The sequence below is a fragment of the Pseudomonas sp. NBRC 111130 genome (assembly GCF_001320485.1).
GTDB classification, from domain to species: Bacteria; Pseudomonadota; Gammaproteobacteria; order Pseudomonadales; family Pseudomonadaceae; genus Aquipseudomonas; species Aquipseudomonas vlassakiae.
Genome location: NZ_BCBG01000013.1, coordinates 113,051 through 165,401 on the forward strand (window position 1 = coordinate 113,051; position 52,351 = coordinate 165,401).

57 protein-coding genes and 3 pseudogenes (1 of these 60 only partly in view) are annotated in these 52,351 nt (G+C 63.5%); 25 read left to right on the top strand and 35 right to left on the bottom strand.

Annotated features, from left to right (window positions below):
- The 3 genes and pseudogenes from APH33_RS07550 to APH33_RS07560 form a co-directional block, all read left to right on the top strand.
- On the top strand, positions 1-1,346 hold the 3' portion of the coding sequence (locus tag APH33_RS07550) for an FAD-dependent oxidoreductase (protein WP_054884536.1). The gene continues 175 nt to the left of window position 1, outside the view; only the last 1,346 of its 1,521 coding nucleotides appear in the window; the start codon falls outside the window, past its left edge; it ends in the stop codon at positions 1,344-1,346.
- An 80-nt stretch (positions 1,347-1,426) separates the two neighbouring features.
- Positions 1,427-2,437 (top strand): annotated as a pseudogene (locus APH33_RS07555) (aldo/keto reductase).
- A gap of 216 nt (positions 2,438-2,653) precedes the next feature.
- Positions 2,654-3,751 (top strand): alkene reductase, encoded by a 1,098-nt coding sequence (locus APH33_RS07560; protein WP_054884537.1) that lies wholly within the window; start codon positions 2,654-2,656, stop codon positions 3,749-3,751.
- Positions 3,752-3,898: 147 nt separating this feature from the next.
- Here APH33_RS07560 and APH33_RS07565 read toward each other — a convergent pair whose 3' ends face one another.
- The 14 genes from APH33_RS07565 to benA form a co-directional block, all read right to left on the bottom strand.
- On the bottom strand, positions 3,899-4,879 hold the full coding sequence (locus tag APH33_RS07565) for an LLM class flavin-dependent oxidoreductase (protein WP_054884538.1): 981 nt from the start codon (positions 4,877-4,879) through the stop codon (positions 3,899-3,901).
- 99 nt (positions 4,880-4,978) lie between these two features.
- Positions 4,979-5,890 carry a LysR family transcriptional regulator gene (locus APH33_RS07570; protein WP_054884539.1) on the bottom strand — a complete coding sequence of 304 codons (912 nt, stop codon included), beginning with the start codon at positions 5,888-5,890 and terminating at the stop codon, positions 4,979-4,981.
- Between the two features lie 30 nt (positions 5,891-5,920).
- Positions 5,921-6,628, bottom strand: coding sequence for a TraX family protein (locus tag APH33_RS07575; RefSeq protein ID WP_054884540.1), 708 nt, complete (start codon positions 6,626-6,628; stop codon positions 5,921-5,923).
- 3 nt (positions 6,629-6,631) lie between these two features.
- Positions 6,632-7,711, bottom strand: a complete 1,080-nt coding sequence (locus APH33_RS07580; RefSeq protein ID WP_054884541.1) for a metal-dependent hydrolase — start codon at positions 7,709-7,711, stop codon at positions 6,632-6,634.
- Positions 7,712-7,805: 94 nt separating this feature from the next.
- Positions 7,806-9,056, bottom strand: coding sequence for an OprD family porin (locus APH33_RS07585; RefSeq protein WP_054884542.1), 1,251 nt, complete (start codon positions 9,054-9,056; stop codon positions 7,806-7,808).
- 54 nt (positions 9,057-9,110) lie between these two features.
- Complete coding sequence (locus APH33_RS07590) at positions 9,111-10,310, bottom strand: benzoate/H(+) symporter BenE family transporter (protein WP_054884543.1); 1,200 nt, start codon at positions 10,308-10,310, stop codon at positions 9,111-9,113.
- Between the two features lie 180 nt (positions 10,311-10,490).
- Positions 10,491-11,405, bottom strand: coding sequence for a catechol 1,2-dioxygenase (gene catA, locus APH33_RS07595; RefSeq protein WP_054884544.1), 915 nt, complete (start codon positions 11,403-11,405; stop codon positions 10,491-10,493).
- 38 nt (positions 11,406-11,443) lie between these two features.
- Entirely contained in the window at positions 11,444-11,734 is a 291-nt protein-coding gene (catC, locus tag APH33_RS07600) for a muconolactone Delta-isomerase (protein WP_003256111.1), read from the bottom strand.
- A 211-nt stretch (positions 11,735-11,945) separates the two neighbouring features.
- Positions 11,946-13,067, bottom strand: a complete 1,122-nt coding sequence (locus tag APH33_RS07605; protein ID WP_054884545.1) for a muconate cycloisomerase family protein — start codon at positions 13,065-13,067, stop codon at positions 11,946-11,948.
- Between the two features lie 29 nt (positions 13,068-13,096).
- Complete coding sequence (locus tag APH33_RS07610) at positions 13,097-14,419, bottom strand: aromatic acid/H+ symport family MFS transporter (protein ID WP_054884546.1); 1,323 nt, start codon at positions 14,417-14,419, stop codon at positions 13,097-13,099.
- 49 nt (positions 14,420-14,468) lie between these two features.
- Positions 14,469-15,230, bottom strand: a complete 762-nt coding sequence (locus tag APH33_RS07615; RefSeq protein ID WP_054884547.1) for a 1,6-dihydroxycyclohexa-2,4-diene-1-carboxylate dehydrogenase — start codon at positions 15,228-15,230, stop codon at positions 14,469-14,471.
- A 196-nt stretch (positions 15,231-15,426) separates the two neighbouring features.
- Entirely contained in the window at positions 15,427-16,440 is a 1,014-nt protein-coding gene (benC, locus tag APH33_RS07620) for a benzoate 1,2-dioxygenase electron transfer component BenC (RefSeq protein ID WP_054884548.1), read from the bottom strand.
- A gap of 70 nt (positions 16,441-16,510) precedes the next feature.
- A complete protein-coding gene (benB, locus tag APH33_RS07625; protein ID WP_054884549.1) occupies positions 16,511-16,996 on the bottom strand; it encodes a benzoate 1,2-dioxygenase small subunit in 486 nt (161 codons plus the stop codon).
- Complete coding sequence (gene benA, locus APH33_RS07630) at positions 16,993-18,363, bottom strand: benzoate 1,2-dioxygenase large subunit (RefSeq protein ID WP_054884550.1); 1,371 nt, start codon at positions 18,361-18,363, stop codon at positions 16,993-16,995. Before benA ends, benB begins: the two co-directional genes overlap by 4 nt.
- 632 nt (positions 18,364-18,995) lie before the next feature.
- On the opposite strand from benA, the gene APH33_RS07635 reads away from it, so the two are divergent.
- The 12 genes from APH33_RS07635 to APH33_RS07690 all read left to right on the top strand — a co-directional run bounded on the left by APH33_RS07635 (position 18,996) and on the right by APH33_RS07690 (position 33,714).
- Positions 18,996-20,057, top strand: coding sequence for a 3-deoxy-7-phosphoheptulonate synthase (locus APH33_RS07635; RefSeq protein WP_054884551.1), 1,062 nt, complete (start codon positions 18,996-18,998; stop codon positions 20,055-20,057).
- Positions 20,058-20,140: 83 nt separating this feature from the next.
- Entirely contained in the window at positions 20,141-20,422 is a 282-nt protein-coding gene (locus APH33_RS07640) for a peptidylprolyl isomerase (RefSeq protein ID WP_054884552.1), read from the top strand.
- A 13-nt stretch (positions 20,423-20,435) separates the two neighbouring features.
- Positions 20,436-22,361 carry an extracellular solute-binding protein gene (locus tag APH33_RS07645; protein WP_082433481.1) on the top strand — a complete coding sequence of 642 codons (1,926 nt, stop codon included), beginning with the start codon at positions 20,436-20,438 and terminating at the stop codon, positions 22,359-22,361.
- Positions 22,358-23,416, top strand: a complete 1,059-nt coding sequence (locus tag APH33_RS07650) for a microcin C ABC transporter permease YejB (protein ID WP_054884554.1) — start codon at positions 22,358-22,360, stop codon at positions 23,414-23,416. The genes APH33_RS07645 and APH33_RS07650 overlap by 4 nt, the downstream gene beginning before the upstream one ends.
- Entirely contained in the window at positions 23,416-24,432 is a 1,017-nt protein-coding gene (locus tag APH33_RS07655; protein WP_054884555.1) for an ABC transporter permease, read from the top strand. Before APH33_RS07650 ends, APH33_RS07655 begins: the two co-directional genes overlap by 1 nt.
- A gap of 130 nt (positions 24,433-24,562) precedes the next feature.
- Complete coding sequence (locus tag APH33_RS07660) at positions 24,563-25,945, top strand: sigma-54-dependent Fis family transcriptional regulator (protein WP_054884556.1); 1,383 nt, start codon at positions 24,563-24,565, stop codon at positions 25,943-25,945.
- 271 nt (positions 25,946-26,216) lie between these two features.
- Positions 26,217-27,608, top strand: a complete 1,392-nt coding sequence (locus APH33_RS07665; protein ID WP_054884557.1) for a GntP family permease — start codon at positions 26,217-26,219, stop codon at positions 27,606-27,608.
- Between the two features lie 11 nt (positions 27,609-27,619).
- Positions 27,620-28,390, top strand: a complete 771-nt coding sequence (gene hbdH / locus APH33_RS07670) for a 3-hydroxybutyrate dehydrogenase (protein WP_054884558.1) — start codon at positions 27,620-27,622, stop codon at positions 28,388-28,390.
- 55 nt (positions 28,391-28,445) lie between these two features.
- Entirely contained in the window at positions 28,446-28,925 is a 480-nt protein-coding gene (gene eco / locus APH33_RS07675) for a serine protease inhibitor ecotin (protein ID WP_054884559.1), read from the top strand.
- A gap of 57 nt (positions 28,926-28,982) precedes the next feature.
- Entirely contained in the window at positions 28,983-30,941 is a 1,959-nt protein-coding gene (locus APH33_RS07680; RefSeq protein WP_054884560.1) for an acetoacetate--CoA ligase, read from the top strand.
- A 36-nt stretch (positions 30,942-30,977) separates the two neighbouring features.
- The gene (locus APH33_RS07685) at positions 30,978-31,253 is read left to right on the top strand and encodes a peptidylprolyl isomerase (RefSeq protein WP_008095636.1); all 276 of its coding nucleotides are present in this window, start codon (positions 30,978-30,980) and stop codon (positions 31,251-31,253) included.
- 133 nt (positions 31,254-31,386) lie between these two features.
- Positions 31,387-33,714, top strand: a complete 2,328-nt coding sequence (locus tag APH33_RS07690; RefSeq protein ID WP_054884561.1) for an autotransporter outer membrane beta-barrel domain-containing protein — start codon at positions 31,387-31,389, stop codon at positions 33,712-33,714.
- On the opposite strand, the gene APH33_RS07695 is transcribed toward APH33_RS07690, so the two are convergent.
- Complete coding sequence (locus APH33_RS07695; protein ID WP_054884562.1) at positions 33,711-34,334, bottom strand: LysE family translocator; 624 nt, start codon at positions 34,332-34,334, stop codon at positions 33,711-33,713. The two genes, APH33_RS07690 and APH33_RS07695, sit on opposite strands and share 4 nt — an antisense overlap.
- 130 nt (positions 34,335-34,464) lie before the next feature.
- Here APH33_RS07695 and APH33_RS07700 point away from each other — a divergent pair, with 130 nt between their 5' ends.
- Both APH33_RS07700 and APH33_RS07705 read left to right on the top strand, forming a co-directional pair.
- On the top strand, positions 34,465-35,283 hold the full coding sequence (locus APH33_RS07700; protein ID WP_054884563.1) for an AraC family transcriptional regulator: 819 nt from the start codon (positions 34,465-34,467) through the stop codon (positions 35,281-35,283).
- Positions 35,284-35,344: 61 nt separating this feature from the next.
- On the top strand, positions 35,345-35,959 hold the full coding sequence (locus tag APH33_RS07705; protein ID WP_054884564.1) for a LysE family translocator: 615 nt from the start codon (positions 35,345-35,347) through the stop codon (positions 35,957-35,959).
- On the opposite strand, the gene APH33_RS07710 is transcribed toward APH33_RS07705, so the two are convergent.
- Complete coding sequence (locus tag APH33_RS07710) at positions 35,907-36,632, bottom strand: metallophosphoesterase (protein WP_054884565.1); 726 nt, start codon at positions 36,630-36,632, stop codon at positions 35,907-35,909. The two genes, APH33_RS07705 and APH33_RS07710, sit on opposite strands and share 53 nt — an antisense overlap.
- Before the next feature lie 75 nt (positions 36,633-36,707).
- Between APH33_RS07710 and APH33_RS27920 the strand changes: the two are divergent.
- Together APH33_RS27920 and APH33_RS07720 are read left to right on the top strand one after the other, a co-directional pair.
- Positions 36,708-36,830, top strand: a pseudogene (locus tag APH33_RS27920) (DUF3016 domain-containing protein); the annotation flags it as partial.
- 158 nt (positions 36,831-36,988) lie between these two features.
- Positions 36,989-37,726, top strand: coding sequence for a carbon-nitrogen hydrolase family protein (locus APH33_RS07720; protein ID WP_054884567.1), 738 nt, complete (start codon positions 36,989-36,991; stop codon positions 37,724-37,726).
- A 29-nt stretch (positions 37,727-37,755) separates the two neighbouring features.
- On the opposite strand, the gene APH33_RS07725 is transcribed toward APH33_RS07720, so the two are convergent.
- A complete protein-coding gene (locus tag APH33_RS07725; protein WP_054884568.1) occupies positions 37,756-38,256 on the bottom strand; it encodes a methylated-DNA--[protein]-cysteine S-methyltransferase in 501 nt (166 codons plus the stop codon).
- Positions 38,257-38,334: 78 nt separating this feature from the next.
- Positions 38,335-38,673, bottom strand: a pseudogene (locus tag APH33_RS07730) (fatty acid--CoA ligase); the annotation flags it as partial.
- Between the two features lie 107 nt (positions 38,674-38,780).
- On the opposite strand from APH33_RS07730, the gene APH33_RS07735 reads away from it, so the two are divergent.
- Complete coding sequence (locus APH33_RS07735) at positions 38,781-38,987, top strand: hypothetical protein (RefSeq protein WP_054884570.1); 207 nt, start codon at positions 38,781-38,783, stop codon at positions 38,985-38,987.
- Positions 38,988-39,031: 44 nt separating this feature from the next.
- On the opposite strand, the gene APH33_RS07740 is transcribed toward APH33_RS07735, so the two are convergent.
- Positions 39,032-39,469 carry a MerR family transcriptional regulator gene (locus APH33_RS07740; protein WP_054884571.1) on the bottom strand — a complete coding sequence of 146 codons (438 nt, stop codon included), beginning with the start codon at positions 39,467-39,469 and terminating at the stop codon, positions 39,032-39,034.
- A 101-nt stretch (positions 39,470-39,570) separates the two neighbouring features.
- On the opposite strand from APH33_RS07740, the gene APH33_RS07745 reads away from it, so the two are divergent.
- Positions 39,571-40,806 carry an NADH:flavin oxidoreductase/NADH oxidase family protein gene (locus APH33_RS07745; RefSeq protein ID WP_054884572.1) on the top strand — a complete coding sequence of 412 codons (1,236 nt, stop codon included), beginning with the start codon at positions 39,571-39,573 and terminating at the stop codon, positions 40,804-40,806.
- A 57-nt stretch (positions 40,807-40,863) separates the two neighbouring features.
- On the opposite strand, the gene APH33_RS07750 is transcribed toward APH33_RS07745, so the two are convergent.
- Positions 40,864-41,193, bottom strand: coding sequence for a hypothetical protein (locus APH33_RS07750; protein WP_054884573.1), 330 nt, complete (start codon positions 41,191-41,193; stop codon positions 40,864-40,866).
- Between the two features lie 101 nt (positions 41,194-41,294).
- Positions 41,295-41,663: a hypothetical protein gene (locus APH33_RS07755; protein WP_054884574.1), complete on the bottom strand. Its 369-nt coding sequence runs from the start codon at positions 41,661-41,663 to the stop codon at positions 41,295-41,297.
- A 245-nt stretch (positions 41,664-41,908) separates the two neighbouring features.
- Between APH33_RS07755 and APH33_RS07760 the strand changes: the two genes are divergently transcribed.
- Positions 41,909-42,223 (top strand): hypothetical protein, encoded by a 315-nt coding sequence (locus tag APH33_RS07760; protein WP_054884575.1) that lies wholly within the window; start codon positions 41,909-41,911, stop codon positions 42,221-42,223.
- 66 nt (positions 42,224-42,289) lie between these two features.
- Complete coding sequence (locus APH33_RS07765; RefSeq protein WP_054884576.1) at positions 42,290-42,526, top strand: hypothetical protein; 237 nt, start codon at positions 42,290-42,292, stop codon at positions 42,524-42,526.
- 55 nt (positions 42,527-42,581) lie between these two features.
- Here APH33_RS07765 and APH33_RS07770 read toward each other — a convergent pair whose 3' ends face one another.
- From APH33_RS07770 to APH33_RS27930, 14 genes are all read right to left on the bottom strand, one after another.
- Positions 42,582-43,274, bottom strand: coding sequence for a lipopolysaccharide kinase InaA family protein (locus APH33_RS07770; protein WP_256218603.1), 693 nt, complete (start codon positions 43,272-43,274; stop codon positions 42,582-42,584).
- A gap of 151 nt (positions 43,275-43,425) precedes the next feature.
- A complete protein-coding gene (locus APH33_RS27925) occupies positions 43,426-43,665 on the bottom strand; it encodes a hypothetical protein (protein WP_054884587.1) in 240 nt (79 codons plus the stop codon).
- 187 nt (positions 43,666-43,852) lie between these two features.
- The gene (locus APH33_RS07780; RefSeq protein WP_054884578.1) at positions 43,853-44,152 is read right to left on the bottom strand and encodes a hypothetical protein; all 300 of its coding nucleotides are present in this window, start codon (positions 44,150-44,152) and stop codon (positions 43,853-43,855) included.
- A 900-nt stretch (positions 44,153-45,052) separates the two neighbouring features.
- Positions 45,053-45,301 carry a hypothetical protein gene (locus tag APH33_RS07785; protein ID WP_027609364.1) on the bottom strand — a complete coding sequence of 83 codons (249 nt, stop codon included), beginning with the start codon at positions 45,299-45,301 and terminating at the stop codon, positions 45,053-45,055.
- Positions 45,302-45,373: 72 nt separating this feature from the next.
- Positions 45,374-45,901 carry an EndoU domain-containing protein gene (locus tag APH33_RS07790; protein WP_054884579.1) on the bottom strand — a complete coding sequence of 176 codons (528 nt, stop codon included), beginning with the start codon at positions 45,899-45,901 and terminating at the stop codon, positions 45,374-45,376.
- A 66-nt stretch (positions 45,902-45,967) separates the two neighbouring features.
- Entirely contained in the window at positions 45,968-46,750 is a 783-nt protein-coding gene (locus APH33_RS07795) for a glycoside hydrolase family 19 protein (RefSeq protein WP_082433485.1), read from the bottom strand.
- Positions 46,751-46,853: 103 nt separating this feature from the next.
- Entirely contained in the window at positions 46,854-47,240 is a 387-nt protein-coding gene (locus tag APH33_RS07800; protein ID WP_054884580.1) for a hypothetical protein, read from the bottom strand.
- 32 nt (positions 47,241-47,272) lie between these two features.
- Positions 47,273-47,506 carry a hypothetical protein gene (locus APH33_RS07805; protein ID WP_054884581.1) on the bottom strand — a complete coding sequence of 78 codons (234 nt, stop codon included), beginning with the start codon at positions 47,504-47,506 and terminating at the stop codon, positions 47,273-47,275.
- The gene (locus tag APH33_RS07810) at positions 47,490-47,789 is read right to left on the bottom strand and encodes a hypothetical protein (RefSeq protein WP_054884582.1); all 300 of its coding nucleotides are present in this window, start codon (positions 47,787-47,789) and stop codon (positions 47,490-47,492) included. The genes APH33_RS07805 and APH33_RS07810 overlap by 17 nt, the downstream gene beginning before the upstream one ends.
- Positions 47,789-48,061 carry a hypothetical protein gene (locus APH33_RS07815; protein WP_027609358.1) on the bottom strand — a complete coding sequence of 91 codons (273 nt, stop codon included), beginning with the start codon at positions 48,059-48,061 and terminating at the stop codon, positions 47,789-47,791. The genes APH33_RS07810 and APH33_RS07815 overlap by 1 nt, the downstream gene beginning before the upstream one ends.
- A gap of 93 nt (positions 48,062-48,154) precedes the next feature.
- Positions 48,155-48,754 carry a DUF2589 domain-containing protein gene (locus tag APH33_RS07820; RefSeq protein WP_027609357.1) on the bottom strand — a complete coding sequence of 200 codons (600 nt, stop codon included), beginning with the start codon at positions 48,752-48,754 and terminating at the stop codon, positions 48,155-48,157.
- A gap of 10 nt (positions 48,755-48,764) precedes the next feature.
- On the bottom strand, positions 48,765-49,250 hold the full coding sequence (locus APH33_RS07825; RefSeq protein WP_027609356.1) for a DUF2589 domain-containing protein: 486 nt from the start codon (positions 49,248-49,250) through the stop codon (positions 48,765-48,767).
- A 176-nt stretch (positions 49,251-49,426) separates the two neighbouring features.
- A complete protein-coding gene (locus tag APH33_RS07830; RefSeq protein WP_082433487.1) occupies positions 49,427-50,500 on the bottom strand; it encodes a helix-turn-helix domain-containing protein in 1,074 nt (357 codons plus the stop codon).
- A 60-nt stretch (positions 50,501-50,560) separates the two neighbouring features.
- Positions 50,561-50,692, bottom strand: coding sequence for a hypothetical protein (locus APH33_RS27930; protein ID WP_143524226.1), 132 nt, complete (start codon positions 50,690-50,692; stop codon positions 50,561-50,563).
- A 212-nt stretch (positions 50,693-50,904) separates the two neighbouring features.
- Between APH33_RS27930 and APH33_RS26465 the strand changes: the two genes are divergently transcribed.
- Both APH33_RS26465 and APH33_RS07835 read left to right on the top strand, forming a co-directional pair.
- Positions 50,905-51,306, top strand: coding sequence for a GFA family protein (locus APH33_RS26465; RefSeq protein ID WP_082433491.1), 402 nt, complete (start codon positions 50,905-50,907; stop codon positions 51,304-51,306).
- A 306-nt stretch (positions 51,307-51,612) separates the two neighbouring features.
- Positions 51,613-52,254: an EcsC family protein gene (locus APH33_RS07835; RefSeq protein WP_054884590.1), complete on the top strand. Its 642-nt coding sequence runs from the start codon at positions 51,613-51,615 to the stop codon at positions 52,252-52,254.
- Positions 52,255-52,351 lie beyond the last annotated feature (97 nt).

A 52,351-nucleotide genomic window follows, 5' to 3' on the forward strand; every position in this document is an offset into this window, starting at 1 on the left:
TGCTGATCTGCCCCTGGCACAAGGCAGCGTTTGCCGTCGACGAGGGTGCGGTCTGTGAACCTCCGGCCTTGACCGGCCTGCGCCGCTACCGGGCGTGGGTCAAAGACGGTCAAGTGTGGGTCGATGACCAACCCTTGCCACAGAGCGAGCCACCGCGTCACAGCGATGCCCGCACCTTCGTGGTGATCGGTGCCGGTGCCGCCGGCTCGGCGGCCGTTGCCACACTGCTCGACCACGGCTTTGGCGGGCACCTGATCTGGCTCGACCAGGAGCGCCACCCCGCCTACGACCGCACCGCCTTGAGTAAATTCGTCATTGCCGGCGAGATGGCGCCGGACGAGGTGTCAAGCCTGATCGAACCCGACCAGCTGCGCAGAGGCCATCTGGACCGACGCTTCGGCAAGGTCCGTGCGCTGGATGCGAAAAAGCGCCAGATCACCCTCGCTGACGGCCAGCACATCGACTATGACGCAGCCCTGCTGGCTACCGGCGGCAAGCCGGTGCGTCCGCAGCTGCCAGGTGTCGACCTGCCCGGCATCATGACCTTGCGCTCACGCGAGGATGCCGCGCGCCTGCTCGATGCCGCCGAACCCGGGCAGCCGGTGGTGATCGTCGGTGACGGCTTCATTGGCCTCGAAGCCGCCGCTGCGCTACGCAAATATGGCGCGCAGGTGCATGTGGTCACGCGTCACGAAGTACCGTTGGCCAAACAGCTGGGCGAGCGTATCGGGCGCTGCATTCGCGAGCTGCATGAGCGCAAGGGCGTGGTGTTCCACGGCCCGACCGACGTCGAGCGCTTCTTGGGCGAAGACAAGGTCGAAGCCGTGCAACTGGCCAATGGCGAGCAGCTGAGCACCTCGCTGGTGCTACTGGGAACGGGAGTAAAGCCGGCCACGGCGTTCGTGCAAGGCGTGCAGTTGGCCAAGGACCAGTCAGTGTCGGTCGATGCCGAACTGCATGCAGCCGATGGATTGTGGGCCGCTGGCGATATCGCCACCTTCCCCCATGCAGGGCAGCCGGTGCGCATCGAGCACTGGCGGCTGGCCCAGCAGCACGGCGTGATTGCAGCAGCCAACATGCTGGGTGAGCAACGCCGCTACAACGATGTGCCGTTCTTCTGGACCTACCAGCACGGGCGTACCTACGAGGTGCTGGGGCATGCCCGGAATTGGGACCGCATCGAGTTCGTCGGTGAGCCGGAGAAAGGCGATTTCATTGCCCTGCAGTGTTTCGCAGACCAGGTTCAGGCGGTGGTAGCCAAGGGCTATTCGGATGCCATGGCGACGCTGTCGCAACGGATGAAGCGGCCCTTGAGCCTGATTGAGGCCCTCGAGCTGATTGGCTGAAATCACCGCCCTGGCGGCCTTTCAAACCCCGTCGGTTCTGTGTAAAACAACCGGATCATTCCCCGCAAAGGATCCTCGGCATGATCTACCGTCCCCTGGGCCAATCCGGCCTGCAAGTCTCCGCCCTGACCCTGGGCAGCATGATGTTCGGCGAGCAGACCGGCACCGAGGATGCGCTGCGGATCATCGACAAGGCCTGGGACCAGGGCATCAACTTCATCGACACCGCCGACGTGTACAACGCCGGCCGCTCCGAAGAGATCGTCGGCGAAGCGGTGGCGCGCCACCGCCAGGACTGGATCGTTGCCTCCAAGGTCGGCATGGGGCCCACCGATGGCCTGCCCAACCGCAGCGGGTTGTCGCGCAAGCACATCTTCAATGGCATCGATGCCACGCTGACGCGCATGCACCTGGACTACCTGGACGTCTATTACCTGCACCGCGAAGACCACAAGGTCCCGCTGGAAGAAACCGTGCGGGCCATCGGTGACCTGCTGCAGCAGGGCAAGATCCGTTACTGGGGGGTGTCCAACTACCGTGGCTGGCGCATCGCCGAGATCTGCAACCTCGCCGAGCGCCTGGGTGTGGCCAAGCCCGTGGTAAGCCAGCCGCTGTACAACATCGTCAACCGCCAGGCGGAGCCTGAGCAAATGACCGCCGCCGCGTATCACGGCCTGGGTGTGGTGCCCTTCAGCCCGCTGGCCCGTGGCGTGCTCAGCGGCAAGTATGCACCGGGGGCCGAGCCCGAGGCCGGCAGCCGTGCTGCGCGCTAGGACAAGCGCATCATGGAGGTGGAATGGCGCCAGGAGTCACTGACCATTGCCCGGCAGCTGCAGGATTACGCCCAGGCCAAGGGCGTGGGCCTGGTCGAGTTCGCGATTGCCTGGGTGCTCAACAGCCAGCTGGTCAGCTCGGCCATCGTCGGACCGCGCACTGAGGCTCAGTGGGATACCTATGGCGGGGCGCTGGAGGTGAAGATCACGGCGCAAGACGAGGCATTCATCGATTCGCTGGTGACGCCGGGGCATGCGTCTACGCCAGGGTTCAATGATGTGGCGCATTTTGTCAGTGGGCGGTTGGCTCGGCGCTGAGTGTTCTCCTGTCCCGGCCTCTTCGCGGGCTTGCCCGCTCCCACAGGTTCATCACCCTCCTCAAGGAAATGATCCCCCTGTGGGAGCGGGCAAGCCCGCGAAGAGGTCGGCACAGGAAAATGGCATTGGGGAGCTCTACGCCGGGGTCCCGGTCCCCCCTTTCCCCAATCATCCCGGTATCGTTCGCGCCATTGGTTTCCCACCTCTGGAGCAACAATGAAACTCTTGCAACCCCTGCAGATCGGCCCCCTGACCCTGCCCAACCGCGTGTTCATGGCCCCGCTCACCCGCCTGCGCAGCCTGGAGCCTGGCGACGTCCCGACGCCGATGATGGCCGAGTATTACCGTCAGCGCGCCAGCGCCGGGCTTATCATCACCGAAGCCACGCAGATCTCTTTCCAGGCCAAGGGTTACTCCGGTTCGCCAGGCATCCACAGCGCCGAGCAAATCGCTGCCTGGAAGGTCGTCAACCAAGGCATCCACGCCGATGGCGGTCACAGTGCCGTGCAGGTCTGGCACACCGGCCGGGTTTCGCACACCTCGCTGCAACCCGACGGTGAAGCACCGGTCGCACCATCGGCCCTGCCGGCCAACGCCCGCACCACCCTGCGCGATGAGCAAGGCAACCTGATGCGGGTGGAAACCTCCACGCCCCGTGCCCTGAGCGAAGTCGAGATTGCCGCCATCGTTGCCGACTTCGGCCAGGCCGCCGTCAACGCCCGGGAGGCCGGCTTCGATTTCATCGAGCTGCACGCCGCCCACGGCTACCTGCTGCACCAGTTCCTCACCCCGAGCGCGAACCAGCGCGAAGACCGTTATGGCGGCAGCGTGGAAAACCGTGCGCGTATCGTTCTGGAAGCCGTGGACGCTGCAATCGCCAACTGGAGCGCCGAGCGCGTCGGCATCCGTGTCTTCCCGCTGGGTGGTTTCAATGGCGTGGACAACGGCGAGGACCAGGAAGCCGCCGGCTTGTACCTGATCAAGGAACTGGCCAAGCGCAACCTCGCCTACCTGCACCTCTCCGAGCCGGACTGGGCAGGCGGCAAGCCGCTGCGTGATGAGTTCCGCGAGCAGATCCGTGCCGCGTACCCAGGCGTCATCATCGCGGCAGGTGCCTATACCGCCGAGAAAGGCGAAGACTTGATCGGCCGTGGCCTGATCGATGCCGTGGCTTTCGGCCGCAGCTACATTGCCAACCCGGACCTGGTTGAGCGGCTGCGGCTGCAGGCGCCGTTGAACGAGCATCGGGCGCAGTTCGACTATGCCAACGGGCCTGAGGGGTATACGGACTATCCGTTCCTCAAGCAGGCCTGATACTGAAAAGGGAGCCCGAAAGCTCCCTTTTTTATTGCCTGTAATGGCCTTTTCGCGGGCACGCCCGCTCCCACAGGTATTGCACGGACTTCAAGCACTGTGCAGAACCTGTGGGAGCGGGCGTGCCCGCGAAAAGGCCAATGAGGTTTAACGCAATTCGGCCAAAGCGCGCGCCGCATAGGCATGCGAGCGCAAACGCGCCAACGGATCATGGATCCGGCAATCGATCATTAATTCATCCGCTCCGGTCTGCTCGATCAGCGAACGCAGCCCTTCCCGCACCCGCTCCGGCCCACCGGCAATGCTGCAGGCCATCACCTGCTCCAGCACTGCCCGCTCATGGCCCGGCAAGTTCTGCACATAGCCTTCCTGCGGCTTGGGCAGCAAGCCGAAGCGCCCGACATGCAGGTCCAGCATCCACTTGCGGTGCGAGCTGGCCTGGTAATCGGCCTCGGCATCGCTGTCGGCGGCGAACAGGTTCACGCCCACCATTACATACGGCTTGGCCAATTGTGCAGAAGGCTGGAAGTTGGCCCGGTAGTGGGCAATCGCCTGCAGCAGGTAACGCGGTGCGAAATGCGAGGCAAAGGCATAGGGCAGCCCCAGCTTCGCCGCCAGGTCGGCACCGAACAGGCTGGAGCCGAGGATCCACACCGGCACTTCGTGTGCGCCCGGCACACCGCGGACCTGGCGCTTGCCGTTGTCGGCCAGGTAGTCGCGCAGTTCGGCGATGTCCTGGCTGAAATCACGCTCCGGCGCAGCGCCACGCAAGGCACGAACGGTGGGCCCCGAGGTACCGGGCGCACGCCCCAGGCCCAGGTCGATACGGCCCGGATGCAACGTGTCGAGGGTGCCGAACTGCTCGGCGACCACCAGCGGCGCATGGTTGGGCAGCATGATGCCGCCAGCGCCGACGCGAATGTGCTGGGTGGCATTGGCGATTTCGTTGATCACCAGCGAAGTGGCAGCCGAACCGATGCCGGGCATGTCGTGGTGCTCGGCGATCCAGTAGCGGCGGTAGTCATGCTGCTCGACGTGGCGAGCCAGCTGGCGGGATTCTTCGATCGCGTCGGCGAAGGTCTTGCCTTCGCCGATCATGACCAGATCCAGTACGGACAGGGCAGTCATGGGGTCTCCAGAGGGATTATCAGTGACGCCAGTTTCCGCGCTGCGGCGCCAGGGATAAACCCGGCCTCAGGCCCCACATAGGGGCCTTGAAGTCCCTAATCAGTCTTCCCAAGGCACTCCTCGTTCCCAGGTCGCCACCAATAGGTCGATGAACCCACGTACCCGTGGCGACAGGTGCCGCTTGCTCGGATAAACCACACGGATCGGGTCAGCCGGTGGGCGATAGTCGTGCAGCACCTCCACCAGCCTACCGGCCCGCAGGTCATCGCCAGTGATGTAGGTCGGCAGGTGAATCAGGCCGAAACCGGCCCGGGCACCATCGAGCATCGCCTCGGAACTGTCGATGTTCAACCGCCCGGGCTCCTCGCACAGGTGCAGCCCTTCGTCGGTGTGAAAGCGCCACGGCATCGACTTCTCGCCACTGAGGAAGGCGATCTTGTCATGCCCGTAAAGATCTGCCGGCACCTGCGGCACACCGTGCTGGTGCAGGTACGCGGGTGACGCACAGGTGACGAACTGCTGCCAGGCGACCGTGCGGGTCAACAGCTGCGAATCTTCCTTGGGCGCACCGATACGCACGGCAACGTCGACGCCCTCTTCCACCAGGTCGATAAAACGGTCGGTGAATCGAATATCGGCGCGCAGCTCTGGCCACTGCTTGAGGTAGGCATCCAGGATCGGCAGCACATGACGCTGGCCGAACGATAACGGCGCGGTCAGGCGCAAGGTACCCGTTGGCTTGCCCCGGCGCAGGGCCATGGTGCTCTCGACCTCGTCCAGATCATCGAGAATCTGCCGCCAACGCTCGAAGGCCACCTGGCCCTCGTCGGTCAGGCTCAGCTTGCGTGTGGTGCGGTTGAGCAGGCGCACCGCCATGCGCGCTTCCAGCCGGGCGATGCTCTTGCCCACCGCCGAGCGGGTCAGGCCAAGGCTGGCTGCCGCTGCGGTGAAGCTGCCAGCCTTCACTGCGCTCACGAAGGCGGCGATATCGCCGAAGCGGTTGGGTTCCATGGCGGGCTCCTGCGGATACGAAAGACCCGCTTAGATGGGTGCGATTTGCGCCATTGCAAGGGCTGATACAAGCGCTTTGATGAGCAACAGGTGCACAGGGTAGAACAGATAGCCCCAGCGCCGCACCGCTGGCACCGGCCAATGCTCGGCCCGCAGCAGCAGGCAGCCGACGGGTATCGCCAGCGCCGCGGCGGCCATGGTGATCAAGGTCACCGGGGCCCCGAGGTGCCCGCGCAGCCAGCTGTTGGTCAGGTTGCCCGCCACGGCCAGCAGGCAAGGCAGCAGCCACGCCAGCCCACCCTGCCGACGCGCCAGCAGCCAGCCAGTGGGAAGCAACACACCGGGCAGGCCATACATCAGACGCTCGCTGCAGAGCGCGGCGAGCAGAACGGCAGCAAGCCCGCCCAGCCGGACCCAAACCTGCTGATAATGTACACCCCATGCAACCAGCAGCCCCAGGGTCAGCGTGGGAATGATGCTGAAGGTCTGCGAGTCAGGGTCCAGCCAGCGATACGGCGCTTCGGACAATACGGCGAACGCCAGCAACCAGCCGAGGTAGCGCAGGTTGATGTCGCCGGCACGCGCCACGTTGACCGCCATGGCCAGGCAGAACAAGGGGAATGCGAACCGGCCAACGATGAACAAGCCTTCAGCCGCTGGCCAGATGAACCGCACATGGTCGGCGACCATGGTCACGATCGCCACCCACTTGACCAGGTCCAGCCCCGCCGACCGCACGCCTTAGTGCCCTGGCTCGCCGGCCTGCCCCAGGTACCTGCTGGTCCAGGCTGCCAGTGGCAGAGGCGGTTGCTGGTCGAGGATGCGCCGCCAGATCAGCGCCAGGTCGTCTCGGTCGAACATCGCGCCGCTGCCCTGCCACAGGCTTGGTCGGTCGACGATCCAGTGTCCCTGGCTGTCGCGGTGGGCCATGTTGAAACGGAAGGTGTAGTTGCCCGGGATGCCCATGCGCAGGTCGGTGACCACCAACGCGTCACCGACCTCGTCATAGCGCAGCCAGTCGCCTGTGAACCAGCGCAAGCGCTGGAGCAATGCAGACCCGCTGAGCGCCTTCGCCGCGTCAAGGTTCAGCGGCAGGCGCTGCATCTCCGGTGGATCGCGGTCGAATGCACTGCTGATGCCTTCGTAGTAATGACCGTCCGGGGTCTTCGCCAGCACCCGCCAGACCAGGCTGTTGAAGGCCATCGGCACTGCGCGCACCTCGCTCACGACAATGCCCTGTGCATCGAGCGCGGTCTGCAAGCGCTGTTCGGCGGCCATGCGCCCGGCCAGGCCGAAGCCCAGGTAGGCCGTGCTGAACAGCAGTGCCATGCCCAACCACCGTATCGCCCTGCCCTGCAGGCCCTTGAATGCCGCATGGATCACGGCCGCCAACAGCGGTACGGTATAGGCCGGATCAATGATGAACACCGCCGCCCAGCTCAGCGGGGTGAATGCCAGCGGCCAGAACAGCTGGGTGCCGTAGACCGTGAATGCATCGAGGATCGGGTGGGTCACCAGCACCAGCCAGAACGCCAGGAACAGCCGGGAAAAGGTGTAGCCCTTGTCGGGCCAGCGCGTTCGGGCGAGCCAGTTGACCAGCCAGGCCAGCAGCAAGGCGAGCCCGGTGAGGACGAAGAGCGAATGGGAAAAACCGCGGTGATAGGTCATCTGCGACACCGGGTCGGCATAGCGGATGATCACGTCGAGGTCCGGCACGGTGGCCAGCGCAGCGCCGTAGATGAGCGAGCGCCGGCCCTGGATGCGGCCCAGGACCGTACCTTGCAGCGCAGCACCGAGCACGGCTTGGGTGATGGAGTCCAAAGTCAGGCTTCCTCAATGGCAATTGAGGAAACCTAACCCCCGGCACCCGGGTGGCGCAATCGCTGCTGTGTGACAACAAATGGCCGGTGATGCCTTAGAACAGCTGCCAGGTGTACACCAGGGTCAGCCGGTTCTCATCGATGTCACTCCGGTAGTTGGACCGCGCCATGGCATTCCTCACTCGAATTCCCAGCCCTTTGAACACCCCGCTCTGCACCGCATAGCCAATGTCCAGGTCACGCTCGCGGTCCTTGCCCTCGTATCCCTTGCCCGTGTCGACATTGTTGCCGGTGATATAGCGAACCGTCGCGGTCAACCCTGGCACGCCCATGGCCGCAAAGTTGTAGTCATAACGCAGCTGATACGAACGCTCCTCGGTATAGGCGAACTCATAGGTCGGCACTTCATTGCCCAACGGCGAGATGTTGGCGAATACCCGCGGGAACGGACTGTCGCCATAGATGCCCTGGTAGCCGGCGCCGAAGCTGTGGCCGCCATGCCGGGCAGTGAACATCGAGAAGAACGCCTGGTTGTCGATCTTGCCCAGCAGCGCGTCACCGTCTTCGTGGGCGGTGAAATAGCCAAGGTTGGCGCTCAGCACCCAGTCCCCCACCGGCTTGCTGTGCTTCAGGCCAAGGAAACCCTGGTGGTAGATATCTTCAAGCTGCCCGTACCAGAGGCTGACACTGCTCTGGTTGGCGTTGAACGCATAGTCACCGCCCACATAGTTGAACGCATCACTCTCGGCCTGGCGCTGGGGCACATGGCCAAGCATGGCGTTCATCTTGCCGTCCCCCCCCTCGTTGCGCAGGTGAGTGCTGGTCAGGTGCCCTGCCTGCACGGTCAGCCCGTCGATTTCTGCCGAGCTGATGCTGGTGCCCTGGTAGGTCGGCGGCAACAGGCGGATATCACTGAACGTCAGCACCGGCAGGTTGGGCTGCAATTCGCCCACGCGCAGCTCGGTCTTCGACAGCCGGGCCTTGAAGGTAGGCGCGATGCGGCTGTACTCGTCGGCGGCGCGACCATCGCCATGCACCGGCAGCAGGCCGGTGTTGACCCGGTCCGGGCTGCTGTCGAGCTTGATGCCGAGCAGGCCCAGCGCGTCGACGCCAAAGCCGACCGGGCCCGGCGTGTAGCCGGATTTGAAATCGAGGATGAAGCCCTGGGCCCATTCCTCGGCTTTGGATTGCTGGTTGGCCCCGACGATGTCGGAAAAATCACGGCTGAAGTAGTAATTGCGGGCGCTGAGGCTGGCCTTGGCATCTTCGAAGAAGCCGCCTTCGGCTGCGAGCAAGGAGGGGCTGAGCAACGTCAGCCCGATGGCGACGCAAGGGGTGTGGTTCATTCCGAAGCTCTCTTGATCTTGTTGTTATGGATAAGGCGCGGGGAACACGGGTTTTCAGGGGGTGCGGCGCAGCACCTCGCGAGGTTGCGTGCGGCGCAGGCGCAGCAGCCCGTGGGCCAGCAGGCCGAACAGCAGCCCCCAGAACGCCGCCGACAGGCCCAGGAAGGACACCCCCGAGGCGGTGACCAGGAAGGTGAACAGCCCGGCATCGCGTTCGCTGGGTTCGGCCAGGCTACGCGCCAGGGCCTCGCTGATGGCGCCGTACAGGGCAAGCCCGGCCAGCGCGGCGATCAACGCGGCCGGGAACGCGGCGAACAGCGACATCAGCGTCGCCCCGGCAATCCCCAGCAGCAGATAGAGGGCACTGCCGGCGAGCGCCGCGATATAACGCCGACGTGGGTTCTCGTGGGCTTCATGCCCGGTGCACAGGCTGGCGGTGACGGCTGCGAGGTTCAGGCCATGGCAACCGTACGGTGCGAGCAGCGCGCCGGCCAGTGCGCTGGCACTGATCAGCGGGCTGGCCGGCGTGGCGTAGCCCGCATTGCGCAACACCGCCATGCCCGGCATGAACTGCCCGGTCAGTGCGACCAGCACCAGGGGCAGTGCCAGGCTGAAGGTTGCCGCCAGGCTGAACTGCGGAGCGATCCATTGCGGTGAGGCCAGTTCCAGCACCAGCGCCTCGCTGCGAAAGGCACCGCTGGCCAGGGTCACCACAGCGCCTACGCACAGCACTGCGGCCACGGCGTAGCGTGGTTGCAGCCTGCGCATCAGCACGTAGGTGGCGAACATTGCCAGGACCAGCACTGGCTGCACCGGCAGTGCCCTGAACACCTCGGTGCCGAAACTGAACAGGATGCCGGCCTGCATGCCGGCCGCAATCGAGCCAGGCAAGTGCGCAATGATGCGGTCGAAGGCCCCGCTGATGCCGATCAGCAGCAGGACCAGGTTGGCGATCAGGTACGCACCTACGGCCTGCTCCAGGCCGAGTTGGGGCAAGGCGGTGACCAGCAGCGCCGAACCCGGGATCGACCAGGCGATCACCAGCGGTATCCGGTAATGCAGGCTGAGCACCGCGCCGAGCACGGCGCTGCCCATGGACACGGCCCAGACCCAGGACGACAGCATGGCGTGGGACAGGCCGGCGGCTTCGGCGGCATGGAAGATGATCACCAGCGGGCCTGCGTAGGAAATCAGGGTCGCGATGCAGCCGGCGACCAGGGCTGACAGGGAGCAGTCCTTGATCAGGGTTTTCATGAGACGTCTCGCAAGGCTACGGCCGGCCTTGGTGGCTGGCTCTTGTTTTGTGTCGGCTTCTTCGCGGGCAAGTCGGATCGCCGCACCGCCGCTCCCACAGATTCACCACTGGTCTCAAGGTTTGTGTGGGAGCGGCGGTGCGGCGATCCGACTTGCCCGCGAAGAAGCCAGCGCGGTGTATCAGGCCTCCTGCAACGCCCGCGGCCGCCCGCTGCGCTGTTCGTCCTCGGTCCCGTGCGCCTTCTGCAACTGGAAATCAAATTTCAACTCGGCATGGCGCCCCTTTGCCCCTTCATGGAACACCACCTCACCCACCAGCCCGTCACGGGTGGCGTAGGCAAAGTCATCCCAGAGGTACTTGTCCCCGGCCAGGTTGATCTGGGTGGTCAGGTGGCGGTGCCCCGGTGCCGAGATGAAGAAGTGCACATGCGCCGGACGCTGGCCGTGGCGGCCGAGCAGGTCCAGGCATTCCTGGGTCGGGCCCTGCGGGTCGCAGCCATAGCCCGACGGCACGATGGAGCGCGCGCGATAACGGCCCTCGGCATCGGTGACGATGCGCCGGCGCAGGTTGTACTCGGACTGGCTCTGGTCGAAGAACGAATAGGTACCACGGGTATTGGCATGCCACAGGTCAACGATGGCGCCGGCCAGTGGCTGGCCTTGCGGGTCGAGCACCTGGCCCTCGAGCAGCATGACGGTCGCCACGCCCTCCTCGCTGCCGTCGTCCATGCGCACTTCACCCTCGGCCAGCGGCGCGCCGGCCACGTACAACGGGCCTTCGATGGTGCGCGGGGTGCCTCCGCTCAAGCCGACTGCGGCGTCCTTGGCGTCCTGCAGCAGGTCGAGGAAGTGCTCGATGCCAAGGCCCGCCACCAGCAGCCCGGCCTCACCGCGCCCACCCAGGCGGTTGAGGTAGTCAACGGCGTGCCAGAACTCGTCGTCGGTGATCTCCAGGTCTTCGATCAGGCGTGCGGTGTCCTGCAGCACACGCTGGATGATGCGCTTCAGGCGCGGGCTGCCTTGGTCATTGCCAAAGCCGGCGGCCTCTTCGAAGAACGCCTGGATATCGGCAGTGTGGGAAATCTTCACGGTCATGATGGATACCTCGTCTTGTTCTTGTGCAAAGGGTTGAATCAGCGGTCGTCACTGTGGATCGACGACGGGTGGCGGCACAGGCCGTCGACCTCGATGTCCATGTACGGGAACAGCGGCAGCTGCATCAGCGTGTCGTGCAGCGCCTCGACGCTGGGCACGTCGAACACGCTGTAGTTGGCGTAGTGCCCGGCGATGCGCCACAGGTGGCGCCAGGTGCCTTCGCGCTGCAGGCGCTGGGCCAGTTCCTTCTCGTCGGCCTTCAGTTGCGCGGCCTTGGCCGGGTCCATGTCGACCGGCAGCTTCACGGTCATCTTCACGTGGAACAGCATGTTGTTATCTCCTGTCTTGCCTGATCTCTAAAAGCGGGTGCGGTCCCTGTGGGAGCGGGCATGCCCGCGAACACGGGCGAAGCCCGTGCCATCCCTGTGGGAGCGGGTTTACCCGCGAACACCGGCACAGCCGGTGCCATCCTCCGCGTTGCCTGCTTCGCGGCTAAAGCCGCTCCCACAGGGGTTCTGTGTCTTCATTCAGTCCGTGGTCTCAGCGGCGGGCGAAGCGCGCCAGGCGGGTTTCGTCCAAACTCAGGCCCAGGCCTGGCGTTCGTGGCACATGCAGCTGGAAGTCGTGGTACTGCGGTGGCTCGTTGACGATCTCTTCAGTCAGCAGCAGCGGCCCGAACAGCTCGGTGCCCCAGGTCAGCTGGCGCAGGGTGAGGAAGGCATGGGCCGAGGCCAATGTGCCGATCGAGCCTTCGAGCATGGTCCCGCCGTACAGGGCGATGCCGGCCGCTTCGGCGATCTGCGCGGTGCGCAGCACGGCGCGTGGGCCGCCGTTCTTGGCGATCTTCAGGGCGAAGATGCTGGCGGCGCCATCGGCGGCCAGGCTGAAGGCGTCCTCGACGCTCTCGATGGATTCGTCGGCCATGATCGGCGCCGGGCTGCGCTGGTTCAGGCGCACCTGGCCGCCGCGGTTGATGCGCGAGATCGGCTGTTCGATCAGGTCGATGCCGTTGTCGCCGAGCACCTGGCAGGCACGGATGGCTTGCGACTCGTCCCAGTACTGATTGACGTCGACGCGCACGCTGGCGCGTTCGCCCAACTCGCGCTTGATCGCCACCACATGCTTCAAGTCCTGCTCCAGCGGGTTGGCGCCGATCTTCAGCTTGAACACGCGGTGCCGGCGGATCTCCAGCATGTGCTCGGCCTCGGCGATGTCGCGGGCGGTGTCGCCGCTGGCCAGGGTCCAGGCCACCTCCAGGCTGTCGCGCACGCGCCCGCCCAGCAGCTCGCTGACCGGCAGCCCAAGGCGCTTGCCCTGGGCGTCGAGCAAGGCGCTTTCGAGGCCGGACTTGGCGAAGGTGTTGCCCTTGGCCAGCTTGTCGAGCTTGAGCATGGCGGCGTTGATGTTGTCCGCTGGCAGGCCGATCAAAGCGGGTGCCAGGTGGGCGTCGATGTTGGCCTTGATGCCCTCGGGGCTCTCGTAGCCGTAGGCCAGGCCGCCAATGGTGGTGGCCTCGCCGATGCCTTCGACGCCGTCGCTGCAGCGCAGGCGCAGTATTACCAGGGTCTGCTGCTGCATCGTGTGCATCGCCAGCTTGTGCGGGCGGATGGTCGGCAGGTCGACGATGATCGCGTCGATGCGTTCTATGGTCGGGCTTGTCATGCAAAAGCTCCAGTTCAGTCAGTGAATGATCAGGCCGTCGCCAGAGGGGCCTGGCGCCGGCCGCTGGCCAGGTGCACGGCCATGGCCAGCGCAGCGATTGCGCCAGGAATGGCGAAGGCGATGAAATTGAGTTGCAGCGGCAGGTTGATGCCCATCAGCGCACCGCCGAGCAGCGGGCCGACGATGGCACCGTTGCGGCCGATGCCCGATGCCCAGCCAAGGCCGGTGGAGCGCACCGACAGGCCGTAGAGCTGGGCAGCACCGGCATACAGCAGGATCTGCGTGCCGATGGTGGTGGCGCCGGCGATGAAGATCAGCAGGTACAGCACCGGCATCGGGCTGTTGACGCCAAGCAGGCTGATCGACAGCGCCGCCGCGATGAAGAAGGCCACCTTGACCTTGACCAGGTTGTAGCGGTCACCCAGCCAGCCGCCGAGAATCGCCCCGGCCATGCCGCCGAGGTTCAGGGCCAGCAGGAACGACAGGCTCGACCCCAGGCTGTAGCCAGCGTTGGCCATCAGTTTCGGCAGCCACGAGCTGAGCGCGTAGACCATCAGCAGGCAGCAGAAGAATGCCAGCCACAGGGCCAGGGTGCGGATGGCCAGGCCGTTGCGGAACAGTTCCAGCACCGAGCGGCCACCCCCTTTGCGATCCGCCGCCTGCAGCGCGTCATCCGCCTGCACATCGCAATCCGGGTCCAGGCGTTTGAGCAACGTGCGCGCTTCCTCGGTACGCCCCTGGCGCACCAGGAAGCCGATGGACTCAGGCAAGTAATAGAGAATCACCGGCAACAGCAGCAGCGGTACGGCAGCGGCGAAGAACATCGACTCCCAGCCAAAGCGCGGCAGCATGAAGATGCCGACACCTGCCGAGAGCATGCCGCCCAGCGAGTAGCCGCTGAACATGATCGCCACCAGGGTGCTGCGCACGCGCTTGGGCGCGTATTCGTTCATCAGCGCCACGGCATTGGGCATCAGGCCGCCGCAGCCAAGGCCGGCGATGAAGCGATAGATACCGAACTCGCTGGGGCTGCTGGCAAAGCCGTTGAGAATGGTCGCCCCGGAAAACAAGGCAAAACAGATGGCGATCCCTTTCTTGCGCCCGATGCGGTCGGCCAGGCTGCCGAACGCCAGGGCGCCGAACATCATGCCGAACAGCGCGTAGCTGCCCAGTGCACCGGCCTGCAATGGCGTCAGGCCCCACGCTTTCATGATCACCGGCAGTACCACGCCGTAGATGAACAGGTCGTAGCCGTCGAAGATCAGCAGCAGGCCGCACAGGGCCATGACCCTCCAGTGGAACAGTGTGAAGCGGGCGTTATCGATGATCGGGTGTACGTCAAGGGTTCGCATGGCATCTGTCTCTCTTGTTGTTGTTTTGGAGCAACGCGTTGCCGGGGGATCAGCCGAGGTCACCGCCCCCCACCGGCAGGGTCACGCCGGTGATGTAGGAGGCCTCGTCGGAGGCCAGGAAGAGGATCGCGCCGACCTGTTCGTCGATGCTGCCGTAGCGGTGCATCAGGCTGCTGTCGAGGGTCTGGGCGACGATCTGCTGGTACCAGGCCTTTTCCTGCTCGCTCTGCTCGCTGCTGTTGCGCGGGACACGGCGCGGGGGTGCCTCGGTGCCGCCAGGCGCAGTGGCGTTGACCCGGATGCCGCGGCCAGCGGTTTCGAATGCCAGGCAGGCAGTGAGTGCATTGACGCCGCCTTTGGCCGCACCGTACGGCACGCGGTTGATCCCGCGGGTGGCGATCGACGACACGTTGACGATGGCGCCGCTGCCACGTTCGAGCATGTACGGCAGCGCCGCATGGCAGCACCACAAGGTCGGGAACAGCGAGCGACGCACTTCGGCCTCGATCTGCTCCACTTCGTAGTATTCGAAAGGCTTGGCCCAGATCGTGCCGCCGACGTTGTTGACCAGGATGTCGAGGCGGCCGAAGGTTTCCACCGCGATGGCCATGACCCGGGCACAATCGGCATGCAGCTCGAGGTCGGCGGTGAGGGTCAGCATGCCCTCCCCGGCCAGCTCGTGGACCAGCTCGGAACGGTCCACCGCCACCACCTGCGCGCCTTCGGCCTTGAGCCGCCAGCACACGCCGCGGCCGATCCCCTGGGCGGCGCCAGTGACCAACGCGACTTTGTTGTGGAATCGGTTATTCATGTCGATCTCCTTTCAATCCGAAATTGCCGGGAGGGCTGCGCCCTCCATCGCGACACAAGGCCGCTCCTACAAGCACCGCGATCTCCTGTAGGAGCGGCCTTGTGTCGCGAAAAGGCCGCAACGCGGCCCCAGCAATCCCGCAGGTAATAAAAGGAGGCCACCGGCACCCGCACGACGCCCGTAGCCCCAAGGAAACTCAGGCAGCCGCCGCCGCGAACTTCTCGTAGTAGAAGTTCGCCGGGGTGATGGCCTGTTCGCGCAGGTACTGGCTCACCGCCTCGACCATCGGCGGCGGCCCGCACAGGTACACATCGACGTCGCCGTCGTTGAGGTGCTGCGGCGCAATGTGCTGGGTCACGTAGCCCTTCTGCGGGTACTGGCTGTCGGGGTTGGCGACGCAGGCGCTGAAAGTGAAGTTGGGGATGCACGCCGCCAGGCCCTGCAGACGGTCCAGTTCGACCAGGTCGACGTCGTTGGTCACCCCATAGATCAGGTGCACGGGGTGCTCGCTGCCCTGCTCGGCGATTTTCTCCAGCATCGCCGTGAACGGCGCCAGGCCCGTACCGCCGGCCAGCAGCAACAGCGGGCGCTGGATCGGCCGCAGGTAAAAGCTGCCCAGTGGGCCAGCCAGGCTCATGCTGTCACCGGCCTTGGCCAGGCCGGTGAGGAAACGGCTCATCAGGCCGCCCGGCACATTGCGGATCAGGAAGCTGACCTCGCCGTCCTTCTGCAGCGAGCTGAAGGAATAGGCGCGGCTCTGGTCGCTGCCCGGCACCTTGAGGTTGACGTACTGCCCCGGCAGGAATGCCAGGCGGCTCAGCGCCTCGCCCTTGATCGACAAGGCGATGGTGCTGGCCGACAGTTGGCGCACGTCGCTGATGGCCGCCTCGAAGCTGGCCTGTTCGGTCTTGCACAGCTGCGACGACGCCGGGATGCGCACCACGCAGTCGCTTTCGGCGCGCATCTGGCAGGTCAGCACGTAACCCTCGGCGATTTCATCGATGCTCAGGGCGTCCTCGATGAAGTTGTCGCCCAGGTCGTATCGCCCGGACTCGGCCTTGCACTTGCAGGTACCGCAGGCGCCGTCGCGGCAGTCCAGCGGGATGTTGATGCCTTGGCGGTAGGCGGCATCGGCCACGGTTTCATGGCCGTTGGCCTCGATGAAGCGGGTCACCCCGTCTTCGAAATTAAGCGCGATCTGGAAGCTCATGTTGCACCTCGCGGGCGAGCCTGGCCGCAGCGCGCCAAAGGGCACACCGAGCGGCTCGCATTACCTCGGATCAGATGTGATAGATGTCGATGACCTGACGCACGTAGTCGTTCTTGAGCACCACCTTCTTGGCCAAGATCCGCGGCTGCTCGCCGCGCAGGTCGAGGGTGTAAAAGCTGGTGCCGAAGTAGCTGTCGGTGGTCTTGTAGCGAAAGCTCAGGGTGTGCCAGTTGAAGCGCACCCGGCAGCTGCCTTCGCCTTGCTCGACGATCTCGATGTTGCTGATGTTGTGCGAGGTGCGGGTGTCCGGCACGGTCGCACTGGAGCGCTCGGTCTTGATGCGGAACACGCGGTCTTCGAGGCCGCCACGGTTGCCGTACCAGATCAGCGAGATTTCGCTCTGAGGATCCTCAGTCAGGGTGTCGTCATCGTCCCAGGAAGGCATCCAGAAGGTTGCGTCGCTGGCGTAAAGCTCCAGCCACTGGTCCCACTGGGCGTCGTCCAGGTAGCGCGCTTCGCGGTAGAGGAAGTCGCGCACGGTGTCATGCAGGCTCATTGCACGGCCTCCACGGGGATCAGCTGGGTTTCCTGTCGAAGATCCTGTTTCAGCGCTTTGATCATGGTGTCCTGCCAGTACTTGTGCTGCAGCACGAACAGGCCTTCGTCCTCGGTGCGCACGCCCGACAGCAGCGGCTTGAGTTCGATTTCCTTCGCCGCCTCATCGGCACCTTCGACCCAGTGCTGTGCACCACGGGACATGTCGTTCCAGCCGGTACCGCCGCCGTAGCCGGTCTGGCAGGAGCGGAACTCTTCCAGGTCGTCCGGGGTGGCCATGCCACTGACGTTGAAGAAGTCTTCGTACTGGCGGATGCGCTTGGCGCGGGCATCGGCGCTCTCGCCTTTCGGCGCGATGCAGTAGATGGTGATTTCGGTCTTGTTCACCGAAATCGGCCGGGCAATGCGGATCTGCGAGCTGAACTGGTCCATCAGGTACACGTTCGGGTAGAGGCACAGGTTGCGCGAATTCTCGATCATCCAGTCGGCACGGGCCTGGCCGAAGTCGGCGGCCAGTTGCTCGCGGCGTTCGAAGGCCGGGCGGTCTTCGGGGTTGGCCCAGCGGGTCCACAGCAGCAGGTGGCCGTGGTCGAAGGAATAGAAGCCGCCGCCCTGCTTGGCCCAGGCGCCGGCACTCATGGTCTTGATCTCGTCGCCCGCTTCGCGCTGCTTGCGCTGGTTCTGGGTGGCGGCGTAGTTCCAGTGCACGGAGCTGACGTGGTAGCCGTCGGCGCCATTCTCGGCGGTGAGCTTCCAGTTGCCCTCGTAGATGTACGAGCTGGCACCGCGCAGCACTTCCAGGCCTTGCGGAGACTGGTCGACGATCATGTCGATGATCTTGGCGGACTCGCCCAGGTGCTCGACCAGCGGCTTGACGTCGGCCTTCAGGCTGCCGAACAGGAAGCCACGGTACGACTCGAAGCGGGCGACCTTGGTCAGGTCATGCGAGCCGTCGCAGTTGAAGCTGTCGGGGTAGCCGGCATTGCTCGGGTCTTTGACCTTGAGCAGCTTTCCGCTGTTGTTGAAGGTCCAGCCATGGAACGGGCAGGTGTAGCTGGAGCGGTTGCCGCGCTTGTGCCGGCAGAGCATGGCGCCACGATGGCTGCAGGCGTTGAGGAAGGCATTCAGCTCCCCGTCCTTGTTGCGCGCGATGAAGATCGGCTGGCGTCCCATGGTCAGGGTGAGGAAGTCGTTTTTCTCGGGGATCTGGCTTTCATGGGCCAGGTAGATCCAGTTGCCCTCGAAGATGTGCTTCATCTCCAGGTCGAACAGGCGCGGGTCGGTGAACATCTCGCGTTTGCAGCGATAGACGCCGGTTTCACGGTCGTCCTCAAGCATGGCATTGAGGTAGTCGAATCCCAGGGACATGGCCAGGGTCTCCATTGTTATTGTTCAGACCGGGTCAGGTTAGGGTTTGCCCTGGGTCGGCAATATCCATCGTGTGCAGAGTGCTATCCGTTTTGTGCAGTTATCGGCGCGATAGCATTTATCCATTGAACAGTGCGCATCGCCTGAAGTAAGCTCGGGCTCATTCACTGGAGAGCAACATGCCGAAACACACCCGCAACCACGCCAACCACACCGGTCGCAGCCTGCGCCCTGTGCTGGCCGTTGCCGGCTGCCAGGCTGCTGCCAGCTATTACTTTGGGTATTGGTTTAGCCACTAGGCGCCGATACCCACCCGGCGCCCACCTTCGAGGGGCCGCCGAACATGAGAATACTCAAACCCCCGGTCGGCTCCCCGACCGGGGGTTTTGCTTTTCAGGCCATTGCACTTTTACCGATTCGAACCGAGGACAGATTCATGAACTACGCCGCTTATTACTACGCAAGCACCTATGCCTGGCGATTTAGCCAATCCCGTTCGGGCCAGCCTGCCGCCTCCGATCGGTCCATCACCGGTGGCAATGCTGCAGACAATCAATCAACGAATAGTCGAACACCTCGATAGGGCCGACCGCGCGGGCCAGAACCCGCCGTCCGCCCAGGGAACATACGCCATGCAAGCCTCGAACCTCGCTCTGCCCCTGACCCAGCCGCACGCTGCCAACACCACCGTCAGCCAGCGCCTGCCCAGCCCGCACCTGCTCAAGCAGCAGATGCCGCTGTCTACCGAACTCGCCCAGCAAGTCCACCGCCAGCGCCAAGCCATCCGTGCCATCCTCGAAGGCCGCGATGAGCGCCTGCTGGTGATCGTCGGCCCCTGCTCGATCCACGACCCCCGTTCGGCCCTGGAATACGCCGACCGCCTGGCGACGCTGGGCCGTGAAGTCGATGACAAGCTGCTGCTGGTGATGCGCGCCTACGTGGAAAAACCCCGTACCACGGTGGGCTGGAAAGGCCTGGCCTACGACCCGCACCTGGATGGCAGTGACGACATGCACGCCGGCATCGCCCTGTCCCGCGGCTTGATGCTGAGCATGATCGAACGCGGCCTGCCGATTGCCACCGAGCTGCTGCAACCGATGGCCGCCGGCTACTTCGATGACCTGCTGGGCTGGGCGGCGATTGGCGCACGCACCACCGAATCGCAGATTCACCGGGAAATGGTCAGCGGCCTGGAGCTGCCGGTCGGGTTCAAGAACGGCACCGACGGCGGCGTCGGTATCGCCTGTGACGCCATGCGCAGCGCGGCGGCCCCGCACCGCCACTTCGGCATGGATGCACAGGGCTACCCGGCGATCATCGAAACCCTGGGCAACCCGGACACCCACCTGGTACTGCGCGGCGGCCACAAGGGCCCGAACTACGATGCCGCCAGCATCGCCCAGGCCCGCCAAGGGCTGGCCAAGGCCGGTTTGCAGGCGCGCATCGTGGTCGATTGCAGCCATGCCAACAGCGGCAAGGACCCTGCCCGCCAGCCCGCCGTGTTCGAGGACGTGCTGGCCCAGCGCCTGGCCGGTGACCGCTCGATTGTCGGCATGATGCTCGAAGGCCACCTGTTCGATGGCTGCCAGGCCCTGGGCAAGGGTGCGCTGAAATACGGCGTGTCGATCACCGATGGCTGCCTGGGCTGGAGCGCGACCGAAACCCTGCTGCGCGAGGCCGCAGCCCGTCTGTGAAGCGGCTGCAGCAAGCCTGGCGAGACATGACCCGAGCAAGTGCGCTAGGCTTGCCGTTTTCACCCCTCCAAGGAGCAGTAACCATGGCACGCGCCACCGCCCGTCACATCCTCGTTGCCACCGAAGACAAGTGCAACGAACTGAAAGCCCAGATCGAAGCCGGTGCCGACTTCGCTGAAATCGCCAAGGCCAACTCCACCTGCCCGTCCAGCCGCCAGGGCGGTGACCTGGGTTCGTTCGGCCCAGGCCAGATGGTCAAGGAATTCGACACCGTGGTGTTCAGCGCCCCGGTCAACACTGTCCAAGGCCCGGTGAAGACCCAGTTCGGCTACCACCTGCTGGAAGTGACCAGCCGCCAGGACTAAGTCATCGCAGACGATGATTATCCCTATGGGAGCGGGCGTGCCCGCGAAGAGGCCTGAGCGGACAACGAGGTTGCCTGAACTGGCGCATTCGCGGGCACGCCCGCTCCCACAGGTTATTCTGGGGGTCGCATTGTTGTGTACGGGCTGGATGGCCCAAGCCGCGCCCACCCACGCGCTGACCGTCTACGGCGAAGCCCCCCGCTACAGCGAAACATTCCGTCACTTCGACTACGCCAATCCCGACGCCCCCAAGGGTGGCCTGATGCGCCGCTCGGCCATCGAGATCGGCCAGTTCGACCATATCCTGCCCTACATTGACAAAGGCATCGGCGTCAGCGAGGTCGATGGCTGGCTGTATGCGCCCCTGGCGCAACGCTCGTTCGACGAGCCCTACACCGTGTACGGCCTGATCGCCCGGCGCATGGAACGTGGCCCGGACGACGCCTGGCTGCGCTTCGAGATCGACCCCAAGGCAACCTTCGCCGATGGCAAGCCGGTGCGCGCCGAGGATGTGCGTTTCAGCTTCAATAAACTCATGGACGAAGGCAGCCTCAAGTACCGCACCCAGTTCAGCGAAGTCGCCGGGGTCACGGTCGAAGGCCCGCTGCAGGTGCGCTTCGACTTCAAGCAGCCCCACGGCCGCACCCTGGCCCTGGACCTGGCCAGCCTGCCGGTACTGCCCGAGCACGACTGGGCCAAGCGCGACTTCGCCAACGGCGCCGGTTTCGACAAGCCGGTCGGCAGTGGCCCATACCGTATCGGGCGCATCGACAACGGCCGCAGCATCACTTTCGAACGCGACCCGAACTGGTGGGCCAAGGACCTGCCGGTCAATCGTGGGCGCTATAACTTCGAACACATCCGCATCGAGTACTTCGGCGACACCGAAGTGGCACGCCAGGTACTCAAGGGCGGTGGCTATGACTACAACCGCGAATTCTCCGCCACCGCCTACACCCTGGGCTACAACGGCGCGCAGCTGGACGATGGCCGCCTGCAACGGGCACACCTGGGCCCGGCCAAGCCGCAGGCGGCCCAGGGCTTCGTGTTCAACCTCGACAAGCCACAGTTCAAGGACCGCCGCGTGCGCCAGGCACTGGCCATGCTCTGGGACTTCGAGTGGAGTAACCGGCAGATGATGCGCAACATGTACATCCGCCAGCAGAGCGTGTTCTCCAATACCCCGCTGGCGGCCCGCGAACTGCCGGATGCAGGCGAGCTCAAGCTGCTCGAACCGCTACGTGGCCGGGTGCCGGACGAAGTCTTCAACCAGGTGTTCACGGCGCCGGTCACCGACGGCTCGGGGATCATTCGCCCGCAACAACTGCAGGCGCTGGCCTTGCTGCAACAGGCCGGATGGCGCCCCGATGGCGATCGGCTGGTCAACGCCCAGGGCGAGCCGCTGGAGTTCACTTTCCTCAACGGCCAGTCCGGCATGGAGCGCCTGCTGCTGCCGTGGAAGCGCAACCTGGCGCAGATCGGCATCACCCTGAACATCCGCAACGTCGATTCGGCGCAGTACGTGAACCGGTTGATGGCCCGCGACTACGACATGATCGTCACCGGCTATGCGGTGACCCTGTCGCCTGGCGCCGAGCTGTACAACTATTTTGGCTCGGCCGCCGCCAACGACCCAGGCTCGAACAACCTGATGGTGCTCAAGGACCCGGCGGTCGACCGGCTGATCGACGGCCTGGTACGCGCCGACACCCAGGCCGACATGCTGCACCACGCCCATGCCCTGGACCGGGTGCTGCAATGGAACTACTACTGGATCCCCAACTATTACCCGCCCGGCAGCTCGACAGTGTGGTGGAACCGCTTCGGCCTGCCGAACGTCCAGCCCGCCTATGACGAAGGCCTGGACAGCTGGTGGGAAATCAGCCCGACGGCGCTGACCAACGCGCAGATGGCCGAACGGCAGAAGGCCCAGCCATGACCAGCTACATCCTGCGGCGCCTGCTGCTGATCATCCCGACCTTGCTGGCGATCCTGCTGGTCAACTTCGCCATCGTCCAGGCCGCGCCCGGCGGCCCGGTCGAGCAGGCGGTGGCGCGGCTGCAGGGGCTGGGCGGCGGTGCGCCCGGTGCCCGGGCAGAAGTGGTACACGGCGAGTCCAGGGCCACTCGCGGCCTGGACCCGAAGCTGATCGAAGCGATCAAGCGCCAGTACGGCTTCGACAAGACTGCTTCGCAGCGCCTGTGGCTGATGCTCGGCCAGTACGCCCGGCTGGACTTCGGCCAAAGCTTCTTCCGCGGCGCCAAGGTCACCGACCTGATCCTCGACAAGCTGCCGGTGACCCTGTCGCTGGGCTTCTGGGCCACGCTGATCACCTACCTGGTGTCGATCCCGCTGGGCATCCGCAAGGCGGTACGCCACGGCAGCCGCTTCGATGCCTGGAGCAGCGCGCTGATCGTGATCGGCTATGCCCTGCCCTCGTTCCTGTTCGCACTGCTGCTGATCGTGCTGTTCGCCGGCGGCACCTCACTGAACTGGTTCCCGGTACGCGGCCTGGTCTCGGACGACTTCGATCAGCTCAGCTTGCTGGGCAAGCTCGCTGATTATTTCTGGCACCTGGTGCTGCCGGTCGGCGCGCTGGTGATCGGTGGCTTTGCCACCCTCACGCTGCTGACCAAGAATGCCTTCCTCGATGAAATCTCCCGCCAGTACGTGGTCACCGCCCGCGCCAAGGGCCTCAGCGAACGCCGCGTGCTGTACGGGCACGTATTGCGCAACGCCATGCTGCTGGTGCTGGCCGGGCTGCCGCAGGCGCTGATCACCGTGTTCTTTGCCGGTTCGCTGCTGATCGAGGTGATCTTCTCCCTCGATGGCCTCGGCCGCATGAGTTACGAAGCGGCCGTGTCACGCGACTACCCGGTGGTGTTCGGCACGCTGTTCATCTTCACCCTGGCCGGCCTGCTGTTCCGCCTGATCGGTGACCTGGCCTTTACCGTGCTCGACCCGCGCATCGACTTCGACACGAGGGCGCATTGATGCTGTCGCCGGTTTCGCGTCGTCGCCTGCAGCGTTTTCGCCGCAACCGCCTGGGCTGGGTGTCGCTGTGGCTGTTTGCCGGCCTGCTGGTGCTGAGCCTGTGCGCGGAGCTTGTGGCCAACGACAAGCCGCTGCTGCTGAGCTACAAAGGCGATCTTTACGTGCCGGCGCTCAAGCGCTACAGCGAGCAGCAGTTTGGCGGCCAGTTGCCGTTCCAGCCAGACTACCGCAGTGCCTACGTGCGCCAGCTGATCGAGGCACAAGGCGGCTGGATGCTTTTCGCGCCCGTCCCGTTCAGCGCCGACACCCCCAACTACGACCTGCTGGTACCCACCCCCAGCCCGCCGAGCGCAAGCAACTGGCTGGGCACCGACGATCAGGGCCGCGACGTGCTGGCGCGGGTGCTGTATGGCACGCGTACCTCGCTGCTGTTCGCCTTTGCCTTGACCGCGATCAGCGTGCTCATCGGGGTCGCTGCCGGCGCGCTGCAAGGTTATTACGGTGGCTGGGTGGACCTGTTCGGGCAGCGCTTGCTAGAGGTGTGGTCGGGGCTGCCGGTGCTCTACCTGCTGATCATTCTCAGTGGTTTCGTCGAGCCGGATTTCTGGTGGTTGCTGGGGATCATGGCGCTATTTTCGTGGCTGGCCCTGGTCGATGTGGTGCGCGCCGAGTTTTTGCGCGGGCGCAACCTTGAATACGTGAAAGCGGCGCGTGCCCTGGGCCTGCCAGATACCCTGGTGATGCTGCGCCATGTACTGCCCAATGCGATGAACGCGACGTTCACCTATGTACCCTTCATGCTTACCGGGGCGATCACCACGCTGACGGCGCTGGACTTCCTTGGCTTCGGCATGCCCGCCGGCAGCGCTTCGCTGGGCGAACTGGTGACCCAGGGCAAGCAGCACCTGGAAGCGCCATGGTTGGGTTTTACCGCGTTCTTTGCTTTGGCGCTGATCTTGTCGCTTCTGGTATTTATCGGGGATGCCTTGCGCGAGGCGTTCGATCCGAGAGGATAGGTTTCAGGCCCGGCCTCTTCGCGGGCACGCCCGCTCCCACAGGGACTGCATGGCCCCAGGTTTGTGTAGATCCTGTGGGAGCGGGCGTGCCCGCGAAGAGGCCGGCAAAGCAAGTACAGGACTCAGCAAGATGCACGATAGCGACAGCCTCAAGGACTACCCCCAGGTGCGGCAAATGGCGATTCGCTCGCTGTTCGAGATCATCGAGCAGTCCAGCGAAGGCACGGTGATCGTCGACCGCGACGCCCGCATCGTCTGGATGAACGAGCGCTACGCCCGGCGCTTCGGTCTGGCCGACGCAGCCAGCGCGATCGGCCAGCCGTGCGAGGCGGTCATACCGGGCAGCCTGATGCGCCAGGTGGTGAGTGATGGCCGGCCGATCCTGCTGGACATGCTCGATACGCCCAACGAGCCGTTGGTGGTGATGCGCCTGCCGATCCACGATGCCCAGGGCGCCCTGATCGGCGCCATCGGCTTTGCCCTGTTCGAAGAGCTGCGCAGCCTGTCGCCCCTGCTCAAGCGCTATGCGAGCATGCAGCAGGAGCTGGCCAGCACCCGCTCGCAATTGCGTGCACGCCAGGCCAAGTACAGCTTCGCCCAGTTCGTCGGTAGCAGCCAGGCCAGCCTCGAAGCCAAGCGCCGGGCACGGCGCGGTGCTGGCAGCGATTCGCCCGTGCTGTTGCTGGGCGAGACCGGCACCGGCAAAGAGTTGCTGGCCCATGCCATCCATGCGGCTTCGGCACGGGCGCACAAGGCCTTTGTCAGTATCAACAGCGCGGCAATCCCCGAAACCCTGCTGGAGGCCGAGTTCTTCGGCACCGCACCCGGCGCCTTTACCGGCGCCGATCGCAAGGGCCGCAGCGGCAAGCTGCAACTGGCCGAAGGCGGCACGCTGTTCCTCGACGAAATTGGCGACATGCCCCTGGCACTTCAGAGCAAGCTGCTGCGCGTACTGCAGGAAAAGGAATACGAACCGGTCGGCTCCAACCAGATGCTGCGCAGCGACGTGCGCATTATCGCCGCTACCTCCATCGACCTGCAGGCGGCCATGGCCCGCGGGGCGTTTCGTGCCGATCTTTATTACCGGCTGAACGTGCTGCCAATCGAAGTGCCGCCGCTGCGCGAGCGGGTCGAGGACTTGCCGGCGCTGTGCGAGGCGATCCTGGCCGAGCTGGGCAGCCAGTACGAGCTGGAGCAGGATGCGCAGGCATTGCTGGCTCGGCACGGGTGGCCGGGGAATATTCGTGAGCTGCGCAACGTGCTGGAGCGGGCGACGTTGCTGGCCGACCAACCGCGGCTTGGTGTCGCCGACCTGGCGGCGGCGCTAGGCCCGCTGAGCCCGGTCGCGGGTCAGGAACAGCGGATGAGCTATCGTGAGGCGTGCGAACAGTTCGAGCGCAGGCTGATTGCCGGGGCGTTGGCCGAACATGCGGGGAATGTGCCCGAGGCTGCAAAGGCGCTGGGGTTGGGGCGATCGACCTTGTACAAGAAGATGGCGGCACTCGGTCTCTGATTGGAGACTTGTGTTTCTATTTTGAGAATGCCGCGAGGGCTTCGCCCTCGTTCGCGACACAAGGCCGCTCCTACAAGGGCTCGCGGTTCCCTGTAGGAGCGGCCTTGTGTCGCGATGGGCCGCAAAGCGGCCCCTGCAATCTCAAAGTCGAGACAGGACCGCAAGACAAATGCAAAATTATATTTAAAATCAGTCACTTATGATTTTGGCACGATTCCCGCTATCTCCCGGTCACCCATAACAACAAGACTCACCCAGGAGATCCATTCCGATGACCGTGCTCATCGCCCTCGCCGCTCTGGCGCTGCTGATGCTGGCCGCCTACCGCGGCTACAGCGTGATCCTCTTCGCCCCCATTGCCGCCCTCGGCGCCGTCCTGCTCACCGACCCTGCCGCCGTGGCCCCGGCGTTCACTGGGGTATTCATGGAAAAGATGGTCGGCTTCATCAAGCTGTACTTCCCGGTGTTCCTGCTCGGCGCCGTGTTTGGCAAGCTCATCGAACTGTCCGGCTTCTCGCGCTCGATCGTCGCCGCCGCCATTCGCTTGCTCGGCACTCGCCAGGCGATGCTGGTGATCGTGCTGGTCTGTGCCCTGCTCACCTACGGCGGCGTGTCGCTGTTCGTGGTGGTGTTCGCGGTGTATCCGTTCGCCGCAGAAATGTTCCGCCAGAGCGATATTCCCAAGCGCCTGATTCCGGCAACCATTGCCTTGGGCGCGTTCTCATTCACCATGGACGCCTTGCCCGGCACGCCGCAGATCCAGAACATCATCCCCAGCACCTTCTTCAACACCACTGCCTGGGCCGCGCCATGGCTGGGGCTGATCGGTACGCTGTTCGTGTTCTGCAGCGGCATGCTGTACCTGCAGCGCCAGCGCAACAAGGCCCAGCGTGCGGGGGAAGGCTATGGCAACAACCTGCGCAACGAACCGGAGACGGCAGCCGACCTGGCCCTGCCCAACCCCTGGCTGGCGCTGTCCCCGCTGGTGCTGGTAGGCGTGATGAACCTGCTCTTCACCCACTGGATCCCGCAGTGGTACGGCGCCAGTCACACCCTGCAGTTGCCAGGCATGAGCGCGCCGGTCAACAGCGACGTGGCCAAGCTCACGGCGATCTGGGCGGTGCAGGCGGCGCTGCTGGTGGGCATCCTGATGGTGCTGGCCTGTGCCTTCGGGGTGATCCGCGAACGCCTGGCCGAAGGCACCAAGAGTGCCGTCGGTGGCGCCCTGCTGGCCGCCATGAACACCGCATCCGAGTATGGCTTTGGCGCAGTCATCGCTTCGCTGCCGGGCTTTCTGGTGCTGGCTGATGCCTTGCGCGGGATTCCCAACCCGCTGGTCAATGAAGCGATCACCGTGACCCTGCTGGCAGGCATTACCGGCTCCGCCTCGGGCGGCATGAGCATCGCCCTGGCGGCCATGAGCGACAGCTTCATCGCGGCGGCCAATGCCGCCAACATCCCCCTCGAGGTGCTGCACCGGGTGGCCGCGATGGCCAGTGGCGGCATGGACACCCTGCCGCACAACGGCGCGGTGATCACCCTGCTGGCGGTAACCGGGCTGACCCACCGCGAAGCCTACAAAGACATTTTCGGTATTACCCTGATCAAGACCCTGGCGGTATTCGTGGTCATTGCCACCTTCTACGCCACCGGCATCGTCTAAGGAGCTTTTGCATGACTTTGAAAGGCAAGACGGCACTCGTCACCGGTTCCACCAGCGGCATCGGCCTGGGTATCGCCCAGGTGCTGGCCCGCGCCGGAGCGAACATTGTGCTCAACGGTTTCGGCGACCCGTCGCCGGCCTTGGCAGAGATCGCCCACCATGGCGTGAAGGTTGCCCACCACCCGGCGGACCTCTGCGATGTGGCGCAAATCGAGGCGCTGTTCGCGATGACCAAACGCGAGTTCGGCGGCGTTGACATTCTGGTCAGCAACGCCGGCATCCAGCACGTAGCGCCGGTGGAGCAGTTCCCGCTGGAAAGCTGGGACAAGATCATCGCCCTCAACCTCTCGGCGGTGTTCCATGGCACCCGCCTGGCCCTGCCTGGCATGCGCGCGCGCAACTGGGGCCGGATCATCAATATTGCCTCGGTGCACGGGCTGGTCGGCTCCACCGGCAAGGCGGCCTATGTGGCGGCCAAGCATGGCGTGGTCGGGCTGACCAAGGTGGTGGGGCTGGAGACCGCCACCAGCAACATTACCTGCAACGCCATCTGCCCCGGCTGGGTGCTGACCCCGCTGGTGCAGAAGCAGATCGACGATCGTGCTGCCAACGGCGTTGACCCGCAGCAAGCACAACACGAGCTACTGGCCGAGAAGCAACCTTCACTGGCTTTCGTCACCCCCCAACACCTGGGTGAACTGGTACTCTTCCTGTGCAGCGAGGCCGGTAGCCAGGTTCGCGGTGCCGCCTGGAACGTCGATGGTGGCTGGTTGGCCCAGTGAAGGGCGGCCTGGGCCTGGCAACGGTCTTGCACTCGTTTATCTGCAAGGAGGCCCTATGCGCCCAACCCCAATGACCGCGATCTTTGCCCTTACCCTGGCCGCCGCCGCTCCGGCGATGGCAGCCAGCCTCAAGGACGTCGCGCCCTATCCCGAGGCGGAAAAAGGCTTCACCCGGCAGGTCATCCACCTGCCGGCGCAAACCGATGAATCGGCCCACAAGCTGGAAATCCTGGCCGGCAAGACGCTGGAAGTGGACTGCAACCGCCAGCGCCTGGCCGGCAGCCTGGAAGAACACACCCTCGAAGGCTGGGGCTACAGCTACTACCGCCTGGACAAGGTCGGTGGGCCAGCCAGCACCCTGATGGCCTGCCCGGATGGCAAGAAGACCCAGGCCTTCGTGCCGGTGGTCGGTGAAGGCTTCATGCTGCGTTACAACAGCAAGCTGCCAGTGGTGGTGTACGTGCCCAAAGGTGTCGAAGTGCGTTATCGCGTGTGGTCGGCATCGGAAGAGGTGCAAAAGGCTAAAGTGGAGTAAGTCACCCCGAGGGCTCCTCACGGGCCCTCAACCCCAAGCAGCCTCTGGAGGATCGGCATGAACGATGTGCTCTGGCGCCCCTCCACGGCGCAGATCGAAGCCAGCCGGATGGATGCCTTCCGCCGTCGGGTGAACCTGCGTTACAACCTGCAGCTCCATGACTACGCGGCATTGCACCGCTGGAGCATCGAGCAGCGCCCGGCCTTCTGGCAAACCCTTGCCGACTATTTTCATGTGGCCTGGCATACCCCTGCCAACCAGGTCCTGCTCGAAGGCGCACAGATGCCTGACGCCCGCTGGTTCAACGGGGCTACCCTGAATTTCGCCGAACACCTGTTGCGCCGTCGTGACGACCGGCCTGCGGTGGTTTCCGTGCGCGAAGATGGCCAGCGCACGGTCTTCACCCATGCCCAACTGGCCGCCGAAGTCGCGGGCCTGCAGAAAGCGTTCAAGGCAGCCGGCATCGAACCCGGTGACCGCATCGCGGCGGTCATGCCCAATACCTGGCAAACCTTGGTGGCAATGCTTGCCTGCACCAGCCTGGGTGCGGTTTGGTCGATGTCTTCGCCGGAGTTCGGCCTGCACGGCATCATCGACCGGTTCGGCCAGGTCGAACCGAAGCTGCTGCTGGTCTGCGCCGGTTATCAATACGCCGGCAAGTCGATCGACCAGGTCGACAAGATCAATGAGGTCTGCGCCCAGTTGCCAGGGCTGCAGCAGTTGATCGTGGTGCCCTATACCCGTCCCCACACACAGGCGTGTGAATTCACCGCCGCCAAGGTCAGCCTGTGGGATGACATCTACCAGCCCGGCGGCGAACCTGAGTTTGCCTCGCTGCCGTTCGACCACCCGCTGTACATTCTCTATTCCAGCGGCACCACGGGCGTGCCCAAGTGCATCGTTCACCGTGCCGGTGGCCTGCTGCTGCAACACCTCAAGGAACACGGCCTGCATAACGACCTGAAGGCCGACGACGTGTTGTTCTACTACACCACCTGTGGCTGGATGATGTGGAACTGGCTGGCCAGCGGCCTGGCCGTCGGTGCCACCCTGGTGCTGTACGATGGTTCACCGTTCCACCCCGGCCCGGAGCGTCTGCTCGACCTGATCGACGCCGAACGCATCCACGCCTTCGGTACCAGTGCCAAGTACCTGGCTGCGCTCGAACAGGAAGGCCTGGAACCGGCCTGCAGCCATCGGCTGGACAGCCTGCGGCTGATCCTGTCCACCGGTTCGCCCTTGTCACCACACAGTTACGACTACGTATACGGCAAGATCAAGGCCGACCTATGCCTGGCTTCGATGTCCGGTGGCACCGATATCGTCTCGTGCTTCGTGCTCGGTAACCCGACCCTGCCGGTGCGCCGTGGCGAGATGGCGTGCAAGGGCCTGGGCATGGCCGTGGAGGTATGGAATGAGCAGGGCCAGCCGGTGCTTGATGAAAAAGGCGAGCTGGTCTGTACCCGCCATTTCCCGTCAATGCCCCTGGGTTTCTGGAACGACGACGACGGTAGCCGTTACCACGACGCCTATTTCAGCCAGTTCCCCGGGGTCTGGGCGCAGGGCGACTACGCCGAGCAGCGCAGCAGCGGCGGCTGGCTGATCCATGGTCGATCCGACGCCGTGCTCAACCCGGGCGGTGTGCGCATCGGCACGGCAGAGATCTACCGCCAGGTGGAAAAGGTTGAAGAGGTGCTGGAAAGCGTGGCCATCGGCCAGGACTGGCACGGTGATGTGCGTGTGGTGCTATTCGTGCGCCTGCGCGATGGCCTGCAACTGGACGACGCCCTGCGCCAGCGCATTCGCCAAGTGATCCGCCAGTACACCACGCCGCGCCATGTGCCGGCGGTGATCGCCCAGGTCAGCGACATCCCGCGTACCATCAGTGGCAAGCTGGTAGAACTGGCCATTCGCAACGTGGTGCACGGGTTGCCGGTGAAAAATACCGATGCTCTGGCCAACCCGCAGGCGCTTGAGCAGTTTCGTGACCGCACGGAGCTGCGCGATCAGGCATAATGGCGCCCTTTTTTGCCCCGAAGCACAGGTGTACCCATGAAAGCTCAAGCCCGCCACATCCTGGTCAAGACCGCTGACGAAGCTGAAAAGCTCAAGCAGCGCATCGCCAACGGCGAGGCCTTCGACGTGCTGGCGAAGAAGTTCTCCACCTGCCCTTCGGGCAAGCGCGGTGGTGACCTGGGCGAGGTACGCCCTGGCCAGCTGGTCGGCGCGATCGACCAGGTGATCTTCAAGAAACCCTTGCGCGTGGTGCACGGGCCGATCAAGAGCAAGTTCGGCTACCACCTGGTGCAGACCTTCTACCGCGACTGATAGCCACGGGCCACCTAGCATTATTGCCAGTTGTCCCGTGTTCGCGCTTTACATACAACGCAGGCAGGGCCGAAGCGACGCCTAAGATGCCGCTTCAGGCAGTGGTCCCTCTAATGGACACGGAGACCTGCCAATGCGTTGCACTTACCTGCTGCTGCCAGCCGCCTTTCCCCTCCTTACCCTGCCACTGATCGTTCACGCACAAGACCTGGTGGTTTCGCCCGGCGACAACATGGGTGCCGTCGTGCAGACCCAGGACATCGACGATTTCAAGATGACCGGGGGGACCATCCAGTCGCTGAACCAGGGGCAAGGCTATGACACCTTCGAGATGACGGGAGGGCAGATCGTCGGCGCCTTCGAGGATGGTGACAGCGCCGTGTTCAAAGGTGGCCGGATTGGCCGGGTAGACCTCAAGCTCGCCGACAACGTGTTCGTCATGTCCCAGGACCTCGGTGTCGAAACCCTCATCGATGGCAACCTGGTCAGCGGCTTCGGTAACGACACCATCACCCTCAATGGCGGCACCATTGGCGCAAACATCAGCACCAGTGGCGGCGTGGATATCATCACCCTCAACGGCGGCACCTTGAAAGGCAACGTGCTGGCCAGCGCCGGCACTGATGTCCTGAACTGGTCGGGGGGCACCATCGGTGGCCGGGTCGACATGGGCGTCGACGACGACAAGGTCACCATCAGCAACCTCAACCCGCAAACCCTGACCATCGACATCGATGGCGGTGCCGGCAACGACCAGCTGCAGTTCATCAACAGCGAGGTTGACGGCGGCGCCCACTACCTGAATTTCGAGACTGTCGACCTGAACCAGGGCAGTCGCCTGACGCTGAACGATACGCTTACCCTCGGCGATGCAGGTACCGGCACCGGCACCTTGGGCATTGATGCCAGCAGCTCGCTCATTGCTCGCCAGGGCACGGTTGCGCCCTTTACTTCAGGGCAGCTTGCCAGCGTGCGCAATGCGGGCACGATCGACCTGAGCACCGGCAACGACGCCCAGGGCCGCCTGACCATCAATGGCAACTACGAGGGTCACAATGGCCTGCTGCGGGTTAACAGCGTGCTCGCCAGCGACGACGCGGCCTCCGACCGGCTGGTGGTCAGCCAGGGCACCATCAGTGGCAGCACGCGCCTGGTAGTGAACAATCTCGAAGGCGCTGGTGCCGCCACCAACCAGAACGGCATTCAGGTCGTCGAAGCCCGTGATGGCGCCATCAGCAGCGCCAATGCCTTTGTGCAGACACAGACGCTGTCGGTCGGTGCCTACGACTACCGGCTGTTCAAAGGCGGTGTAACCACCGGCAGCGAAAACAGCTGGTACCTGCGCTCGACGCTGGTGGCAACCCCCGCCCCCACCCCACCAGAACCCGAACAACCAGGCGAACCCAGCCAGCCTCCGCTCGAGCCCGCAGCAACCCCGCCCGTGGCGGCACCTGCCCCCGGCCAGGCTGAACTGCCCGCCCCCGTGGCCGGTGTCAGCGTGCCCCTGTATCGCCCTGAAGTGCCGGTGTATGCCGCTGCACCCCGGGGAGCGGCGATCATTGCCCGCCAGGCGCTGGGCACCTTCCATCAACGCCAGGGCGATCAGCAACTGCTGACCAACCAGGGCGGCCTGTCGGCCAGCTGGGGCCAGGCCTACGGCGGCGCGTTGCGCCAGCAATGGAGTGGCACCGTCAGCCCGAGCCTGGACGGTGACCTGTATGGCTTCAAGGTGGGCCAGGACCTGTATGCCAAGGTCAGCGATGACGGCTACCGCCAGCACCTGGGCCTGTACGTCAGCCACAGCCGCCTGGACGCCGACGTCAAAGGCTTTGCCCTGGCGGTGGAGGACCGCAGTGTGGGTGACCTCAAGCTCGACGGCGACAGTGTCGGTGGCTACTGGACGCTGGTAGGCCCGCAAGGCTGGTACCTCGACAGCGTGCTGCAATACACCAGGCTCGATGGACGCGCCCGCTCCGACCGCGGCGACAAGCTGAACATCGATGGCCACGCCTGGACCGCCTCGCTGGAGTCCGGCTACCCGATCAGTGTTTCTGAACGCTGGACCCTGGAGCCACAAGCCCAACTGATTGCCCAGAAGGTCTCGCTGGACAGCGCCAACGACAGCGTCTCCCATGTCAACTACGATGCCCAGGTCGAGCTGACCGGCCGGCTTGGCGTGCGCCTCGAAGGCGCCTACAACACAAGCAACGTGCGATTGCTGCAGCCCTACGCGCAACTGAACCTGTGGCACGGCGACGGCGGCCGCGATACCTTGACCTTCGATGATGTGGACAAGATCAAGACCGACTACCGCTACACCTCGCTGCAGCTGGAAACCGGCCTGGTCGCCCAGGTCAGCGAGGCGCTGAGCCTGCACGGCGGCGTGCAGTACTCAAGCAACCTCGACAGCCGCCAGCAGGAAGGCAGCGGCGTCAACCTGGGCGTGCGCTGGCAGTTCTAGCGGCGCGCCGCCAGCAGGCCGAGGCCGGCGCAACCGAGCAGCGAAGCGCTGACCCGGTTGAACAGCCGGCGCGGCCCGGGCTGGCTGAACCAGCGTTGCATGTAGGCACCCAGGCCCGAGTAGATGGCAATTGCCGCCCACTCCAGGAGCAGGAACAGCACGCCCAGCCAGAGGAACTGCTCGCTCACCGGGGTGGCGCTGCCCACCGTTACGAACTGCGGCAGAAAGGCGGTGAAAATCAGGATGGCCTTCGGATTGCCCGCCGCCACCCAGAACTCCTGACGCGCCAAGCGCCACGTGCCACGCGGGTGATCGCTGGCCACCACGGCCTCGCCGACCGGGGCTCGCCACAGCTGCCAGGCGATATAGAACAGGTACGCCGCGCCCAGCACCTTGATGGCCAGGAACAGGTACTCGCTGGTGTGCAGCACCACCGCCAGGCCCATGGCGGCCAGGGCGATCATGCCGCTGAAGGCCAGAATCCGCCCGGCGCCGGCGACGCAAGCGGTACGCAGGCCGTAGCGGCTGGCATTGTGCAGCGACAACAGGTTGTTCGGCCCCGGCGCCATGTTCAGGGCAAAGCAGGCAGGAATGAATAGCAGCAGGCTCGACAGATCCATTTTGTTCTCCAGGCAATCAGCCGTTAATGTCGATGCCGGGCATCGCCGGGTCAAGGTACAGTCAGCGGCAAAAATTGTATGGCCAGGCGCCCGCCGCTGCTAAGCTGCCCAGCTGATCGAGGACCCTGTCATGCCCACTGCCCGCTACCAGCTTTGGCACGACCCGGCACTGCCCTGGGTGGAAAGCCGCCGCGCCTGCCATAGCCGCGCCTGCTACAAGGCGCACAGTCACCCGACCTTCTCCATCGGCGCGGTGGATGCCGGCAGCAGCTGCTTCACCGGCGCTGGCGACGGCCAGGAGCGCCTGGAACCGGGCACCCTGGTGCTGGTGCCGGCGCAACGGGTGCATGCCTGCAACCCTGCACCCGGCCAGGCCTGGAGCTACCAGATGCTGCATGTCGACGCCGCCTGGCTGGCACAGTGGCGGCTGGAGTCAGGGCTTGCCGCCGCCAGGCCCGGTGCCCCGGCGCGGATCAGCCGGGAACCGGCGCTGTACCGTGAATTCTGCGCGCTGAACGACCTGCTCTTCTCGGCGGCGGGCATCGGCGAGAAGGAAGCGGCGCTGCTGACGTTCCTCGGCGATCACGACTTTTCGGCGCAACCGGCAGCGCTCGCGGCCCCGGCCCCCGTGCTCGGGATGCCGACCTTGCGGGGGTTGATCGAACACATCGAAGCGCAAGACCTGGCGCAACTGAGCCTCGAACGCCTGGCCAGGCAAGCAGGCCTTGGCCGCTATCAGCTGATCCGCGCGTTTCGCGCCGCGACCGGGCTGACACCCCATGCCTACCTGCTCAACGCACGGATCAACCGGGGCCGACGGCTGCTACGTGGCGGGTTGGCCTTGGCCGAGGTTGCCTACCAGCTGGGGTTTGCCGACCAGAGCCATTTCCAGCGGGTATTCAAAGCCCATGTCGGGGTGACGCCGGGGCAATATCGGCGCGTGCAATAATCTTCAATACCCGGGCCAGGGCAGCCTCCAGACTGCGGTTTTTCTACCGAGACAGCCCACCATGGAGCAGTTCCTGATCGTCGCCTTCGCCCACTTCCTCGCCCTGCTTTCACCCGGCCCGGACTTTTTCCTGGTCGCCCGCACCTCGGTAGCGGCCGGCTGGCGCATGGCCAGCGGCGCCTGCCTGGGCATCGCCTTGGCCAATGGCGTGTTCATCGCCATGGCCTTTGCCGGCCTGGCCATCCTGCGCGAAGGCAGCGGACTGTTCATTGCCTTGCAATTGGCTGGTGCCGGCTACCTGCTGTACATCGGCCTGCTGTTCCTGCGCCATGCCGGTGACAGTGAACTGACCGCCGTTGCCGGAAAGGGTGCGGTAGTCGGTTGGTGGCATGGCCTGGGCGTGGGTTTTCTGTCTGGGACGCTGAACCCGAAGAACGCGCTGTTCTACGCCAGCCTCGCCGGCATGGTGGCCAGCAGCAGCGCGGGCTGGAAATGGCTCTACAGCGCCTGGATGTTCAGCATCGTGCTGCTGTGGGACCTGCTGGTGGCTGCGGCCATCGGCAATCAACGCCTGCTGCGGCGCTTCGCTCGAGCCCTGCCGTGGCTGGAACGGGCCTGCGGGGTCATGCTGATGGGGCTGGCCGTGGCGCTGCTGATTCATCTGCTGCCGGGCTGACCAGGCGCAGGCTGGCGAGGTCCATCAGGCTGAAATGGCCGCTGGCCCAGCCACCGGTGTCCAGATGCCAGACGTTGCCCAGCTGCCTGGCCCGCAATACCGGCGTATGCCCTACCAGCAAGGCGCGCAAGCCTGCCACGCGCTCGGTGTTGCCTTCTTTCAGGCGCTGGCGCGACCACTGGCACACCTCGCGGACGCCGGCGTCGTCATCGAACAGCAGGCTGTCGCGCAATGCGCTCCAGTCGTTGAACGGACTATCGGCATGCAGTAAACCGATCAGGCCGGTGTCGGTCTGCACTTCCAGGGCAATCGGCAGCTGCAGGAACCGTTCGACGAAGATCGCCTGCCTGTCCCTGGGCATATCGATGAACCAGCCACCACCGGCGGCACGGTACATCTCCAGATCCAGTCGCCCGCCATGCAGGCAGGTGATCGCCAGCGACTCGTGATTCCCCTGCACGGCGTGAAACCAAGGCTGATCCAGCCACCACAGGCATTCTCCGCTGTGCGGCCCGCGGTCAACCAGGTCACCGACGCTGAACACCCGGTCCACTGCCGGGTCGAAGCCTGCCGCGTCCAGGCACTGCTCAAGCCGCCGAAAATGCCCGTGGATATCGCCCACTGCCAAGTCACGACCCTTGCTGTTGGCGGCTATCCGCCGAAACCGGCTCATTACAATGTTCCTCTGCTGGCGCGCTGCGGCCCGGCGTAAAATGCAGCGACACGCAGCCCGCCCCGGAGGTGCATCATGCGTAACGCTCTTGTCTGTGCCGTGCTCATGGCGCTGTCATTAAACAGCATGGCACAAGGTACCCCGCCTGCGCAGGTCGAGGTGCGTTTCGACCACCCGGAAAAATTCCGCGACGCCAGCCCAGCGACCGCCTGTACGCGGAAAAAGCCATGCTCGATGACTGGTTCCGCCAGCGGTTCGGCCCGCATTCGTCGTCCTGAAACGACCCTTTGCTGGTACAGGCGAGTGTGACGGGAGTATGCTCGGCCCTTCGGCCTGTACCAGGGAAGGGATCCACCATGAAACTGTGTGCCGTACAACTGGCGTCGCGCAAAGGCGACCTGGCCGGCAACCTCGCCCGCCATCTGCGCTGTATCGAGCAAGCCGCGGCACTGGGCGCGGAACTGGTGGTGTTCCCGGAACTGTCGTTGACCGGTTACGAACCAACCTTGGCGCGCCAGGTGGCCCTGCCGGTGACCTCGGCCCGCCTCCAACCGTTGCAGGCGCTTTGCGATCAGCTGGCAATCAGCGTGGCCGTGGGGCTGCCACTGCCGACCGCAGAGGGCATTCGCATCGGCATGCCCATCCTGCGCCCAGGCCTGCCGCCCCTGACGTATGCCAAGCAGCGCCTGCATGACGATGAACGGCCGTTCTTCACGCCTGGCGATCAACCACTGGTGTTCGACACCGGGGCGCTGCAGATCGCCCCGGCCATCTGCTATGAATCGATGTTCATCGAACATGCCGCGCAGGCCCATGGGCTGGGTGCCGAGCTGTACCTGGTCAGCGTGGCCAAGACCGCCAAAGGCATGCGCGAAGGCAACGAACATTACCCGGAGGTGGCGCGCACCTTGGGCATACCAGTGCTACTGGCCAACTGCGTCGGGCCGGCTGACAACTTCATCGGGGCCGGCGGCTCGGCAGCCTGGGACAACCAGGGCAATCTGTTGGCGGCGTTGGATGACAAGGCCGAAGGCCTGATCCTGCTGGACACCGCCAGCAACATTGCGCTCGGGGTACCTCTGGGCCTGAATTGATCACCAGCGCAGCGGCCGGTGCAGGTCGTTCAAAGGTCCAAAGCCAGGCTTTGCCGCCCTTCCAGTGCCAGCAGATACTGCTTGGCCGGCAAGCCCCCGGCAAACCCGGTCAGGCTCCCGGAGGCGCCGATCACCCGATGACACGGCGCAATGATCGAGATCGGATTGCGCCCATTGGCTGCACCCACTGCCCGCACGGCACCGGGGTTGCCGATCTGGCAGGCGATGTCGCGGTAGCTGCGGGTTTGGCCAAAGGGAATGGTCAGCAAGGCCGCCCACACCTGGCGCTGGAATTCGGTACCGGCAAAGTCCAGCGCCAGTTCGAAGCGCTGGCGCGTGCCAGCGAAGTACTCGCCCAGCTGGCGGGCCGTTTCGCGCAGCGTCGGGTGGCGGTCATCGCGGTGCAGCTGGCCAAGCCGCACGCGGTTCTGGCGCTCCTGCGCCCACAGCACAGCGGCGAGGCACTCGCCGCGTGCCACCAGGGTCAGGGTGCCGACCGGAGACGGCATCAAGGTAAAGGCGCTGGACATCTGAGTTCCCTACGGCAAACCAGTTTCAGCGCACTTTAACGTCGCGCTCCGCCTCCCGCACTCGCTTTCTTGCGCAGGTTATTCGGTGAGCAGCGACTGCCGGATCAGCTTCTTGTCGACCTTGCCTACGCTGGTTTTCGGAATTTGCCCGACACAGCGTATCTGCCGTGGAATCGCCCACTTGTTCAGCTGGCCGCTGGCGACAAAGGGCTGCAGGTGTTCAGCCAGTGCCGCCGCATCCACTTGCCGGCCTTCAATGCACACCAGCAAGGCCAGCGGCTGCTCGCCCCACTGCGGGTCCGGCACGCCGACCACCGCCACCGCCTCGACGGCTGGGTGCTGGCTGATCAGGCTTTCCAGTTCGACCGAGCTGACCCACTCACCACCGGTCTTGATCACATCCTTGATGCGATCACGATGACAGAGCGCCGGGGCCGGGGCTGCAATCTTTTCTTCATGAGCCACCTTGATGGCTAGCAAAGGCCCGACTAATACTTAAAACTCTGCCTGGGGAGGCACGAAACATGCAACCAAGATTCGTTATCGTTCCGGCGGTGCCCATCGAAAAGCAGTCGTTCCGCATCGGCACCCGTTACTACGCGGCGACCGAATGCGGCGGTTTCGATATCTATGACAATCAGGAAAAGGAGCGGCTCAAACCCAGTTACCCGAGCAGGACGGATGCCGAGGTACAGTGCCGGAACATGAACATGGCCAAGCAAACCAGGTAGTCAGTTACCCAGACCGTCATAAGTGAGGGCCGGCAAGCCGGCTCTCAGCGAACTGCACCGTCATCAGCCTTGCCGGCCTCGCCGTCCTGCCACCCGGCGATCAGGCGCTGGGCATTGGCATCGCAATCCATGCCCTGTGGCTTGCTCTGCATGCCGGCAATCACCGCCAGCAATTGCGCGCGATTCTGCGCCAGGCGTAACTGCATGGCTTCGATTTCAGCCACCTTGCGCTTGAGGCTTGCCAGCAGCAGATCATGCCGGGCTGTGCCGTCACCCGCTGCGCTGGTCAGTTTGCGCATTTCTTCCAGGCTGAAGCCTGCCTGCTGCCCGCAGGTGATGATCTCCAGCGACCTCACCGCCTGCTCCGGGTAGTCCCGATAACCGTTGCCCAGGCGTCGAGCCTCGATCAGGCCGCTGGCCTCATAGAACCGGATGCGTGATGCGCTGAGGCCCGTGCGTCGGGCCAGTTCGCCAATTTTCATGAGGGTGTGAAATTCTCTGTTGACCTTAAGGTTTACTTTAACCTTAGCCTTCTCCAAAACCCAACCCGCCCGACGCCCGGCGCTACCTTGGAGAACACCGCATGTCCCCCTTCCAGCCCTTGCAATTGCCCAATGGCAGTGTCATCCCCAACCGCTTGGCCAAGGCGGCCATGGAAGAAAACCTCGCCAATCAGGACCAGACCCCTTCCGATCGCTTGCTGCGCCTGTATCAGGCCTGGGCTGAAGGCGGCGCGGGCTTGCTGCTGACCGGTAACGTCATGGTTGACCCCAGCGCCATGACCGGCCCGGGCGGCGTGATGCTCGATGACAGCCAACCGTTGCAACGTTTTCGCCAATGGGCCGAGGCCGGTCGCGCCAAGGGCGCGCAGTTCTGGATGCAGATCAACCACCCCGGGCGGCAGATGCAGGCCAATCTCGGCCAACCCACCGTGGCCCCCTCGGCGGTCGCGCTGGACATGGGCGGTTTGTCGAAGCTGTTCCCGCAGCCCAAGGCCTTGGACGAAGGCGAAATTGCCGCGTTGATTCAGCGCTTCGCCCGCACTGCGGCACTGGCCGAACAAGCCGGCTTCAGCGGGGTGCAGATCCACGCCGCCCACGGCTACCTGCTCAGCCAGTTTCTTTCGCCACTGACCAACCGCCGCCAGGACCGCTGGGGCGGCAGCCTGGAAAACCGCGCGCGGCTGCTGCTGGAGGTGGTCAAGGCGGTGCGCGAGGTGGTGTCTCCCGGCTTCAGCGTGGCGGTCAAACTCAACTCCGCCGATTTCCAGCGCGGCGGCTTCGAGCCTGCCGATGCGCGCCAGGTCGTGCTGTGGCTGAACGAGCTGCCGGTGGACCTGGTAGAGCTGTCCGGTGGCAGCTACGAAGCACCGGCCATGCAAGGCGACGCCCGCGACGGGCGTACCCTGGCACGGGAGGCCTACTTCCTCGAGTTCGCCCGCGAAATCGCCGCGATCGCCCGGATGCCGGTGATGGTTACCGGTGGCATCCGCCGCCTGCCCGTGGTCGAACAGGTGCTCGCCAGTGGCGTGGCCATGGCCGGTATCGCCACCGCACTGGCGGTCGACCCCAACCTGCCCCGACGCTGGCAAGCCGGCGAGACCAAGGCCTCGGCCGAACTGCCGCCGATCCGCTGGAAGCGCAAGGCATTCGCCGCCCTGGCCTACATGGCGCTGGTCAAGCTGCAGATGCGCCGGCTGGCCAAGGGCAGCAGACCCAAGGCCAAGGCTTCTCCCCTGGGAGCCCTGCTGCTGGAACAATGGTGCACCCTGCGCCGGGTGAAGCAATACAAGCGTATGATGGCCAACCGGCTGGATTGATGCTGTTCGATAATGGCCGGGTGGGCCATTCAGACTATTGAGGCCAATGGCAGCCGGTCAATCCAGACATTCTCGTGCGGCCAGGCGCAACTTGTCACTCGACAGGAAACTGCCTTTGTAGAACGTTGCGCGGCTACCTTCCCGGTACTCAACGACTTCCAGCACTTCGTCTGACGTCACGGCGCTGGGCGCGGTCAGCCGATAACCGTGATTGATCGACTTTTGCGTGGTATGAGGGGACAGCGCCTGCCACTTTGGCAGGACGCAGGCGGCATAATCTTCCGGGGATTTCGAGGTCAGCTTACTGGCGGTAGGCTTGCCCGGGTTTGCGCAAGCGGCAAGGCTGACAATGACTGCGAAACTGAACAAAATACGAAGGGTTGGCATTTGCAATTAACCAGGCGGAAACGTGTGCCATTCTATCCGGGATCGACCCAATGCAAAAAGCCCGCTTGTGTGCGGGCTTTGTTCTGCTGCAGATCATCACTTCAAGCTTTTTTGCACATCAACGCCGCATCGAGCAGCCTGCCATGGTCGTACCAGGCGTCGCGCTGGTAAGCAGTGAACTGGCGGTCGGTTCCCGTACCGTGCAGCTCCACCAGGCCATCGGCCTTGTTGGGGTCGGTACTTTCAACGTACAGCTTGACCGAGTTGTCGGTGTCGACTTCGTACGTTTTGACATTTACCGGAAGTTCGCCTTTGACACACCCCAGATAGGCTGGCGTGCTTCTCTCGGTGGTGCCAGACGTATAATCATGGCCACTTCGCACATCCGGGTTCTGTGCGCACCCGGCCATGAACAGCGTAGCGGATGTGGATAACAGTACTGCGCCTGCAACCGATCTGGAACTCTTCACGCGACACGCTCCTGCTGCCCCTTCTAGAACTTGAAAAGTGGCCAAGCACACCGCCCTTTTTTGGTTTTCATTGCCCAATGGTACTGCGCAACACAGCCAGCACGATATGCTTGTTGGCTATAGAGGTAATGGCCAATTACCCTTAGGATTTTCGACTTTCGAGTTATTTCTTTAGGCCAACGGAACGATTCAAAAAGCCCTGATTCTCATACGTATCGACCCGGCGCATCGTTCAGGAGAAACCCATGCTGTGGTGGCTGGAGATACTCGCTCAGTTCATGGCTTCCGCAGGCCTTGCCGTATTCAGCATTTTTGTTTTCTGGGCCTGTACGCTGCTGTCTGGCCGAACTTACAGCAAACTGATGTCAGCCCTGCTGGCGGTGGCATTGCTGAGCATTGCAGCCTTTCCGCATGGTGCGAGCTTCGCTGTAAACCAGCAAACGCTGCTGGGGGATGGCAGCGATTTCCTGTTGCTGGTGGCGGACGCGATGGGCGTGATCAGTGCCGTTATCATTGCGTCGTTCTTCTTCAACCCGGGACGGTTGTTGGACGAAGCGTGACTGGCATGCAGGCTATCTTGTTTCAGTCGCGACGATATCCTGCTGACCCGTGTCGAGGAGATAAACATGAGCATTCGCAGCCTTGCCAAACATCTTCCTGCAGACCCTGATAAAGAAGGCTGGGTGCTTGGCTGGGGCGTGCTGCGAGCCTTGCACCCTTGGCACTTCGTCGACGTCTATGCCGACCAGAAAACCGCCAGGGCCGAGGCGCAGCGCCGTGGCGATGGCTATGTCGTCGAATTTGGCTCGCACCGGCTCGGTTCGGATGAATTCGTCTGCGGTATAAACCCGCCTGAAGGGTGACAGTTACATCATGCCCACGGCAAAGGCTCGGACGGGAGACGGCTGACTTCAAACGTCAAAGAAGCCGCTCAACGTTATGGCCGAACGAGTACCGATAGCCTCTACAGAACGCATCCCATTCATCGCCCGACCAGCCGGACCTGCGCTTGACCTGCCTCAAGTCGTGCCGGGCGGCCCGCTTCGCGGTTAGACGTTGCCTGGCCTTCTCGAGATCCAGCAAGGCCACCTTGATGCTCGGCTCGCTGAAATCGACAAAGACATGCTTCAGATACAGGCAACCGTGCTGCCAACGGCCAACGTTCAACCTGGCGAGTACTCGGCCATATGCCTCCAGGATTTCGTGGTGGCGCCTGGACCCGAGTGATTGGTCGAGCTGGTTGGCGTAGAAGTCCTCCAGCGACAGGTAACCGTCCAGCGCTGCCGTCACCATCACTGCATGCCACTCTCCGTCCTGTTTACGGACATGGGCGTAGACAAGCGATGGGGTTGAAACACCTAAGGATGCAGCCGCACGCAGGGCCTTAGCTTCACGCGCAACTGTCGGGTACCCCAACGGGTGCAACAAATTTCGATAGACATGCCCGACTTGCTGTTTCTTGTAGAAAGTCAGGCCCTCCAGCTCGACGCGAAGTACACCACTCTCCCCGCCTCTGCGGATATTGGGGGGCTCCACCCATTTCCCGGGGGCGCCGAGGATGTCCTCTACAGGTGGAAGGGAGGGTCTCATGTTTGTTGAATTATTAGTCATTGAGCACTCACTCATTTGCCAGCCTTGGCGCGGCGAGACTCGAAATATAAACCCCTGATCTCGCCGGCGGCTACCGCAGATATCACCACCGGCACGCCCTCAGCTGCAATGCTTGGACCTGCTTCAGCCAAGAAGGCGCGCCAGAGGGAGTTCAGCCGTTTTGGCTTTGAACGTACTGTTCAGCCATGACCTTCCCCTCCAGAATGGCTTCAGTCGAAGAGGAAAAAGGCCGACTCACCCGTAGCGTTCGTGCCGTTGCACCTGGTTTCCCTACTTCAACCAACATTCCGGTGGGGAATTCAATACTGGACTCCCACAGTACGTATATGGATGCCTGGTAACCCAGGTAGGAATGGACGTAAAGGTCATGACTGGTGGACTGAAGGCTCATCACGTTCTCCAACTGGGCGCCTCGAATGCGCCTCTGATGGAGATACGACAGGTGCCTTTTCAGAAGCGTTCCCTTTCCCGCCCACATGGATGAGCTACCCGAAGGAAGCGCAGCGGCGGTACTTATATTGAAAGCGCTGGAGGACGAGGTGGGTTGGTCCGTGGCCCGGACCTACCCTTGAGGCTATTTAGCCCGCAGCCACCGTCGGTATCACTGCATGCACGCCCTCGACTGCGATTTTTCGTGCCCTTCCTACACCCCATGCCATCGCACGCGTCATCGATTCGCCTGGACGGGCAGCGAACGACTCCTCGTGAACCGCCATGCCTTGAGGTGCGTAAACGCCTATGAACATCTGCGTTTGACCGGTCCTTGAAAGCCTTACCTGAACATCAATGTGCGTGCCGTCGTCGAGCGTTTCGTCATGGGTCCGGTGGTGCAGCGTCGGGTCTGCCCAATCCCAGAACACATTTCCACGAACTCGCATGTAATCCTCCATTAATCTTGTGTTTAAGATCCATAGGGAGATCAAAGTAACGCGCATCAAATAACTTTCAAGTGCCCTTTACCGGAAACAACACTTGAACGACAGGCGGCTTCGATAACTTATACAAAACTATAATTTTGTATAAGTTATCAAGGGCATTTGTGGGAGTTCGCGGCCCTCGCCAGCTTCGCTTGCGCTCGGTAGCGACTCGGCAAATTCAATCCACTGTTTAAATGCACACCGGTGCGCCTCGCACATGGCTTGCCAGTCCGGCCCACCGAGACGGCCATATGCCACCTGGTTCATCGTTGATGAAACAAGCGAATCGAGTTCGCGAAGCAACGTATATGCACGGTACCTTCTTTCACGTTCCGGCATGTTCCTGCCCCCCACAATGCACAGCAAGGTTTGAGCCTATCCGAGGCTTCTGCCTGGTAGACCTTCATGGCCTGCCTTGTTTCCATCAATGCTAACCGTTTCGCCGAATGGCGGCGAGGCGAAGCTATGACTCAAGTATTTCCATGCAGCGCTCGTTCAGGAGCTTACGTGGCTTCGTCGCAGCTACGGACCCATTCAAAATTGGTATCACCCAGTAGCCTTCGTTAACTGTCCACTTACGACCCAAAGGGGACATTTACGCACATCTGCTGGCGGCCGAAACTCGTGAAAGCGAGTTTAATGATTTCGTCTCAGTACCCCTATGAAGAGAAGACCAGTGTGGACGATGCCATGTCCGCACTAGGTCTGTCTGCGTCTATAACAGGCTTCTATCTCGGATAGGCGAATGTCCGGGTACCCCTTCTCGGCTGTAGACCCTCTTTCCCGCCACATAAGTAGGCGCCTGGCGCGTCCTGGCTAAAGGCGGCTGGCCATCATCGCATAAAACGCTTTTGCATCACCTCACTCGGCCCAGGCGCGCAAGCGCTGGATGAACTCGGCCAGCGGCACCCGTACTTCCGGCCAGTCCGCCACGTGGTGGTGGCGCAGCACGGCGGTGTCCGCCACGAAGGTCACCAGGAAGGCGTTGCCACTGTAGGTAACGTCGGCCGATCCGTAGCGAACGGCTTCTGCCTTTTCCAGCAGGGTATCGATACTTTCGCGAGTCACCTCTTCGGCGATGAATGCCTGCAAGCCATCGGAAAAGGTCATGGGGCGTACTCCTGTCGCAAAGTGAAAAACAGTCGCCACGGGTACCTGCCCCGTGGCGACGAGTGGATGCAATCAGGGTTTAGGATAGGCGGTATTGATCAGATCGCCGTTCAGATAGAACACGATATCGAACGCAGCGGCAGGTGTGCCCTTCTGGCACTCGGTTCCCGAGGAGCCGACATACTTGCTCTTGTTCGAGGCATCCTGAACCTTGGTCGCGTAGGCATTGCGCACCGCAGCGATCACCTGGGTCTCGGTGCAGCGATCGGGGAACATCGTGGAGATGCTCTTCGTCCCGCTTCTCGCACCTTCGGCGATGGTGAAGTTCTTCAAGGTGTAGACATCACCCGCGCCATGCGTCCCCGCCGGTGCATTGCTGACGCTGTCGGGGTTGATCCCGCCCGGACGGCTGTGGAAACCCTTGGCAACGTCAGGTGCGCTGACCTCACCGCAGAAGATGTGCTGGGCATTGATCCGCGGGGTGCCTGCCAGGATTCCCTTGCTGCAGGTCGGGTCGGCCTGGGCGGCACCGATGCCGGTCAGGGTCACCAGGCTGACCAGGGCCAGGCGTGTGCAGTTTCTGACAATACGCTTGTTCATCGTGAAGCTCCTTTTCGTTGGGTTGAATCATTCATGCGTTGCTCGGGCGAGTGCCCGGCAAAGCGGTCACAGCCCCAGCAGCCACTTGGCGCGGGTCAGGTAGGTGATGCGGTCGTCGAGGCCGTTGAGGCCGCCGTTGATGCGGCGGGTGACCTCCTTCACGTCGTCCTTGTCGGCGTAGGTGTTGAGCTTGCGGCTGTCCCAGAACCAGCCGGCGACATCCACCGCCAGGAACGGGTCGGTACTGACCAGGGTGGGCGCATCCTTGAGTTCGAAGTCGCGCCCGCAGGCCTGGCCGTACTGGCGATAATTGGCCCGCCCGGTCAGCTGGATCAGACCACGCCCCTTGAAGCGCTTGCCGTCGCCCGACTGGGTGTTGCCCAGGTCCTTGCGCCCTTCATATGCGCTGCCGCTGGCGATTTCCTCGGTGTACAGCAGGCACCCGCTTTCATGGGCGATCTGCGCCAGGAAGTGCGCCTGGCGCAGTGGCGTGTCGATCTTGTAACGGGCGAACACATCGAGGATGGGCTGTCGAAACGCCTCGACCTTCGCGCCGGTGGCATGGATCAGCACCGCCCACAAGGTCGCCGTGCCGATCGTCGATGGCAGGCCTGCCCGCAGGGCCTTGATGGTGTCGTCGTTGGCGCTGACCGTCTTGCTCTGGGCAATGCCCTGGAGTTCCTGGTAGCGCTTCAGTGCCGTGCGCGAGCCCGGCCCCCAGAGTCCGTCGGTGACCAGGGCACAGACGAATTCGCCTCGCCCGCTGTTCATGTTGAGCAACAACTGCACGGTGCGGACATCGCCCTTGTCGTTGTTGCCACCTTCACCAACCGATTGTTTGATGCACATGCTTGCCTCCTTGCAGCAGGCACGACTTTCCCGTCGGCGACGGCCAATGCCTGCCTTGCGCTGGTTTCGATAGGGATTGCGGTGGGTCGAGCGGGTCTGGCCGCTACTTGCGAACGAGAGTCAGGCGAGTGCCGAACCTGTCCTTCTTGTAACGACTGAACACCTGGATCTGAAGGTTCTTGCCGACTTGCCAGCCGAGTACGTAGCCCTTATCCAGGTCGGCGCAATTGCCGGCATCGGCCTTGACGATGGGATAGCGAGTGGCATCGGCGACCGCTGCTGGGGATGGCGAGCCCAGCGTCAGGTTGCACGACCAGGTATCGATGCGCAGTCGGCCTGCCCCTTCGCGTCCCTCGTCGGGAATGACCAGGATCAGGTCGAGGAACTCGTCCTCGGTTTCGAACTGTCCTACATATTTCTGCTCAGCGAACGCCGGCAGAAGTGTCGCCAGTGCCAGTGCACCGGCCAGTGTTGCAAGGGTGGATTTCATCTCGACTCTCCTTGTTGAATGAATGCACATGTTCAGAACGCCAACAGCAAGCCCACCCATTCGGCGATGGCGATCGCCAGCTCCGGACGCACCAGGCCCAGCGCCATTAGCGCAACCAGCAAGCCGGCACCGATACCGATCACCAGTCGCCTGGGGCCGGACATCCTGCGGTTGCGAACCGACTGCAGATCAATGATCGATTTCAAGGCACTGCCCTCCTCCTGGGATAGAACCAACAGCATCGAACGGTCATTGCGCCTGCTCATCGCCTGGCCTCCTGTAGATCCCCAGCAGCTCGCCATCCACGCGCACGACGATGGCCTCGTTCCCATAGCCCGGCACCTCGATGCTCAACGCATGCCTGCCCTGTCCGCGTGCAGGCGTACCGCCGACACGCAATGCCAGACCTTCCCCGACCGGCTCCACCGTGGCGTCCAGCACCACGTTCAACGAAGCCACCTGGGTGCCTGGCCATAGACGGTCGCAGGCTTGCTGCGCACGCTGCATCTCGGCCCCCAGCGCCATCACGAACTGTTCCAGGCTGTCCATCACGATTGCTCCGCTTCGTCCGTCAGCCAATACGGCCTGCGGGCGAAACCGACGTGGTAGGTCAACGCCTGCAGCACGACCTGGTGCTCGCCGATGTTGAGCAGCTTGAAACTCTTCTCGATGCCCAGCACCCGTCCGCGCGGCGTGCCGCTAAGGCAGCGGTTGAGCAATGTGGCCTGGGCCTCGACGGCCTCCTCCGGGGTCAGTTTTTCCGGATCGAGGCTGCCGACCACGATGCGCTTTACATATCCAACATCCGTCAAATCAAACATCACGGCATTCCCTCTCCGGAAAAACGGATTCTCAGCGTCGGCCTGCGGATCAGGCCTCTCCCTCGCCAGCTTGTCGCTCAGGACATCCGCGCGTCACGCGGCGATCTTGGGCGTGACCGACTGGGCGATGATGTCCATCACCCGTGCCAGGCCTTCAGGCATGCCATCGTCGACGGCATGAACCTCGACGTGGTACTTCGCCGACTGGTCGGTGGAACGGGTGTTCTCCTTGTGCGAGGCCACCGAACCGGACACGTTGACCTTGGCGCTGAAAGGTCCCCAGCCCAGCTTGGCTTCGGCGGAGAAGCTGCCGGAGCGGTCTTCGGTGTCGCGTGACTGCTCGGAGTTGCGTACCTCCATGTCGAAGGTGATGTCCACCTTATTGATTGCAAGATTGGGCACCTTCACCACCGCGAGCAGCGGCAGCTGCAGCTCGACTTTCTCGATGGCGGCCGGATCGTCTTCGGTCGGTGCCGAACGGTCGTAGCGGAACGACACGTTGCGGATGTCGCCGACATCGTTGGGGCCGGCGTTGGCCGGGTCGGCCGGGGGCAGGAAGCCAATCACCTTGATGAAGTTCGCGGTGGCATTGGCCAGGCGGACCTGAGCGTCGCAGGCGGCGCTGAGGGGGGCACCGATCAGGTCTGCCATCGGCAGGCCGCGGAATTGGTTACCCATTACAAAGTCAGACATGATGTCTCTCCTAGATCAATTTATCGAGGTTGTGGATCAGTCGCGCCATGCCCTCGGACGAGGGCTGGGTTTCGACTCTGAGGGTGACGCGCGCCACTGGCCCGCTTTCACCATTTCGGCGAACGCCCATATCGACGTTCAAAGGCGTGTGTGTGTCGGTCGGCCACGGCGAGTCGGGGTCGACATCACCGGCCTGTGCCGCACTCGGTTCACGGTAATCGGCATGCAGGCCGACCTCGAAATCGATCTGCATGTCCTTGACGGTCAGCAAGCGCGAGCCGACCAGCGATAGCAGGGGCACCCGTACCAGGCGTTCCTCGCCGTCCTTGGCGTCGGGTGACTGCAGCGGCAGGCGCACATCGACGCTGACCGGACGGTTGTCGTCATCGAAGTACTGGCGCACGGTCGCCATCTGGAAGCGCTGGATCTTGTCCTGGGCCTCGGCCACGGCACCGGCAATGCTCTGGATCAGGTGATGAAGGGAATGGTTCGCCACGACAGACGCTCCTTGTCGATTGTCGGTGCCGGACGCGGGCCGTCACGGGAACGGGCCATCAGCGGCTGACACCTGTTGTGGTTGGTGAGCTCAGGTTATGGCCAGGGACACGCGCCGTCCCGGTACCGGCGTCCCGAAAACCTGGATGGGCGTCCCAGGTTCATCCGGCCGCGAACTCAGCTATGGATCAGTTCCCTGACCCAGTGATCGAGCACAGGCCGCTCGCCCTTGGCCGGCACCAGGCAACAGAATCCAGAGACCCCGCCATTGTTCAGCGCCGCACGGACAGCCCGCGGCGAGAGACCGAACGCCTTGCGGAACAGGCGACTGAAATGGGTTTCGTCGACAAAGCCGTGGTCGTAGGCCAGGTCGCCGATGCGCCGATCGGCGTTGGTGCTGTCGCACAAGGCGAACAGGCAGCGGCGCAGGCGGCGTTGCAACAGGTAGTGGCGCACGCCGCCGAAGCGCTCGAAAGAGCGGTACAGCTGGCTACGCGACGTGCCGACCTCCTTGGCCAGTACCGCCGGGGTGAGGTCTTCACGGTGCAGATTGCGCTCGATGTGCAGGCGCACACGGCGCCCGAGGTCAGCCTGGCCTGCGACCTGAACCTGCGCCTGGCCAGCCATGGCCTTGGCCAGGCAAGCCGCGACCATCCCCAGCAGCGGCAAGGCCAGACGCAGTGCTTCATCCATGCCCAGGTGCGGTGCGGTGGCCGCCAACGACGACAGCAGACGGGCCAGCAACATCCCCGCGGCCGTCTCCCGACGCAGCACCACGCCATGCAACTGACCAGCGTCGAACAACAGCAACGACAGTGCCGTACGCGGCATAATCAGGCTGATTCCTTCGCCGGCCGCCATGCTGAACCTGGCTGGTTGCGCCAGGTCGAGCAACACCACATCCGAAGGACGTACCCTCAGGCCGTTGGCGCAGGCCAGGCCACGCTGCAGTGGCAGGTGCAACAGGTAGTGATCAAGGTCGCACCACCCCAGGCGCGTGCTATCGCGCCGATAACGGGCAGCGTCCAGATGGCCGCTGCTAAGCAGAAAACGACTGAAGTGGTAGACCGTCAGGGAAGTGCAAAAAGGCGTGGGTGTGCGGGCACCGACATCGAACAGCAGGCTGGCGATCAACTGCCAGTGGGCCAGGTCCTGGGCCGCCGTGTGCGTGGCAGAACTGCTGAAGGTGGGTAGCGACGCAGTGTCCTGCGCCGCTGCAAGGAGGAATTGCGGGGTGAAGGTTGGTTCCATGGTTCCGACTCACTGTCCATAGTGGAGCCGGAAAGTTGGTTCACTCCCGAGGGGCCTGCATCACTTTGCCATCACCGTTTCCTGGCTCATTCGATGGATGCTGTTGCACCAGCACCTTGCGCTTGGCCCGAGCTCGGCGATCTGCTCGACGATGTCCTCGATCTTGTGCTCAATGGTGTCGTGGTGAAGCAGGCGACGCGGTGGATGGCACCGGCTTTGCTGGTGTTCGCGGGTGAACCCGCTTCCACAAAGTCAGCTGTCAGACGCAACGTCGTCTGGGTCGAAAGCTGCCACTCGCCAACGGCAGCCATCGACCCGAAGCGGTCGTTATGACGGTTGTCTTAGAACCGCTCGACCAGCTCATCGGGAGCAGTTACGCTGGCGTCATTTGCACGGAAGCAACAATGACAAAGCCATACCGAGGAAGCTGCTTGTGCTCAGCAGTCAGTTTCGAGCTAGTCGACCCGCCCCAGGCAGTGAGTCATTGCCATTGCAGCCAGTGCCGCAAAGGTCATGGAGCCGCATTCGGATCCTACGGAAGCATTCAGCGCAGCAAGCTGCGCGTGCTCCGCGGCGCCAATTACATCAAGACCTATGCTTCTTCGCCGACGGTAGCGCGCGAATTTTGTATGGAGTGCGGCTCAACCTTATTCTGGTCACGTTCTAAAGGTGAATATACCGATTGGATTTCCATAGCGCTGGGCACCCTTGATACGCCGTTCCTGCCGAAGAAGCATAAACACTTACATGTCGATTCCGCTGCGCCCTGGTATGCACCAGCTGGCATTCAGACTCAGAGCGACTGACCGGAAAGAGGACTGCCGGTTACGGCCGCTTCCGACCCATAGCAGTCGCTAAATAACGGGTTTCGTGAGCGCGACGCGCACTCTGTGGGAGCGGGCGTGCCCGCGAACACCGGCGCAGCCGGTGCCAGTCTCCGCGTTTGATTCTTCGCGGGCGCGCCCGCTCCCACAAAGATTGCTGTTCGGCTCACCGGCAGCAACGGGTCGAAAGCCGGCCATCGCGGAGGAAAGGCAATTTGTTCAATGCCAGGTAAGCAGATAGCCGTATGGCTATGGCATCATGTGGCCATCATTCATATGACGAGACTGATGATGGAACTGGTAAGTCAAGAAAAGATAATGCAAGTGCTCGACTGGGCATACGAGCGATCCGTAAATGGATTCTCCGGTCTTGATTCCGCCGAGGAGCTCGCAGCCAGCTACGCCAAGGAGGAAGGCTCTGCCTACGATCAAGCTAACTCCCTGATTCGCTGGCAAAACACCAAATCGGCCACTTCAGGCTTCATTACCGGCCTGGGCGGTTTGATTACACTCCCCGTCGCGTTGCCCGCCAACATCACGAGTGTGCTTTTCGTACAAATTCGCATGATCGCCGCCATCGCTCACCTGGGTGGCTACGATGTCAAGGATGACAAGGTAAAGGCCTTGGTTTTCGCCTGTCTCACAGCCAACTCGGCTAAAGAACTGCTGAAAGACATCGGCATTGTCGTCGGCAACAAGCTGGCAATGAATGCGGTGAAGTCGATTTCCGGCAAGACGCTGATAGAGATAAACAAAAAGGTAGGCTTCAAGCTGTTCACCAAATTTGGTGAAAAAGGGGTGATCAATCTCGGTAAAGCCGTGCCCCTGCTCGGTGGCTTGATTGGAGGAAGTTTCGATGCTTACACGACCAATGCCATCGGTAACGTAGCGCGAGATACATTTACGCCAAAAGAGGTCGCGTCGGCATAACGGTCTGGCATCGGCCACATTCGCCTCGGATGCTCAAAAAATACCGGCCGATAGACTGGTCGCTTTTGGCCGGCAGTTGCCGACTACGCCGAAGGGC

Coding starts and splice junctions, on each gene's coding strand:
- APH33_RS07570 (WP_054884539.1), bottom strand. CDS start 5,890: ATGGAACCCAACCGCTTCGGCGATATCGCCGCCTTCGTGAGCGCAGTG.
- APH33_RS07820 (WP_027609357.1), bottom strand. CDS start 48,754: ATGTCTGACTTTGTAATGGGTAACCAATTCCGCGGCCTGCCGATGGCA.
- APH33_RS07585 (WP_054884542.1), bottom strand. CDS start 9,056: ATGAACCACACCCCTTGCGTCGCCATCGGGCTGACGTTGCTCAGCCCC.
- benA (WP_054884550.1), bottom strand. CDS start 18,363: ATGTCCCTGGGATTCGACTACCTCAATGCCATGCTTGAGGACGACCGT.
- catA (WP_054884544.1), bottom strand. CDS start 11,405: ATGACCGTGAAGATTTCCCACACTGCCGATATCCAGGCGTTCTTCGAA.
- APH33_RS07705 (WP_054884564.1), top strand. CDS start 35,345: ATGGAGCAGTTCCTGATCGTCGCCTTCGCCCACTTCCTCGCCCTGCTT.
- APH33_RS07790 (WP_054884579.1), bottom strand. CDS start 45,901: ATGAACAAGCGTATTGTCAGAAACTGCACACGCCTGGCCCTGGTCAGC.
- APH33_RS07650 (WP_054884554.1), top strand. CDS start 22,358: ATGACCAGCTACATCCTGCGGCGCCTGCTGCTGATCATCCCGACCTTG.
- benB (WP_054884549.1), bottom strand. CDS start 16,996: ATGAGCCTGCATGACACCGTGCGCGACTTCCTCTACCGCGAAGCGCGC.
- catC (WP_003256111.1), bottom strand. CDS start 11,734: ATGCTGTTCCACGTGAAGATGACCGTGAAGCTGCCGGTCGACATGGAC.
- APH33_RS07740 (WP_054884571.1), bottom strand. CDS start 39,469: ATGAAAATTGGCGAACTGGCCCGACGCACGGGCCTCAGCGCATCACGC.
- APH33_RS07830 (WP_082433487.1), bottom strand. CDS start 50,500: ATGGAACCAACCTTCACCCCGCAATTCCTCCTTGCAGCGGCGCAGGAC.
- APH33_RS07610 (WP_054884546.1), bottom strand. CDS start 14,419: ATGCGAACCCTTGACGTACACCCGATCATCGATAACGCCCGCTTCACA.
- APH33_RS07795 (WP_082433485.1), bottom strand. CDS start 46,750: ATGTGCATCAAACAATCGGTTGGTGAAGGTGGCAACAACGACAAGGGC.
- APH33_RS07605 (WP_054884545.1), bottom strand. CDS start 13,067: ATGACAAGCCCGACCATAGAACGCATCGACGCGATCATCGTCGACCTG.
- hbdH (WP_054884558.1), top strand. CDS start 27,620: ATGACTTTGAAAGGCAAGACGGCACTCGTCACCGGTTCCACCAGCGGC.
- APH33_RS07710 (WP_054884565.1), bottom strand. CDS start 36,632: ATGAGCCGGTTTCGGCGGATAGCCGCCAACAGCAAGGGTCGTGACTTG.
- APH33_RS07635 (WP_054884551.1), top strand. CDS start 18,996: ATGCAAGCCTCGAACCTCGCTCTGCCCCTGACCCAGCCGCACGCTGCC.
- APH33_RS07560 (WP_054884537.1), top strand. CDS start 2,654: ATGAAACTCTTGCAACCCCTGCAGATCGGCCCCCTGACCCTGCCCAAC.
- APH33_RS07640 (WP_054884552.1), top strand. CDS start 20,141: ATGGCACGCGCCACCGCCCGTCACATCCTCGTTGCCACCGAAGACAAG.
- APH33_RS07690 (WP_054884561.1), top strand. CDS start 31,387: ATGCGTTGCACTTACCTGCTGCTGCCAGCCGCCTTTCCCCTCCTTACC.
- APH33_RS26465 (WP_082433491.1), top strand. CDS start 50,905: ATGACAAAGCCATACCGAGGAAGCTGCTTGTGCTCAGCAGTCAGTTTC.
- APH33_RS07835 (WP_054884590.1), top strand. CDS start 51,613: ATGATGGAACTGGTAAGTCAAGAAAAGATAATGCAAGTGCTCGACTGG.
- APH33_RS07645 (WP_082433481.1), top strand. CDS start 20,436: ATGATTATCCCTATGGGAGCGGGCGTGCCCGCGAAGAGGCCTGAGCGG.
- APH33_RS07680 (WP_054884560.1), top strand. CDS start 28,983: ATGAACGATGTGCTCTGGCGCCCCTCCACGGCGCAGATCGAAGCCAGC.
- APH33_RS27925 (WP_054884587.1), bottom strand. CDS start 43,665: ATGAGCCTTCAGTCCACCAGTCATGACCTTTACGTCCATTCCTACCTG.
- APH33_RS07805 (WP_054884581.1), bottom strand. CDS start 47,506: ATGAGCAGGCGCAATGACCGTTCGATGCTGTTGGTTCTATCCCAGGAG.
- APH33_RS07760 (WP_054884575.1), top strand. CDS start 41,909: ATGCTGTGGTGGCTGGAGATACTCGCTCAGTTCATGGCTTCCGCAGGC.
- APH33_RS07725 (WP_054884568.1), bottom strand. CDS start 38,256: ATGTCCAGCGCCTTTACCTTGATGCCGTCTCCGGTCGGCACCCTGACC.
- eco (WP_054884559.1), top strand. CDS start 28,446: ATGCGCCCAACCCCAATGACCGCGATCTTTGCCCTTACCCTGGCCGCC.
- APH33_RS07780 (WP_054884578.1), bottom strand. CDS start 44,152: ATGCGAGTTCGTGGAAATGTGTTCTGGGATTGGGCAGACCCGACGCTG.
- APH33_RS07590 (WP_054884543.1), bottom strand. CDS start 10,310: ATGAAAACCCTGATCAAGGACTGCTCCCTGTCAGCCCTGGTCGCCGGC.
- APH33_RS07735 (WP_054884570.1), top strand. CDS start 38,781: ATGCAACCAAGATTCGTTATCGTTCCGGCGGTGCCCATCGAAAAGCAG.
- APH33_RS07565 (WP_054884538.1), bottom strand. CDS start 4,879: ATGACTGCCCTGTCCGTACTGGATCTGGTCATGATCGGCGAAGGCAAG.
- APH33_RS07660 (WP_054884556.1), top strand. CDS start 24,563: ATGCACGATAGCGACAGCCTCAAGGACTACCCCCAGGTGCGGCAAATG.
- benC (WP_054884548.1), bottom strand. CDS start 16,440: ATGAGCTTCCAGATCGCGCTTAATTTCGAAGACGGGGTGACCCGCTTC.
- APH33_RS07655 (WP_054884555.1), top strand. CDS start 23,416: ATGCTGTCGCCGGTTTCGCGTCGTCGCCTGCAGCGTTTTCGCCGCAAC.
- APH33_RS07665 (WP_054884557.1), top strand. CDS start 26,217: ATGACCGTGCTCATCGCCCTCGCCGCTCTGGCGCTGCTGATGCTGGCC.
- APH33_RS07695 (WP_054884562.1), bottom strand. CDS start 34,334: ATGGATCTGTCGAGCCTGCTGCTATTCATTCCTGCCTGCTTTGCCCTG.
- APH33_RS07770 (WP_256218603.1), bottom strand. CDS start 43,274: ATGACTAATAATTCAACAAACATGAGACCCTCCCTTCCACCTGTAGAG.
- APH33_RS07720 (WP_054884567.1), top strand. CDS start 36,989: ATGAAACTGTGTGCCGTACAACTGGCGTCGCGCAAAGGCGACCTGGCC.
- APH33_RS07685 (WP_008095636.1), top strand. CDS start 30,978: ATGAAAGCTCAAGCCCGCCACATCCTGGTCAAGACCGCTGACGAAGCT.
- APH33_RS07800 (WP_054884580.1), bottom strand. CDS start 47,240: ATGAAATCCACCCTTGCAACACTGGCCGGTGCACTGGCACTGGCGACA.
- APH33_RS07700 (WP_054884563.1), top strand. CDS start 34,465: ATGCCCACTGCCCGCTACCAGCTTTGGCACGACCCGGCACTGCCCTGG.
- APH33_RS07785 (WP_027609364.1), bottom strand. CDS start 45,301: ATGACCTTTTCCGATGGCTTGCAGGCATTCATCGCCGAAGAGGTGACT.
- APH33_RS07750 (WP_054884573.1), bottom strand. CDS start 41,193: ATGCCAACCCTTCGTATTTTGTTCAGTTTCGCAGTCATTGTCAGCCTT.
- APH33_RS07615 (WP_054884547.1), bottom strand. CDS start 15,230: ATGAATAACCGATTCCACAACAAAGTCGCGTTGGTCACTGGCGCCGCC.
- APH33_RS07810 (WP_054884582.1), bottom strand. CDS start 47,789: ATGGACAGCCTGGAACAGTTCGTGATGGCGCTGGGGGCCGAGATGCAG.
- APH33_RS07765 (WP_054884576.1), top strand. CDS start 42,290: ATGAGCATTCGCAGCCTTGCCAAACATCTTCCTGCAGACCCTGATAAA.
- APH33_RS07745 (WP_054884572.1), top strand. CDS start 39,571: ATGTCCCCCTTCCAGCCCTTGCAATTGCCCAATGGCAGTGTCATCCCC.
- APH33_RS07815 (WP_027609358.1), bottom strand. CDS start 48,061: ATGTTTGATTTGACGGATGTTGGATATGTAAAGCGCATCGTGGTCGGC.